Origin of the sequence: Streptomyces sp. NPDC050636 (assembly GCF_040654775.1) — a bacterium.
Lineage (GTDB): Bacteria > Actinomycetota > Actinomycetes > Streptomycetales > Streptomycetaceae > Streptomyces.
Window position 1 is genome coordinate 1 of the sequence record NZ_JBFAIP010000031.1, and the last position, 57,435, is coordinate 57,435.

The 57,435-nt window shown below is 68.9% G+C and carries 54 protein-coding genes, 2 CRISPR repeat arrays and 1 riboswitch (1 of these 57 only partly in view); of the genes, 36 read left to right on the forward strand and 18 right to left on the reverse strand.

All coding sequences use genetic code 11. The features are described from left to right. The 4 genes from AB0I10_RS22280 to AB0I10_RS22295 all read left to right on the forward strand — a co-directional run. The coding region (locus AB0I10_RS22280; protein ID WP_363154294.1) for an Lrp/AsnC ligand binding domain-containing protein at positions 1-237 on the forward strand (237 nt) is incomplete at its 5' end. A gap of 231 nt (positions 238-468) precedes the next feature. After that, on the forward strand, positions 469-1,386 hold the full coding sequence (locus AB0I10_RS22285; RefSeq protein ID WP_363154295.1) for a LysR family transcriptional regulator: 918 nt from the start codon (positions 469-471) through the stop codon (positions 1,384-1,386). Positions 1,387-1,625: 239 nt separating this feature from the next. After that, positions 1,626-2,489: a carbon-nitrogen hydrolase family protein gene (locus AB0I10_RS22290; protein WP_363154296.1), complete on the forward strand. Its 864-nt coding sequence runs from the start codon at positions 1,626-1,628 to the stop codon at positions 2,487-2,489. Between the two features lie 167 nt (positions 2,490-2,656). Then, positions 2,657-4,351 carry an NAD(P)/FAD-dependent oxidoreductase gene (locus AB0I10_RS22295; protein ID WP_363154297.1) on the forward strand — a complete coding sequence of 565 codons (1,695 nt, stop codon included), beginning with the start codon at positions 2,657-2,659 and terminating at the stop codon, positions 4,349-4,351. A 70-nt stretch (positions 4,352-4,421) separates the two neighbouring features. Here AB0I10_RS22295 and AB0I10_RS22300 read toward each other — a convergent pair whose 3' ends face one another. Then, positions 4,422-5,177 (reverse strand): DUF5995 family protein, encoded by a 756-nt coding sequence (locus tag AB0I10_RS22300; RefSeq protein WP_363154298.1) that lies wholly within the window; start codon positions 5,175-5,177, stop codon positions 4,422-4,424. A gap of 198 nt (positions 5,178-5,375) precedes the next feature. Between AB0I10_RS22300 and AB0I10_RS22305 the strand changes: the two genes are divergently transcribed. After that, positions 5,376-5,831: a phospholipase gene (locus AB0I10_RS22305; protein ID WP_363154299.1), complete on the forward strand. Its 456-nt coding sequence runs from the start codon at positions 5,376-5,378 to the stop codon at positions 5,829-5,831. Between the two features lie 9 nt (positions 5,832-5,840). Here the strand turns inward: AB0I10_RS22305 and AB0I10_RS22310 are convergent, their stop codons facing one another. Then, the gene (locus AB0I10_RS22310; RefSeq protein WP_363154300.1) at positions 5,841-7,235 is read right to left on the reverse strand and encodes a solute carrier family 23 protein; all 1,395 of its coding nucleotides are present in this window, start codon (positions 7,233-7,235) and stop codon (positions 5,841-5,843) included. Between the two features lie 164 nt (positions 7,236-7,399). Between AB0I10_RS22310 and AB0I10_RS22315 the strand changes: the two genes are divergently transcribed. Next, on the forward strand, positions 7,400-7,870 hold the full coding sequence (locus AB0I10_RS22315; RefSeq protein ID WP_363154301.1) for a hotdog domain-containing protein: 471 nt from the start codon (positions 7,400-7,402) through the stop codon (positions 7,868-7,870). A 26-nt stretch (positions 7,871-7,896) separates the two neighbouring features. Here AB0I10_RS22315 and AB0I10_RS22320 read toward each other — a convergent pair whose 3' ends face one another. The 4 genes from AB0I10_RS22320 to AB0I10_RS22335 all read right to left on the reverse strand — a co-directional run bounded on the left by AB0I10_RS22320 (position 7,897) and on the right by AB0I10_RS22335 (position 11,299). Continuing rightward, entirely contained in the window at positions 7,897-8,316 is a 420-nt protein-coding gene (locus AB0I10_RS22320; protein WP_363154302.1) for a hypothetical protein, read from the reverse strand. A 46-nt stretch (positions 8,317-8,362) separates the two neighbouring features. Continuing rightward, the gene (locus AB0I10_RS22325; protein ID WP_363154303.1) at positions 8,363-9,817 is read right to left on the reverse strand and encodes an MFS transporter; all 1,455 of its coding nucleotides are present in this window, start codon (positions 9,815-9,817) and stop codon (positions 8,363-8,365) included. 265 nt (positions 9,818-10,082) lie between these two features. Then, a complete protein-coding gene (locus AB0I10_RS22330) occupies positions 10,083-10,523 on the reverse strand; it encodes a hypothetical protein (RefSeq protein WP_363154304.1) in 441 nt (146 codons plus the stop codon). Further along, positions 10,520-11,299 (reverse strand): NAD(P)H-binding protein, encoded by a 780-nt coding sequence (locus tag AB0I10_RS22335; protein WP_363154305.1) that lies wholly within the window; start codon positions 11,297-11,299, stop codon positions 10,520-10,522. Before AB0I10_RS22335 ends, AB0I10_RS22330 begins: the two co-directional genes overlap by 4 nt. Positions 11,300-11,501: 202 nt before the next feature. Next, positions 11,502-11,632: riboswitch (FMN riboswitch) on the forward strand. A gap of 150 nt (positions 11,633-11,782) precedes the next feature. Here AB0I10_RS22335 and ribD point away from each other — a divergent pair. The 10 genes from ribD to AB0I10_RS22385 all read left to right on the forward strand — a co-directional run bounded on the left by ribD (position 11,783) and on the right by AB0I10_RS22385 (position 20,492). Beyond that, positions 11,783-12,907, forward strand: coding sequence for a bifunctional diaminohydroxyphosphoribosylaminopyrimidine deaminase/5-amino-6-(5-phosphoribosylamino)uracil reductase RibD (gene ribD, locus AB0I10_RS22340; protein WP_363154306.1), 1,125 nt, complete (start codon positions 11,783-11,785; stop codon positions 12,905-12,907). Between the two features lies 1 nt (position 12,908). Further along, positions 12,909-13,589 (forward strand): riboflavin synthase, encoded by a 681-nt coding sequence (locus tag AB0I10_RS22345; RefSeq protein WP_363154307.1) that lies wholly within the window; start codon positions 12,909-12,911, stop codon positions 13,587-13,589. Beyond that, a complete protein-coding gene (locus tag AB0I10_RS22350) occupies positions 13,586-14,239 on the forward strand; it encodes a nicotinamide mononucleotide transporter family protein (RefSeq protein ID WP_363154308.1) in 654 nt (217 codons plus the stop codon). Before AB0I10_RS22345 ends, AB0I10_RS22350 begins: the two co-directional genes overlap by 4 nt. Continuing rightward, a complete protein-coding gene (locus AB0I10_RS22355; protein ID WP_363154309.1) occupies positions 14,236-15,534 on the forward strand; it encodes a bifunctional 3,4-dihydroxy-2-butanone-4-phosphate synthase/GTP cyclohydrolase II in 1,299 nt (432 codons plus the stop codon). The genes AB0I10_RS22350 and AB0I10_RS22355 overlap by 4 nt, the downstream gene beginning before the upstream one ends. Positions 15,535-15,587: 53 nt before the next feature. Further along, positions 15,588-16,073, forward strand: a complete 486-nt coding sequence (gene ribH / locus AB0I10_RS22360) for a 6,7-dimethyl-8-ribityllumazine synthase (protein ID WP_363154310.1) — start codon at positions 15,588-15,590, stop codon at positions 16,071-16,073. 34 nt (positions 16,074-16,107) lie between these two features. Next, positions 16,108-16,380, forward strand: coding sequence for a phosphoribosyl-ATP diphosphatase (locus AB0I10_RS22365; protein ID WP_086720687.1), 273 nt, complete (start codon positions 16,108-16,110; stop codon positions 16,378-16,380). Between the two features lie 55 nt (positions 16,381-16,435). Beyond that, positions 16,436-17,284, forward strand: a complete 849-nt coding sequence (gene hisG / locus AB0I10_RS22370; protein WP_363154311.1) for an ATP phosphoribosyltransferase — start codon at positions 16,436-16,438, stop codon at positions 17,282-17,284. Between the two features lie 65 nt (positions 17,285-17,349). Next, positions 17,350-17,820, forward strand: coding sequence for a PH domain-containing protein (locus tag AB0I10_RS22375; protein WP_363154312.1), 471 nt, complete (start codon positions 17,350-17,352; stop codon positions 17,818-17,820). 165 nt (positions 17,821-17,985) lie between these two features. Beyond that, positions 17,986-19,365: a hemolysin family protein gene (locus AB0I10_RS22380; protein WP_363154313.1), complete on the forward strand. Its 1,380-nt coding sequence runs from the start codon at positions 17,986-17,988 to the stop codon at positions 19,363-19,365. Beyond that, entirely contained in the window at positions 19,362-20,492 is a 1,131-nt protein-coding gene (locus AB0I10_RS22385) for a hemolysin family protein (protein WP_363154314.1), read from the forward strand. Before AB0I10_RS22380 ends, AB0I10_RS22385 begins: the two co-directional genes overlap by 4 nt. Before the next feature lie 313 nt (positions 20,493-20,805). Here the strand turns inward: AB0I10_RS22385 and AB0I10_RS22390 are convergent, their stop codons facing one another. Both AB0I10_RS22390 and AB0I10_RS22395 read right to left on the reverse strand, forming a co-directional pair. Beyond that, the gene (locus tag AB0I10_RS22390) at positions 20,806-22,728 is read right to left on the reverse strand and encodes an AAA family ATPase (RefSeq protein WP_363154315.1); all 1,923 of its coding nucleotides are present in this window, start codon (positions 22,726-22,728) and stop codon (positions 20,806-20,808) included. Between the two features lie 500 nt (positions 22,729-23,228). After that, a complete protein-coding gene (locus tag AB0I10_RS22395; protein WP_363154316.1) occupies positions 23,229-23,813 on the reverse strand; it encodes a hypothetical protein in 585 nt (194 codons plus the stop codon). Between the two features lie 201 nt (positions 23,814-24,014). Here AB0I10_RS22395 and AB0I10_RS22400 point away from each other — a divergent pair, with 201 nt between their 5' ends. Further along, complete coding sequence (locus AB0I10_RS22400) at positions 24,015-25,406, forward strand: peptidase C39 family protein (RefSeq protein WP_363154317.1); 1,392 nt, start codon at positions 24,015-24,017, stop codon at positions 25,404-25,406. A gap of 4 nt (positions 25,407-25,410) precedes the next feature. On the opposite strand, the gene AB0I10_RS22405 is transcribed toward AB0I10_RS22400, so the two are convergent. From AB0I10_RS22405 to AB0I10_RS22415, 3 genes are all read right to left on the reverse strand, one after another. Then, the gene (locus AB0I10_RS22405; protein ID WP_363154318.1) at positions 25,411-26,523 is read right to left on the reverse strand and encodes a tyrosine-type recombinase/integrase; all 1,113 of its coding nucleotides are present in this window, start codon (positions 26,521-26,523) and stop codon (positions 25,411-25,413) included. A 486-nt stretch (positions 26,524-27,009) separates the two neighbouring features. Further along, entirely contained in the window at positions 27,010-28,182 is a 1,173-nt protein-coding gene (locus tag AB0I10_RS22410; RefSeq protein ID WP_363154319.1) for an IS701 family transposase, read from the reverse strand. Positions 28,183-28,383: 201 nt separating this feature from the next. Further along, the gene (locus AB0I10_RS22415; protein ID WP_363154321.1) at positions 28,384-28,764 is read right to left on the reverse strand and encodes a DUF6463 family protein; all 381 of its coding nucleotides are present in this window, start codon (positions 28,762-28,764) and stop codon (positions 28,384-28,386) included. Positions 28,765-28,824: 60 nt separating this feature from the next. Here AB0I10_RS22415 and AB0I10_RS22420 point away from each other — a divergent pair, with 60 nt between their 5' ends. Next, on the forward strand, positions 28,825-29,388 hold the full coding sequence (locus tag AB0I10_RS22420) for a TetR/AcrR family transcriptional regulator (protein WP_363154322.1): 564 nt from the start codon (positions 28,825-28,827) through the stop codon (positions 29,386-29,388). Positions 29,389-29,805: 417 nt separating this feature from the next. Here the strand turns inward: AB0I10_RS22420 and AB0I10_RS22425 are convergent, their stop codons facing one another. Continuing rightward, positions 29,806-30,252: a hypothetical protein gene (locus AB0I10_RS22425; protein ID WP_363154323.1), complete on the reverse strand. Its 447-nt coding sequence runs from the start codon at positions 30,250-30,252 to the stop codon at positions 29,806-29,808. Between the two features lie 458 nt (positions 30,253-30,710). Here AB0I10_RS22425 and AB0I10_RS22430 point away from each other — a divergent pair, with 458 nt between their 5' ends. After that, positions 30,711-31,238: a hypothetical protein gene (locus tag AB0I10_RS22430; protein ID WP_363154324.1), complete on the forward strand. Its 528-nt coding sequence runs from the start codon at positions 30,711-30,713 to the stop codon at positions 31,236-31,238. 32 nt (positions 31,239-31,270) lie between these two features. Here AB0I10_RS22430 and AB0I10_RS22435 read toward each other — a convergent pair whose 3' ends face one another. The 6 genes from AB0I10_RS22435 to AB0I10_RS22460 all read right to left on the reverse strand — a co-directional run bounded on the left by AB0I10_RS22435 (position 31,271) and on the right by AB0I10_RS22460 (position 35,713). Continuing rightward, the gene (locus AB0I10_RS22435) at positions 31,271-31,549 is read right to left on the reverse strand and encodes a nucleotidyltransferase domain-containing protein (protein ID WP_363154325.1); all 279 of its coding nucleotides are present in this window, start codon (positions 31,547-31,549) and stop codon (positions 31,271-31,273) included. Next, positions 31,540-32,196: a hypothetical protein gene (locus tag AB0I10_RS22440; RefSeq protein ID WP_363154326.1), complete on the reverse strand. Its 657-nt coding sequence runs from the start codon at positions 32,194-32,196 to the stop codon at positions 31,540-31,542. Before AB0I10_RS22440 ends, AB0I10_RS22435 begins: the two co-directional genes overlap by 10 nt. A gap of 17 nt (positions 32,197-32,213) precedes the next feature. Then, positions 32,214-32,780, reverse strand: coding sequence for an HNH endonuclease (locus AB0I10_RS22445; RefSeq protein ID WP_363154327.1), 567 nt, complete (start codon positions 32,778-32,780; stop codon positions 32,214-32,216). 478 nt (positions 32,781-33,258) lie between these two features. After that, a complete protein-coding gene (locus AB0I10_RS22450) occupies positions 33,259-33,726 on the reverse strand; it encodes a hypothetical protein (RefSeq protein WP_363154328.1) in 468 nt (155 codons plus the stop codon). Positions 33,727-33,775: 49 nt separating this feature from the next. Beyond that, positions 33,776-34,264: an SAM-dependent methyltransferase gene (locus tag AB0I10_RS22455; RefSeq protein WP_363154329.1), complete on the reverse strand. Its 489-nt coding sequence runs from the start codon at positions 34,262-34,264 to the stop codon at positions 33,776-33,778. A 57-nt stretch (positions 34,265-34,321) separates the two neighbouring features. Next, positions 34,322-35,713 carry a Tat pathway signal protein gene (locus AB0I10_RS22460; protein ID WP_363154330.1) on the reverse strand — a complete coding sequence of 464 codons (1,392 nt, stop codon included), beginning with the start codon at positions 35,711-35,713 and terminating at the stop codon, positions 34,322-34,324. 581 nt (positions 35,714-36,294) lie between these two features. Between AB0I10_RS22460 and AB0I10_RS22465 the strand changes: the two genes are divergently transcribed. The 17 genes from AB0I10_RS22465 to casA form a co-directional block, all read left to right on the forward strand. Then, positions 36,295-36,897 (forward strand): ATP-binding protein, encoded by a 603-nt coding sequence (locus tag AB0I10_RS22465; RefSeq protein WP_363154331.1) that lies wholly within the window; start codon positions 36,295-36,297, stop codon positions 36,895-36,897. A 93-nt stretch (positions 36,898-36,990) separates the two neighbouring features. Beyond that, positions 36,991-37,260: a LuxR C-terminal-related transcriptional regulator gene (locus AB0I10_RS22470; protein WP_363154333.1), complete on the forward strand. Its 270-nt coding sequence runs from the start codon at positions 36,991-36,993 to the stop codon at positions 37,258-37,260. Further along, positions 37,257-37,931 (forward strand): HAD family hydrolase, encoded by a 675-nt coding sequence (locus AB0I10_RS22475; RefSeq protein ID WP_363154335.1) that lies wholly within the window; start codon positions 37,257-37,259, stop codon positions 37,929-37,931. The genes AB0I10_RS22470 and AB0I10_RS22475 overlap by 4 nt, the downstream gene beginning before the upstream one ends. 92 nt (positions 37,932-38,023) lie before the next feature. After that, a complete protein-coding gene (locus AB0I10_RS22480; protein WP_363154336.1) occupies positions 38,024-39,799 on the forward strand; it encodes a hypothetical protein in 1,776 nt (591 codons plus the stop codon). Then, complete coding sequence (locus AB0I10_RS22485) at positions 39,796-40,752, forward strand: thymidylate synthase (RefSeq protein ID WP_363154337.1); 957 nt, start codon at positions 39,796-39,798, stop codon at positions 40,750-40,752. The genes AB0I10_RS22480 and AB0I10_RS22485 overlap by 4 nt, the downstream gene beginning before the upstream one ends. A gap of 8 nt (positions 40,753-40,760) precedes the next feature. Beyond that, positions 40,761-42,479 carry a carbamoyltransferase C-terminal domain-containing protein gene (locus AB0I10_RS22490; RefSeq protein ID WP_363154338.1) on the forward strand — a complete coding sequence of 573 codons (1,719 nt, stop codon included), beginning with the start codon at positions 40,761-40,763 and terminating at the stop codon, positions 42,477-42,479. Beyond that, the gene (locus tag AB0I10_RS22495; RefSeq protein WP_363154340.1) at positions 42,476-43,528 is read left to right on the forward strand and encodes a hypothetical protein; all 1,053 of its coding nucleotides are present in this window, start codon (positions 42,476-42,478) and stop codon (positions 43,526-43,528) included. Before AB0I10_RS22490 ends, AB0I10_RS22495 begins: the two co-directional genes overlap by 4 nt. 96 nt (positions 43,529-43,624) lie before the next feature. Then, complete coding sequence (locus AB0I10_RS22500; RefSeq protein ID WP_363154341.1) at positions 43,625-44,137, forward strand: topology modulation protein; 513 nt, start codon at positions 43,625-43,627, stop codon at positions 44,135-44,137. 31 nt (positions 44,138-44,168) lie between these two features. After that, a complete protein-coding gene (locus AB0I10_RS22505; RefSeq protein ID WP_363154342.1) occupies positions 44,169-45,011 on the forward strand; it encodes a class I SAM-dependent methyltransferase in 843 nt (280 codons plus the stop codon). After that, positions 45,008-45,772 (forward strand): phosphotransferase, encoded by a 765-nt coding sequence (locus AB0I10_RS22510; RefSeq protein WP_363154343.1) that lies wholly within the window; start codon positions 45,008-45,010, stop codon positions 45,770-45,772. The genes AB0I10_RS22505 and AB0I10_RS22510 overlap by 4 nt, the downstream gene beginning before the upstream one ends. Then, a complete protein-coding gene (locus tag AB0I10_RS22515) occupies positions 45,769-46,425 on the forward strand; it encodes a histidine phosphatase family protein (RefSeq protein WP_363154344.1) in 657 nt (218 codons plus the stop codon). The genes AB0I10_RS22510 and AB0I10_RS22515 overlap by 4 nt, the downstream gene beginning before the upstream one ends. Beyond that, positions 46,422-47,261 (forward strand): aminoglycoside phosphotransferase, encoded by an 840-nt coding sequence (locus AB0I10_RS22520; protein ID WP_363154345.1) that lies wholly within the window; start codon positions 46,422-46,424, stop codon positions 47,259-47,261. Before AB0I10_RS22515 ends, AB0I10_RS22520 begins: the two co-directional genes overlap by 4 nt. 42 nt (positions 47,262-47,303) lie before the next feature. Next, positions 47,304-48,299 carry an NAD-dependent epimerase/dehydratase family protein gene (locus AB0I10_RS22525; RefSeq protein WP_363154346.1) on the forward strand — a complete coding sequence of 332 codons (996 nt, stop codon included), beginning with the start codon at positions 47,304-47,306 and terminating at the stop codon, positions 48,297-48,299. A gap of 27 nt (positions 48,300-48,326) precedes the next feature. After that, the gene (locus AB0I10_RS22530; protein WP_363154347.1) at positions 48,327-49,448 is read left to right on the forward strand and encodes an adenosylhomocysteinase; all 1,122 of its coding nucleotides are present in this window, start codon (positions 48,327-48,329) and stop codon (positions 49,446-49,448) included. Between the two features lie 5 nt (positions 49,449-49,453). Then, a complete protein-coding gene (locus AB0I10_RS22535; protein ID WP_363154348.1) occupies positions 49,454-50,020 on the forward strand; it encodes an NUDIX domain-containing protein in 567 nt (188 codons plus the stop codon). A 1,578-nt stretch (positions 50,021-51,598) separates the two neighbouring features. Beyond that, a CRISPR array of direct repeats spans positions 51,599-51,992; the repeat unit is 28 nt; unit sequence GGAACATCTCCGCACGCGCGGAGCGGAC. 252 nt (positions 51,993-52,244) lie between these two features. Next, positions 52,245-52,761: a CRISPR direct-repeat array (repeat unit 29 nt; unit sequence CGGAACATCTCCGCATGCGCGGAGCGGAC). A 201-nt stretch (positions 52,762-52,962) separates the two neighbouring features. Further along, complete coding sequence (gene cas3 / locus AB0I10_RS22540) at positions 52,963-55,698, forward strand: CRISPR-associated helicase Cas3' (protein ID WP_363154350.1); 2,736 nt, start codon at positions 52,963-52,965, stop codon at positions 55,696-55,698. A gap of 131 nt (positions 55,699-55,829) precedes the next feature. Further along, positions 55,830-57,435 carry the 5' portion of a type I-E CRISPR-associated protein Cse1/CasA gene (casA, locus tag AB0I10_RS22545; protein ID WP_363154351.1) on the forward strand. The gene runs 101 nt beyond the window's last position, so 1,606 of the gene's 1,707 nt are visible here — the first part of the coding sequence; its start codon is at positions 55,830-55,832; its stop codon lies beyond the right edge, outside the window.

Sequence of the window (57,435 nt, forward strand, 5' to 3'; positions counted from 1 at the left end):
CGCCGGCCAGGAAGAACATCCCGGCCGTCGCGGCGGCACCGGCGTACGCACAGCCGCCCAGCAGCTTCCGCCGTCACCGGTGAGGCGGACGCCATCGTCCAGGTCTTCGCCTCCGACATGCGGCATTTCGAGCGGGTGCTGGAGCGGATAGCCGGCGAGCCGTTCGTGGAGCGTACGAAGTCCGTGCTGGTGCTCTCGCCACTGCTGCGGCGGTTCGGGTCGGGGGCGCCGGGCTGAGCCGGGCGCGGCTCGTGAACCGAGCCCCCGCTGCATGAACCGAGCCCCGGGGGACCTGTGGCGGGGTGCCCTGAGTCCGGACGTGCGCCAGCAGCGCGTCCCGGCCGTGGACGGTGCCGATGGGGGGACCGCTCGTGCACCGCAGCGGGGAGCGCATTCGGCAGCGGTCGAGGGCATGGCCGGGAGGCTAGAGTCGCCTCCAGGTGACCTCAACTGCAAGGTGTGCTCTGCATGATTGCGCGGAACGCAAATATCGACCTCAATCTGCTGACGGCGCTCGACGCACTGCTCGAAGAAGAGAGCGTGACCGCGGCCGCCGACCGTCTGGGGCTCTCCGGTCCCGCCATGAGCCGCGCGCTCGGCCGGATCCGCCGTACGATCGGCGACCCCGTCCTCGTACGTGCCGGCCGCCGTATGGTGCCGACGCCGCGTGCCCTGGAGATCAGGGCCGAGGTGCGGCGGCTGGTGGAGGCGGCGCACGGCGTGCTCGCCCCGTCCGCCCCTGCCGATCCGGCCCGGCTGGCCCGGGTGTTCACCATCAACGCCAACGATCTCCTCGTCACCGCCGTCGGTCCGGGCCTCGTCGCCCGCGCCGCCCGGGAGGCGCCGCAGGTGGTGCTGCGCTTCCTCGGCGAGAGCCATGTCGACGTGCCGATGCTGCGCGACGGCGTCGCCGACCTGGAGCTCGGCGTCATCGACAGCCGCGAGCCGGAGATCCGTACCGAGGAACTCTTCGAGGACCGCGGTGTCGCGGTGGTACGCGAGGGACACCCGCTCACCGCCGCGAAGCTCACCGTGCGCCGCTTCGCCGACGCCCCGCATATCAACTTCACCCGCCGCGGCCGCCTCACCGGCCCCGTCGACGAGGCCCTCGCCGAGCGGGGGCTGCGCCGTAAGGTGATCGCCACCGTCCCGACCTTCGCCGCATCGCTGATGATGGTGCAGGACACCGATGCGGTGGGGCTGTCCAACGAGCGGATCGGGGCCGCGACGGTGCGCAGACTGGGGCTGCGGACGCTGGAGATACCGCTCGATCTGCCGTCGATGACGATGGCCATGGCCTGGCACCCACGCCAGGACGCGGACGCCGGCCACCTCTGGCTGCGCGGACTCGTACGTCAGGTCATGGCGGAGACCGTCAGCGAGTAGATCGCCGGCAGGGCGGACGCGGTGGACGCCATCACGGCGGCAGCCGCCGCCGATGTCCGACCGGGGGGTCGACACCCCCCGTCCGACCTGCACAGACACAGGACGCAACGAATCGCCGCGGAGTCCCTTGAACGCGCAATGAATCCTCCACCGGCACGCAACGGTGGCGCCTTGTCCAGGATCGGCGGCGGCCCGTACCGTCAATGCGTCCCGCCCGAACCGTCCCGCCGAGGGGTCCCATGTCGTCGCTGCGTACCGCCCTGCTCCAGAGTTCGGGACGGCCCGGCGACGTGGAATACAACCTCAAGGTGCTGGCCTGGGCCGCCGGCGACGCGGCGGCGTCCGGTGCCGGGCTGCTGGCCTGCCCCGAGCTGTTCCTGACCGGCTATGCGATCGGCTCCGGCGTCCGCGAGCTCGCGGAGCCGGCGGACGGCGAGAGCGCCGACGAGGTGGCCCGCATCGCCGCCGAGCACGGCATCGCGGTGCTCTACGGCTACCCGGAGCGCGGCCGGAACGACGAGAGCGCCGGGAACGAGGCGGATGTCGCCGACACGGCAGGCGCCGCGCACGACGAGAGCGGCCCCGTCTACAACTCCGCGCAGCTCATCGGCCCCGACGGCGCCCGCCTTGCGAACTACCGCAAGACGCATCTTTTCGGCTGCTTCGAGCGCGAGTGGTTCACGCCCGGCGACACCCCGGTCGTCCAGGCCCAGCTGGACGGCGTCCGGATCGGCATCATGATCTGCTACGACGTCGAATTCCCCGAGAACGTCCGGGCGCACGCCCTGGCCGGCACCGACCTGCTGCTGGTGCCCACGGCCCAGATGCACCCCTTCCAGTTCGTCGCCGAGTCCGTCGTCCCGGTGCGCGCCTTCGAGAACCAGATGTATGTCGCGTACGTCAACCGGGTCGGCACGGAGGGCGAGTTCGAGTTCGTCGGCCTCAGCTGCCTGGCGGGGCCGGACGGCATCGTACGCACCCGGGCAGGCCGCGCCGAGCAGCTGGTGGCGGCCGATGTCGACGCCGCCTTCCTCAAGGAATCGCGGGCGGACAACCCGTATCTGCACGACCGGCGGCCGGAACTGTACGGCTCGCTGATGTGACCGATCCGCTCCCACGCCGCTCGGTCCGCCCTGCCTGAAGCCGAACCTGCCGTCTCCGCCCCGCCCTGCCCCGCGCCTCGAACCTCCCGCCTTGATCCTCGCGCCTTGATTTCCCCTGTCCCGCCCCGCCTGCCCCGCCCTGTTCCGCCCGCAAGGAGTCGTACCCGATGACGTCCACGGTGCCCACCGCCGCCACCCACCACGCGGATGTCCAGCCGCCGATCACCATGTTCGGCCCGGACTTCCCGTACGCCTACGACGACTTCCTCGCCCACCCGGCGGGCCTCGGACAGGTCCCCGCGGTCGAGCACGGCAAGGAGGTCGCGGTCATCGGCGGCGGCCTCTCCGGCATCATCACCGCCTACGAGCTGATGAAGATGGGCCTCAAGCCCGTCGTCTACGAGGCGGACCAGATAGGCGGCCGGCTGCGCACCGTCGGCTTCGAGGGCTGCGACCCGTCGCTGACCGCCGAGATGGGCGCGATGCGCTTCCCGCCCAGCTCCACCGCGCTCCAGCACTACATCGACCTGGTGGGCCTGAAGACCAAGCCGTTCCCCAACCCGCTGGCGCCGGACACCCCTTCGACCATCGTCGACCTCAAGGGCGAGTCGCACTACGCCCGCACCGTGGACGACCTCCCCGAGGTCTACCACCAGGTCATGGACGCCTGGAACGCCTGCCTCGAAGAGGGCGCGGACTTCACCGACATGAACCGGGCGATGCGCGAGCGCGACATACCGCGGATCCGCGAGATCTGGTCCCGGCTGGTCGAGAAGCTCGACAACCAGACCTTCTACGGCTACCTCTGCGACTCGACCGCGTTCAAGTCCTTCCGTCACCGGGAGATCTTCGGCCAGGTCGGCTTCGGCACCGGCGGCTGGGACACCGACTTCCCCAACTCCATCCTGGAGATCCTCCGCGTCGTCTACACCGAGGCCGACGACCACCACCGCGGCATCATCGGCGGCAGCCAGCAGCTGCCGCTGCGCCTGTGGGAGCGCGAGCCGGAGAAGATCGTCCACTGGGCGCAGGGCACCTCGCTCGCCTCGCTGCACGACGGCGCGCCGCGCCCGGCCGTCACCCGGCTCAACCGTACGGCCGGCAACCGGATCACCGTCACCGACGCCGACGGCGACATCCGCACCTACGAGGCGGCCGTTTTCACCGCGCAGTCCTGGATGCTGCTGTCGAAGATCGCCTGCGATGACGCGCTGTTCCCCATCGACCACTGGACGGCGATGGAGCGCACCCACTACATGGAGTCCAGCAAGCTCTTCGTGCCCGTGGACCGGCCGTTCTGGCTGGACACCGACGAGGAGACCGGCCGGGACGTGATGAGCATGACGCTCACCGACCGGATGACCCGCGGTACGTACCTGCTCGACAACGGCCCGGACGAGCCGGCCGTCATCTGCCTCTCGTACACCTGGTGCGACGACAGCCTCAAGTGGCTGCCGCTGAACGCCAACGAGCGGATGGAGGTCATGCTGAAGTCGCTGTCGGAGATCTATCCGAACGTCGACATCCGCAAGCACATCATCGGCAACCCGGTCACCGTCTCCTGGGAGAACGAGCCCTATTTCATGGGTGCGTTCAAGGCCAATCTGCCCGGCCACTACCGCTACCAGCGCCGTCTGTTCACCCACTTCATGCAGGACCGGCTGCCCGAGGACAAGCGCGGCATCTTCCTCGCGGGCGACGACATCTCGTGGACGGCGGGCTGGGCCGAGGGCGCCGTGCAGACCGCACTGAACGCCGTATGGGGTGTGATGCACCAGTTCGGCGGCGGCACCGACGCGACCAACCCGGGCCCCGGTGACGTGTACGACGAGATCGCGCCGGTCGAACTCCCCGAGGATTGAGAAGGGCCGACGGACGGCCGACGGACGGCCGACGGAGGCTGTCGGCCGGGCCTGCTCGCCCCGCTGTGCGTCAGTTCAGCGGCGTGAGCAGGCACCGTCCGACCATGCCCACACTCGCGTCCAGCCGTTCGGTGAACTCCTCGGCCACCTCGGGCAGCCGGCGCGAGCCCCACAGCATCCGGGCCGCGGCCCAGGCGCCGTCCCTGGCCATCTCCAGGCTCCAGGAACCGGCGAGATGGGTCAGCGGATCGGCGATGTCCAGCAGGTCGGGGCCGGGCATCAGACTCTCTCTGATCTGCTCCTCAAGACCGGTGAGGACGTCCCCGATCCGGTCGAAGTCCCCTTCCAGGGACGACGGTTCGCAGTCCAGGGCCCGGCAGGTGTCCACCACCGCGAGCGCCAGATCGTGCCCGATGTGCGCATTGATACCGGCCAGCGCGAACTGCAGCGGACGTACGCCCGGATGACGGCGCAGCTGGAAGAGCGGCCGCCAGCAGGCCGGTGGCCGCAGCCCCGCGGCCGCGGCGTCCAGCGCGCCGAAATAGCGTTCCGCGAACCGGATGTCCAGCTCGCCGGCGGCCGTCGGATCGTGGAAGGCACCGTCACCGATGCGCTGTGCCACCGCCTCGGTGACGGTCAGATAGACCCGGTTGAAGACGGCCACCCCGTCATCGGCGGGCAGGCCGGCGTCCAGCGCCCGCATCCGTGCCAGCACCCCCGCCACACCTGTGGCCGCCGAGGGCCCCGCACCGCCGGCGGGCCATGCGTCCGACTCCCCGGTCGTGTCCTGTTCACCGTGCCCGCCGCACTGCTGAGTCGTCGTCATTTTCTCAGCGTGACATCAGGTCGGCGAATATCCGCGGCCACCGTGTGGCGATGACCGGATCGGGGTAATAGACGGCGCGCCTTCTTGTGGCTTTTCGGGTGAGCCGCAGAGAACGGCAACGGCCTTTGAGAACCGAATAACTTCGGCGCCCCAGGGACAGCTGCGTTCGGTGAGGCGCCGAATTCCGGAGGTTGACGCATGTCCCGACGACTTGCCGCCGCCCTGTCCGCCCCCTTCTTCGGAGTGTCCGCGCTGCTGGTCGCGGCCTCCCCGGCGCAGCCCGGAACCCCTGCCGACAAGCCCCGCGTCCTGTCGAGCTGGACACAGCCGAGCGCGAGCAGCTATGCGATCTGGGCAGCCGCCCGGGGAAATCAGTCGCAATGGTCCGCATACGGATTCGACTGGTCCACCGACTATTGCTCGACGTCGCCCGATAATCCCTTCGGTTTCCCCTTCGAGATCTCCTGCGCGCGGCATGACTTCGGTTACCGCAACTACAAGGGAGAGGACACCTTCCGCACCGACAAACCACGGCTGGACAGTGCCCTGTACGAGGACCTGAAGCGGGTCTGCGAGCGCTACTCGCGCGCGCAGAAGGCCTCCTGCCGGGCGTTGGCCTGGACGTACTACCAGGCAGTCAAGAAGCTCGGCTGAGCCGGGCGATCAGTCCTTCTCCGGCCCCGCCGCGGTTTCGTCGTACGACGAGGTCCCCTCGTCCAGCAGCGGTGGCTGCGCCTTGAGATGTGCGGGGGCCAGGGCCCGCAGCACGTGGTAGCCGGAGAGCACCACGATCGTGCCCAGCGCGATCCCGCTGAGCTCGAAGTTGTCGCTGATCCGCAGGCTGATGCCGCCGATGCCGATGATGACGCCCGCGGCGACCGGCACAAGATTGAGCGGATTACGCAGATCCACCTTGTTGTGCACCCAGATCTGGGCACCGAGCAGGCCGATCATGCCGTACAGGATGACGGTGATGCCGCCCAGCACGCCGCCGGGGATGGCGGCCACGACCGCGCCGAACTTCGGGCAGAGGCCGAAGAGAAGGGCGAAGCCCGCCGCCGCCCAGTAGGCCGCGGTGGAGTAGACACGGGTCGCCGCCATCACGCCGATGTTCTCGGAGTAGGTGGTGTTGGGCGGACCGCCGAGCGCGGTGGAGAGCACCGAGGCCGCACCGTCCGCGGAGATCGCGGTGCCGAGCTTGTCGTCCAGCGGATCGCCGGTCATCTCGCCGACCGCCTTGACGTGTCCGGCGTTCTCCGCGACCAGCGCGATCACCACGGGCAGTGCGACCAGGATCGCCGACCACTCGAAGCTCGGCCCGTGGAACGACGGCAGTCCCACCCAGTCCGCCGAGCCGACCGCCGAGAAGTCCAGCCGCCAGTGGTCGGTGACCTTCCCCGCGCCGTTCATCGAATGGATCATCCCGAAGGTGCGGTCGAGGACCCATGAGACGGCATAGCCGAAGACCAGCCCGAGGAAGATCGCGATCCGCGCCCAGAAGCCGCGCAGACACACCACGGCGAACGCGGTGACCAGCATCGTCAGGAGAGCCACCCACTGGTCCTGCGGCCAGTACGTACTCGCCGTCACCGGCGCCAGATTGAAGCCGATGAGCATCACCACCGCGCCGGTGACCACCGGGGGCATCGCGGCGTGGATGATCCGCGCCCCGAACCGCTGCACCGCCACGCCCACGAGGAAGAGCGCGACACCGACGGCCAGGACCGCGCCGGTGACGGTCGCGCTGGTGCCGCCCTGCGCCCGGATGACGGCCGCGACGCCGACGAAGGAGAGCGAACAGCCCAGGTAGGAGGGCACCCGGCCGCGGGTGGCCAGCAGGAAGATGACCGTTGCGACGCCCGACATCATGATCGCGAGGTTGGGGTCGAGGCCCATCAGCACCGGTGCGACGAAACTCGCGCCGAACATCGCGACGACATGTTGCGCGCCCAGGCCCGCGGTCCGCGGCCACGACAGCCGTTCATCCGGCCTGACCACGGCTCCAGGGGCCGGGTTGCGCCCGTCGCCATGCACGGTCCAGCGCACACCGAGGCCCATGGCTGCTCCACTTCTTCGTCACGGAGGTCTTCGTAACGAGGTCTTCATACCGGGGGGACAAAGCATTCTAAGCAGCCGCTTACGATGGCTCCGACCCGTAACAGCAGCATCACTTGCACCAAACGCAGCAGCGACCGCACCAAGAATTCCAGGAGCAGCAACCCGTGAGCGTCGAAACCCTCCAGGCCGCCGGCCCCGTCCCGTTCGGACAGCTGGTCCCCGTCACCGTCCACTTCGACGACCTCGACGCGCTCGGCATGCTCCACAACTCCCGCTACCCGCTGCTCGTCGAACGCGCCTGGGCCGAGTACTGGCACGGCCACGGCTTCGGCTTCGACGGCGACTGGGCCGCCGCCGGCGATATGTGCAACGTGATCAAGGAGATGCGCGTCTCCTACGAGCGCCCGGTCACCCGGCCCGGCCACTACGCCGCGCACCTGTGGGTCGAACGCCTCGGCCGCACCGGCCTCACCTACGGCTTCCGGCTCTGCGACGCGGACGGCACCGGGACCTATGCGCAGGGGCACCGGGTGCTGGTGCGCGTCGACCCGCAGGCGCTGCGGCCCACGCCCTGGTCGGAGCGTGCGCGGGCGATAGCGGCCGGACTGCTGCGCCCGGAGGCCGAGGCGGCCTGACCGCCCGCTGGGCGGGAGGTGCGGTGTCAGAGACCGCAGCGGCGCAGCGCCTCCCGTACGGCCATCGCCCCGGCCTGCTCGAATCCCCGCTCGTGGGAGTCGACCTCGTGCCAGCGGGCGTCGGTGACCGTGCACCGGGCGGCCGCCCGTACGCCCTCCGGGAGTTCGCCGAGGGCCGTCCGGACGCCGTTCTCCAGCGCCCCCACAAACTCCTCGGGCAGCCACTCCCGCGCATACCGTCCCCCGCGCCTGAGGTCCCGGTTGCGCTGCTGGTCGCGCACCGGCCAGTCGAAGACGACCGGCGCGAACCCGTCGTCCGGCAGCGGCTCGAAGTCCATGGTGAAGATCGCGAACGGCCCGCCGCACGATGTCTGGCAGACATGCTTGACGAACACGTCCCGCACCGGGTGCGGCGGGAAACGACGGGGTTCGGGCGCGGTGGTCATGGGAGCTCCGGGACGGTGACCGGCGCGGCGACGGCCGCCGCGCCGGTCAAGAGCGTTCCAGATCGGTGGCCTGCGTCGCGACGGGTTTACCCGCCTCACGCCCCGGTGCCCGCAGTACCCGCGCGCCCATGACCAGCCCGAACGCCAGCACCGTGACCAGCGCGAACGACATGGTCAGCGAGGTGGCCTCGGCGATACCGCCGATCGCGGACGGTGCGAGCAGCCCGGATGTGTAGGTGATCGTGGCCACGCCGGCGATCGCCTGGCTGGGGGCGGGGCCGCTGCGGCCGGCGGCCGCGAAGGCGAGCGGGACCACGACCGCGATGCCGAGGCCCAGCAGCGCGAACCCGGCCATCGCCGGCGCCGGATGCCACGCCGTCATGATCAGCAGGGCACCGGCGGTGGCCAGCAGTCCGCCCGCCCGTACGGTGCGCACCGCGCCGAAGCGGGCCACCACCTTGTCGCCGGCCAGCCGGGCGGCGGCCATCGTGCAGGTGAAAGCGGTCGTCGAGGCGGCCGCCAGGCCCGCGTCGGTGCCCAGTACGTCGCGGAGATAGACCGCCGACCAGTCCAGGCCGGAGCCCTCCGCGAACACCGCGCAGAACCCGACGGCACCGATGAGCAGCGCGGACCTGGGCGGCAGCGAGAAGCGCGGCGGCGGGTGTTCCTCGGGGGCGCTGCGCAGATCGAGTACGCCCCGGCAGGCGAGCGTGCCGACGGCGGTCAGTACGAGGGCGGCGCCGCCCAGATGGAGCCGGGCGTCCGTCCCGGCGTGCGCGGCGACGGTGCCGGCCGCCGAGCCGAGCAGCGCGCCCACGCTCCACATGCCGTGCAGCCCCGACATGATCGGCCGGCCGAGCCGGTCCTCGGTCTCCACGCCCAGCGCGTTCATCGCGACGTCCGCCATCCCGGAGGTCGCGCCGTAGACCAGCAGCGCCGGGAACAGCGCGTACAGGTTGGGGGAGAGGGCCGGCAGGAGCAGCGAGAGCGTCCAGAGGCCGAGCAGTCCGCGCAGCGCGGTGCGGGCACCCAGGCGATGGCTGATGCGGCCGGCCAGCGGCATGGCCAGGGACGCGCCGATCGCGGGGAAGGCGAGGGCCAGCCCGAGCTGGCCGGGAGTGATGTCGGTGTGGTCCTGGATCCAGGGGATGCGGGTGGCGAAACTGCCGGTCACCGCGCCGTGGACGAGGAAGACGAGGGCGAGGGACCGCTGCGCTTTGGCTGGGCCGACTTGGTTGCTCGCCGTTTTCGGCCGGCCCGCCGTGGGGGTTTCTCGCCGTTGCGCCTGCGGCGGGCGGGGCCGTCTGCGGTGCGCGCCGTTGTCGGGTGCGGCGCCGTTTCGCCTGCGGCGCTGTTGCCGCTGCGCGGGGCTGTCGGGTGCGGTGACGGGCCTCCGGACTCCGTCCTGCGGCCCGTCCCCTCCCGTTGTGGTGGGGAGGGGGACGGTGGGTGGGGGCGCGCCTGCGTCGCCCCCTTGCTGGTCATGGTCCCCGGGGGCCACCTCTCCCGATTCGGGAAACCTGTCAGACGATTCGGGAAACCTGTAGGACTGCGCGCGCCTCCACCGTCTTTTCACCACCCACCCACGGTAGGTGCCGGACCGCAGGACGGAGTCCGGAGGTCCGGAACCGCTGCCGAACAGCCCCGCGCAGCGGCAACGATCCCGCCGCAGCCCACAGCGGAGGGAAAGCCGAACACGGCCGCGGCGGAGCGCAGCGAACAGGCACCGCTGCCGAACAGCCCCGCGCAGCGGCAACGATCCCGCCTCAGTCACAGCGGGGGGAAAGCCGAACACGGCCGAGGCAAAGCGCAGCGAAAAGCGCCCCCGGCCACAGCACACCCAGCGCGAGTACCGCCACCAGTGCCCGTGCCGAGGCCGCCGACTGATGGCCGAAGTGGGTTGTGTGGAAGGCCAGATGGGGCAAGTTGAAGGCGAGGTACGCCAGCAGCGCCACGTACGTCAGCCGCCGCTCGCTCACATACGCGGCGGCGCCCAGCATGATGGCCAGCGCGAGGTTCATCGCGCCCAGATCGCGCATCAGATGCTCGTTGTATGGGGGCAGCGCGGCGACCCAGGGCATGTCGAAGAACGACCGTGGGGAGAACAACTGCCATATACCGATGGTTAGTTGGACGGTAGCGAGCAGGAACAGGCTGGCCCGCAGCCAGGTGCGGGCGGGCGACGGCCGTGCCGGGCGTTCCGTCATCGCCGCACCTCGCCCGCCACGCGCTCCGCCAGGAACTCCGCATAGGTCCGCTGCCCGTCCGCGTGTCCCGGCGTGAGGTTCTCGCCCCGGCGGAACGCCGCGAACGACGGGCCCGGCAGCCACAGCGGCGCCAGCAGCCGGTGCCGCCCGCCGGCCTTCAGCGTGGCCCGTACGAGATCCCGGGTCTCCAGCACCTCGGGCCCGCCCATGTCGGGGACCCGCCCGGCCGGCTCGCCGACCGCCAGCTCCGCAAGCCGGGCGGCCACTTCACGCACGTCCACCGGCTGAACCCGTACGCCCGTCGGCACCGGCAGCACCGGCGACCGGGCACCGGCCTTGATCACCGTGAGCACCAGGTTGTGGAACTGCGTGGTGCGCAGCACCGTCCAGCCGATGCCCGACTCCTCGACCGCCCCCTCCACCGCGAGCTTGGCGCGGTAGTAACGCAGCGGGATCCGGTCCACGCCGACGATCGAGATATAGACCAGATGCGGGATATGCGCCGCCTTCGCCGCCGCGATGAGCCGCCCGGCCGCATCCGTGTCGCCGCCGGTAGGCGCCGTGGCGCAGTGCACGATCGCGTCCACGCCCGCCACCGCCTCGTCGAGCCCGGTGCCGTCGTGCAGATCGACCGCGTGCACCCGCAGTCCGGGACGCTCGGTGCCGGTGTGCGGCCGCCGGCTCAGCGACCGCACGTCTTGGCCGTCGTCGAGAAGCCGGTCGACCAGCGCCCGCCCGAGCGTGCCCGTACCGCCGGTCACCAGAATTGTCGCCATCGCGGATCATTCCTTGAGGTGGGAGATTGAGGTGGGAGAAGAGACGCGTACTCCCTTAGCGGCGAGTACTCCCGTTATGACGAAGCACGCGCTCCGGCTGTGACAGCCGACGCGCCGCGGCCTGTGAGGCAGCCCACAGGGCTTCGCTCGCATGGGCGACGATCAGGCGTGGCAGACTGAAGCTGTACTGACATAAGAGCAGCAGCGCACTCCGGGGTCGGTGTAATTCCGAACCGGCGGTTACAGTCCGCGACCCGTCCGCAGCCAGCGGCCGGTTGAGCAGGTGAAATTCCTGCACCGACGGTGAAAGTCCGGATGGGAGGCAGTGCGCGGCGGGCGAGCTTCGGTACACCGCCGTCGGCGGCGCGTCCGGTCATTCCCGGACGAGCCCCCTTTTCCGGCCGCGGTGTCCCCGTGGCTCTGTTTCCGCTTCTGTCGTCCAGACAGCCCCGGAGTCCGTGCCTTGAGAGGCAGGAGGACCCGGTGGCCATCGCAGCCCCCGACGAGACCGCGGCGATGCGCCGAGCCATTGAGCTCGCCGCGCGCGGCCTCGGGCACACCAGCCCCAACCCCGTGGTCGGCTGTGTCGTCCTGGACTCCGAAGGCCGTACCGCCGGCGAGGGCTGGCACCGGCGCGCCGGCGGGCCGCACGCCGAGATCCACGCACTGCGCGCGGCCGGCGAGCGGGCCAGGGGCGGCACCGCGTTCGCCACCCTGGAACCCTGCAACCACACCGGCCGCACCGGCCCCTGCGCCCAGGCGCTGATCGACGCCGGGATCGCCCGCGTCGTCTACGCCGTCCCCGACCCCACCCCGACCGCCACCGGCGGCGCCGTCACCCTGGCCGAGGCCGGCATCGACGTCGAGGGCGGACTGCTGGCCGACGAGGCCGCCGCGGGCAACGAGGCCTGGCTGACCTCGGTCCTGCGCCGCCGGCCCTTCGTGCTGTGGAAGTACGCCGCCACCCTCGACGGCCGGATCGCCGCAGCGGACGGCAGCAGCCGCTGGATCTCCTCGCCCGAGTCGCGCGCCGATGTGCACCGGCTGCGGGCCGCCGCGGACGCCGTCATCGTCGGCTCCGGCACCGCCCGCACCGACGACCCGCAGCTCGGCGTCCGGATCAGCCTCTCGGACGACGAGATCAGCCAGCCGCTGCGGGTCGTCGTCGACACCGGAGCCACCGCCGTCAAGGCCGGTGCCCGGGTCCTGGACGGCACCGCGCCCACCCTCATCGCCGTCGCCGAGGACGCGGACACCGCGCACCTCGAAGGCCTGGCCCCGATCGTCCGGCTGCCGTGCGCCGCCGAAGGGCTCGGCCTGCACATCCCCGCACTGCTCCAGGCCCTGTACGAGCGCGATGTGCGCTCCGTACTGCTCGAAGGCGGGCCCACGCTCGCCGGTGCCTTCCTCGCCGCCCAGGCCGTCGACAAGGTCGTCGGCTATCTCGCGCCGGTACTGCTCGGCGCCGGCCCGGCCGCCCTCGGCGACGCCGGAATCTCCACCATCGCCCAGGCGTTGCGGCTCGACGTGACCGACACCGACCGGCTCGGCCCCGACCTGCGCGTCACCGCCACTCCCATTCGCCACGCCCTCCCCGAGGAGAACTGAAGTGTTCACCGGAATCGTCGAAGAACTGGGTGAGCTCGTCGCCATCGAGAACCTCGGCGACAGTCCCCCAGCTAACGCTGGGGGTGCCCCCACCCGCTTCCGGCTGCGCGGCCCCCTCGTCACCGAGGACGCCAAGCACGGCGACTCGATCGCCGTCAACGGTGTCTGTCTGACCGTCGTGGACACCGCCGACGGTGAATTCACCGCGGATGTGATGGCCGAGACGCTCAACCGCTCCAGCCTCGGCGCGCTGGCCGCCGGCTCGCGGGTCAACCTGGAGCGCCCCATGGCGCTGGGCGGCCGGCTCGGCGGGCACCTCGTCCAGGGCCATGTCGACGGCACCGGCACCATCGCCGAGCGCACGCCCGGAGAAAACTGGGAGATCGTCAAGATCACGCTGCCGGCCGCGCTCGCCCGCTACGTCGTCGAGAAGGGCTCCATCACCGTCGACGGCGTCAGCCTCACGGTCGTCGACGCCGCGGACGACTACTTCACCATCAGCCTCATCCCCACCACACTCGACCTGACCACCCTGGGTATCAAAAAGGTCGGCGACCCGGTCAACCTTGAGGTGGATGTGCTCGCCAAGTACGTCGAGCGGCTGCTGGGCCAGGGCACTTCGCAGGCTGCGGACGGCAAGGACCTCGCGGATCTCGCGGAAATCAAGGAGATGGACCGGTGAGCGCCCTCGGCTGGCTGAACGGCGAGGCCTTCGCGGCCTTCGGACAGCACATCATCTGGTCCGACATGATCGGCAACACCATCGGGCTGGCCGCCCTGGCCCTCGGCTGGCGCCGCTCCATATGGACCTGGCCCGCCCAGTTCCTCTCCGGTGTCATCCTCGTCGCCGCCTACGCCTCCGCTCACCTCAGCGGCGGCGTCGGCAAGCAGCTGCTGGTCATCGGCGTTGCGGTATGGGGCTGGCGGCAGTGGCAGCGCGGCCGTCAGCAGGCGCAGGACGGCTCCATCGCCGTCCGCTTCGCCACCTGGCGCGAGCGCGGCCTGCTGCTGGCCGCCACGGCCCTCGGCACCGCCGCCGTCGGCACCCTCTTCACCCTGATCCCGAAGCTGTCCTGGAACCCCTGGCCGGACGCCTACATCTTCGTCGGCACGCTCGCCGCGATGGTCTCCCAGGCACGTGGCCTGGTCGAGTTCTGGTTCGCCTGGCTGCTGGTCGACCTCGTCGGGGTCCCGCTCGCCTTCAGCAGCGGGCTCGCCTTCTCCGGCTTCGTCTACGTCGTCTATCTCGCCCTCGTCGTGTGGGGCATGCGCGACTGGTGGCTGCGCTCGCGGGCAGCCGGCCGTCCCGTCCTGGAAGGAGCAGCGGCATGACCGCACTGCAGAGCTGGTACGACGCCGAGAGCGTTGACGAGGCAGCGGCACTGACGCTCGACCCCATCGAGCAGGCCATCGCCGAGATCGCCGCGGGCCGCCCCGTCGTCGTCGTGGACGACGAGAACCGCGAGAACGAGGGCGACCTCGTCATCGCGGCGGAGATGGCCACCCCCGAGATCGTCGCCTTCATGATGAGCGAGTGCCGGGGACTGATCTGCGCGCCCATGGAGGGCCCGGAGCTGGACCGCCTCGAACTCCCGCAGATGGTCGAGAACAACACCGAGTCGATGCGGACCGCCTTCACGGTCTCCGTCGACGCCACCGCCGCGCACGGCGTCAGCACCGGCATCTCCGCCGCCGACCGCGCCACCACCCTCCGGCTGCTCGCCTCCGGCGAATCGGTCGCCGGGGACTTCGTGCGCCCCGGCCATATCTTCCCGCTGCGCGCCAAGCCCGGCGGCGTGCTGGTCCGTAACGGCCACACCGAGGCCGGCGTCGACCTGGCCCGGCTCGCCGGACTGCGCCCGGCCGCCGCCATCGTGGAGATCGCCGGCGAGGACGGCACGATGCTGCGGCTGCCCGAGCTGGTGCCGTTCGCCCGTAAGCACGGCCTGGCGATCATCTCCATCGAGGACCTGATCGCCTACCGGCAGCGGTCCACCCCCACCGTCCGCCGCGAGGCCGAGACCCGGCTGCCCACCGCGCACGGCGAGTTCACCGCGTACGGCTACCGCTCCACCGTCGACGGCGTCGAGCACATCGCGCTGGTTGCCGGCGAGCTCGGCGACGGCGAGGACGTCCTGGTCCGGGTCCACTCCGAGTGCCTCACCGGCGACATCTTCCACTCGCTGCGCTGCGACTGCGGCCCCCAGCTGGAGGCCTCGCTGGAACGGATCACCGAGGCCGGCCGCGGCGTGGTGATCTACCTGCGCGGCCACGAAGGACGCGGCATCGGGCTGCTGTCCAAGCTGCGCGCCTACGAACTCCAGGAGCGCGGCCGTGACACCCTCGACGCCAACCTGGAACTGGGGCTGCCCGCCGACTCCCGCGACTACGCCGCGGGCGCGCAGATGCTGCAGGACCTCGGCGTGCGCTCGCTGCGCCTGATGACCAACAACCCTGACAAGACCGCCGCCCTGGTGCGGCACGGCCTGAAGGTCAACGGCCGTGAGCCGATGCCCGTCCAGGCCGGCGAACACAACCTCCGGTATCTGCGCACCAAGCGGGACCGGATGGGGCACGACCTGCCCTGGCTGGACGGCGACCGCGCGTCCGCCTGCGACCACCAGTAGCCGGCATCAGAGTCACCACAGCACCGTCAACCATCACCTGTACGAGGAGAACCGTGAGCGGCAAGGGCGCACCCGAACTGACCGTGAAGAACTGTGGCGACCTGCGGGTGGCCGTCATCGCGGCGCAATGGCACGAGAAGGTCATGGACGGCCTGGTGGACGGCGCGCTGCGGGCCCTCACTGAGCTCGGCATCGACGAGCCGACGCTGCTGCGGGTGCCCGGCGCCTTCGAGCTGCCGGTCGTCGCCAAGGTCCTGGCCGGCCGCGGCTATGACGCGGTGGTCGCCCTCGGTGTGGTCATCAGGGGCGGCACCCCGCACTTCGACTACGTCTGCCAGGGCGTCACCCAGGGCCTGACCCAGGTCTCGGTGGACACCGGCGTACCGATCGGCTTCGGTGTGCTGACCTGCGACACCGAGCAGCAGGCCCTGGACCGCGCGGGCATCGAAGGATCGACCGAGGACAAGGGCCACGAAGCGGTCACCGCCGCGGTCGCCACCGCGGCGACGCTCCGCTCCGTCTCCGAACCCTGGCGCTGAGTGGCGGGGGCGACCGCGTAGGGTAGGGATCACCATGTCCAAGAAGACGTTCGAGGAGCTCTTCTCCGAGCTCCAGCAGAAGGCCGCCACCGGCGACCCGGCCACCTCCCGTACCGCCGAACTGGTGCAGGCCGGGGTCCATACCATCGGCAAGAAGGTCGTCGAAGAGGCCGCCGAGGTGTGGATGGCCGCGGAGTACGAGTCCGACGAGGCCGCCGCCGAGGAGATCTCCCAGCTCCTCTACCACCTTCAGGTGATGATGGTCGCCAAGGGGATCTCCCTCGACGACGTCTACGCCCACCTCTGATCCACCCCCCCCTCACCACCCCAACTCCCTTTAGCTGCAAAGGAAACCCGCTCTCATGCTGCGCATCGCTGTCCCCAACAAGGGTTCACTGTCCGAGCCTGCGTCGGCGATGCTCCATGAGGCCGGCTACCGCCAGCGCAAGGACCGCAGGGAACTGGTCCTGGTCGACTCCGACAACGAGGTCGAGTTCTTCTTCCTGCGCCCGCGCGACATCGCGGTGTACGTCGGATCCGGCAAGCTCGACATCGGCATCACCGGCCGTGACCTGCTGCTGGACTCCGGAGCCGACGCCGAGGAGATCCTGCAGCTCGGCTTCGCCGGCTCGACGTTTCGCTACGCGACCCGCCCGGGCACCGCGAAGGACGTCACCGAGTTCGGCGGCATGACCATCGCCACCTCGTTCTCCGGCCTGGTCACCCAGCACCTCGCCGACAACGGCGTGGACGCCTCCGTCGTGCACCTCGACGGCGCCGTCGAGACCGCCATCCAGCTCGGCGTCGCCGAGATCATCGCGGACGTCGTGGAGACCGGCACCACCCTGCGCAACGCGGGCCTGGAGATCATCGGCGACCCGATCCTGAAGTCGGAAGCGGTGGTCATCCGCCGCACCGGCGCCCCGGACGACGACCCGAAGGTGCGCCAGTTCCTGCGCCGTATGCAGGGCGTCCTGGTGGCCCGCCGCTACGTGATGATGGATTACGACATCCGGGTGGAGCACGTCGAGAAGGCCGTCGCGCTCACCCCCGGCCTGGAGTCGCCGACCGTCTCCCCGCTGCACCACGAGGGCTGGGTCGCGGTCCGCTCGATGGTCCCGTCCAAGGACGCCCAGCGCATCATGGACGAGCTCTACGACCTCGGCGCCCGCGCGATCCTGACCACCGGCATCCACGCCTGTCGGCTCTGATCCGCGATCCGCAAGACCAGTACGCGACATACGAGAAGTACGAGAGATACGAGAAAGACACCGCCGTGTCCGCGCCCGACGCCCCGCCCGTTCCGCTGCCCAGCCTCCCGGTGACATTCCGGCCGACCCGCACCCGGGTCGTCCTGTACGCCGTCGGCATCGCCCAGCTCGCCGCCCTCACGGCGATCGCGCTGGCGCTGCCGAAGCTGAGCGGCGGCGAGCGGATCAGCTTCATCCTCACCGGAGCGCTGGTGCTGGCCGTCCTCCTGCTGCTCGGCCGCCCCAAGGTGGTCGCGCGGCCAGAGGGCGTCACCGTCGTCAACCTCACCACCAAGCGCGAGCTTGCCTGGGCCCAGATCGTCCGCGTCAACCTCCGGGTCGGCGACGCCTGGGTCCATCTCGACCTCGCCGACGGCACCAGCCTCCCCGCGATGGGCATCCAGCCCGGCATCGCCAGGGACCAGGCCATCCGTGACGCCCGCGCGCTGCGCGACCTCGTCGAGAACCACGGCGCCGTCGATCACACGGCCCTGTGAGCCTGCCCTAATCCGCGCCCCGCTGATTACTCTGTTCCCCGGGACGCGCTGAGCGCCCCGCCCCTCAGTGGGACACCTGCGACCCGAGGAGTGACTCCCTCCAGCGATGGACGGATCGTCCTGTAGTACCTGCGCCGCCCCTCCGCATACGACGGGGGCGGCGGCATGACCGGCCCCCTGCTTCTGCTCGCCGCGGCATTTGTCCTGATTCTGGCCAACGGTTTCTTCGTGGCCGCGGAGTTCGGACTCGTCACCGTCGAGAAGGCGGACGCCGAACGGGCCGCGGCCGACGGCGACCGCCGTGCCCGCACCGTCGTCTCCGCGCTGCGTGAACTCTCCTTCCAGCTGTCCGGCACCCAACTCGGCATCACGATCACCTCCTTGGTGGTCGGAATGCTCGCCGAGCCCGCGCTGGCCCAGCTGCTGTCCGGCCCCCTGCTCGCCACCGGCCTGCCCAAGGGCGCGGTCCCCGGCATCGCCGTCGCGATAGGCATGCTGCTGGCCTCCGCCGTCCAGATGGTCATCGGCGAGCTGGTGCCCAAGAACTGGGCCGTCTCCAAGCCGCTGCAGGTCGCACGGTTCGTCGCCGGCCCGCAGAACGCCTTCTCCCGGTTCTTCCGCCCGGTGATCACCCTGCTGAACACCGTCGCCAACCGCCTCGTCCGCTCCCTGGGCGTGGAGCCCACCGATGAGCTGGCCTCCGCCCGCACCCCCGGCGAGCTGGTCTCGCTCGCCCGCCACTCCGCGCAGGCCGGCGCCATCGAACAGGACACCGCGGACCTGTTCGTCCGCACCCTCTCCCTGGGCGATCTGACCGCCGAGAACGTCATGACGCCTCGGGTACGGGTCAGCGCCCTCCAGGCTTCCGCGACCGCCGAGGACGTCGTCAACCTCACCCGCGCCACCGGACTCTCCCGCTTTCCCGTCTACCGCACCCGCCTCGACGAGATCGTCGGCATGGTGCACCTCAAGGACGCGCTGGCCGTCCCGGCGCACGAGCGGCTGCGCACCCCGGTCGGCCGGATCACGGTGCCGCCGCTGCTGGTGCCCGAGACGCTGCCCGTCCAGCCACTGCTGGAGCGGCTGCGCAGCGAGCAGCCGATCGCGGTGGTCGTCGACGAGTACGGCGGCACGGCCGGGGTGGTCACGCTGGAGGACATCGTCGAAGAGCTCGTCGGCGAGGTCCGCGACGAGCACGACCGGGTGGACCTGCCCGAGCTGGGCCAGGCCCCGGCCGAGGACGGCCGCCCCGCCTGGGACGCCGACGGCGGCTGCCGGGTGGACACACTGCGGCGGATCGGCCTGGCGGCCCCCGACGGCCCGTACGAGACGGTGGCAGGACTGGTGGCACACATACTCGGCAGGATCCCGGCCCCCGGTGACACCGCCGAACTCGACGGCTGGCGGCTGCGGGTGCGGCTGGTGTCGCACCACCGCGCCGAGCGGATAAGGCTCGTACGGACGGCGGCCGCCGGGGCCGCGGTGCCGCCCGCACCCGAAGCGCTTCGTGAGCCCGCAGTGGCCGGTGCGGAGGTGGCCCGGTGACCCTGGCCCAGCTCCTCTTCGCGCTGCTGCTCGTATTCGCCAACGGCTTCTTCGTCGGCGCCGAATTCGCCCTGGTCTCGGTACGCCGCAGCCAGGTCGAACCGCTGGCGACGGAAGGCTCCAAGCGGGCCCGGCAGGTCCTGCACGGCCTGGAGAACCTGCCGCAGATGATGGCCGCCGCCCAGTTCGGCATCACCATCTGCTCCCTGACGCTCGGCGCGGTCGCCGAACCGACCGTCGCCCACCTCCTGGAGCCGGTCTTCCACGCGGTGCATCTCCCCGAGCCGCTGATCCACCCCCTCGGCTACGTCATCGCCCTGGCAGTGGTCGTCTTCCTGCACCTCGTCATCGGCGAGATGGTCCCCAAGAACATGGCGATGGCGGCGCCCGAGAAGACCGCACTGTGGTTCAGCCCCGGCCTGGTCGCCTTCGCGAGGCTGTGCCGGCCCGTCACCGCGCTGCTCGGCGCCTGCGCCCACGGCGTGCTCCGGCTCTTCCGCGTCGAGCCCAAGGACGAGGTCGAGGCGGTCTTCACCAGCGAGCAGCTCACCCATCTCGTCGAGGACGCCGGCCAGGCGGGCCTGCTCGCCCCCGCCGAACAGGAACGGCTGTCCGACGCCCTGGAGCTCGGCAGCCGCCCCGTCACCGACGTCCTCCTCGACCCGGCAGGACTGGTCACCGTCGATCCGACGGTGACCCCCCGCCAGGTGGAGGAGCTGACCGTACGGACCGGCTACTCCCGCTTCCCGGTCTGCGCGCCCGGCGGCGCGTACATGGGCTATCTGCACGTCAAGGACGTCCTGGACCTGGAGGAACGGGACCGCGCGGTGCCGCAGCGGGTCTGGCACCCGATGGCGACGCTCCGCGCCGAACTGCCCCTGGACGACGCCCTGACCGCGATGCGCCGGGCCGCCTCCCATCTGGCGGCGGTCGCCGACGCCACCGGGCGGGTGCTCGGCCTGGTCGCGCTGGAGGACGTACTGGAGATGCTGGTCGGCGAGGTTCGCGACCCGGCGCACCGCACGGCACCCGCGGCCCGTCCGGGGCGGGAGAAGGCGGCGGACCGCGTCACCGGACCGCGCGAGGAGCCGACGCTGCCCGCGGACGACCGGGCACTGGCCGGCTGAGGACGGGCGCGCCTCGGAGCTGTTCTCCGGGGCGTGCCGGGGTCGTTCTCCGGGGCCGTCCTGTCTCTGGGGCGTGCCGGGCTCGCGCTTCGGGGTGTGCTGGGCTCGTGCTTTGGGGTGTGCCGGGCTCGTGCTTCGGGGTGTGCCGGGGCCCGCTCTTCGGGGCGCGCCGTACGCCCGACGCGGCGTCTTGTCGATCACGTGGTGAACCCGGGAATACCGCCCAGCGCCCCGCGCGTTGTGGCCCGCAGGGGGCACTCGCGTCCCCTACGGGATGTGTTCGCCTCCCCCTAGGACCTCCCCCCAGGACCCCCTACAGATCCAGCCCCTTCGGCGGCGGCCCCTGCGGGTCCGGGCCGCGGCCGGAGAGGACCTCGCCGTACGCCTGCATCAGATCGGGCAGCCGGAGCGTGGCGAGGTCGTCGCGGCTCGGGGTGCCGCGCCACGTGGACAGCCGCAGATCGCGGTAGGCGCAGCTCTTCTCGTACAGGGTGCGCAGGAAGCGGCCGTTGCCGAGTTCGTCGATCCAGCCCTGGTCGACGACATGGCCGCTGATGCTGCACAGCTCGTCGCGGGACTCGTCGTCCCAGAGGTCGCCGTTCTCCGCGGCCAGTACCTCGCCGATCGCGGTCAGCTCCAGCGGCCGGTAGCTGGGGAAGTCGACGCGGGTGGTGAAGCGGGAGGACAGGCCCGGATTGGCGGCCAGCAGCCGGTCCATGCCCTCCGGGTAGCCGGCCAGGATGACGACCAGCCGGTCGCGGTTGTCCTCGGCGCGCTTGAGCAGCACCTGAAGGGCCTCGTCGCCGTACGCGTCGCCCTTGCTGTAGCCGGAGTTGGACAGGCTGTACGCCTCGTCGACGAACAGCACCCCGCCCAGCGCCGAGTCGATCAGTTCATTCGCCTTGACCGCGGTCTGGCCGAGGAACTCGCCCACCAGATCGGCCCGTTGGGCCTCCACGAGATGGTCGCCGCCGAGCAGTCCCAGGGCGTAGAAGACCCGCCCGAGTATGCGGGCCACGGTCGTCTTGCCGGTGCCCGAGGGCCCGGAGAAGACGAAGTGCCGCTTGGGCGGCTGCACCGGCAGGCCCTGGCTCGCGCGCAGCCGCGCCATCCGCAGCTGGGCGGACAGCGCCCGTACCTGCCGTTTGACCGGCTCCATGCCGACCATCCGCTCCAGCTCCGCCAGCGCCTTTTCCAGCAGCACCGGGTCGGAGGGCCCGGCGGGCAGCCGTTCGGCGCCGCGCGGGCCCGGCGCGGCGGCCTTCATCCGGGCCGCGGTGCCGGCCCCGGCCGCCTTGCCGCCCATGTCGCCGTCCAGCCCGTCCAGCCCGTCCAGCTCGTCGGGCTCGCCGGTCGCCAGCAGCTCGCGGCCGTCGACCGGGTCCAGCGGGGAGAGCGGGTCGAGATCGCCGCCGGCCTCCTGGCCGAAGCCGGGGGCGGAGACCGCCGCGAGATCCGCGCCCTCGTCCAGGCCGTCCCCCTCGGCGATGGCGGCGAGCCGCGCCGCGGTGTCCATGAACGCCGGGTCGACGCGGTGCACCGCGCGGTAGAGGGGGAGCGCCGCGGCGCTGCGGCCGGTGCCCTCATGAGCGCGGGCGAGCCAGTAGCGCAGCTCCTTGCGCTGCGGCTGCTCGCTGCGGCAGCGCATCAGCGCCGCCGACAGCATCGGCTCGGCCTGCCCGTACATCTCCAGCCGCACCCGGGCCATACCGCCGAACAGCCCGGCCTCGATGCCCAGGACCGGGTCGCCCAGCAGTGGTTCGGTGTGCCGTACGAGCTGGTCCCAGTCCTTGACGAGATAGGCGCGGCAGGCGTGCAGAAAGCGGACCTGGGGATCGGTGTCCACCGGCGGGCAGCCGGCCAATGCCTGGTCCAGCTCGGCGACATGGCGGCCGTCCAGCCAGTGGGAGGCGTGTGCGAGCAGCAGATCGCGGCCGGTCTCCAGCACCGGCTGCACCCACCAGCCGAGCCAGTACCAGGAATTGAGGGTGCGTCGGTGGCGGGAGCGCTGCTCACCGAAGCGGTCGCGGTGCCGGTGCATCCGCAGCAGTGCGGTGGAGGTGTCGACGCGCAGTGCGTGCAGGCCGAGCCAGGCGTCGGCCATCGATGGATCGAGTCGTACCGCGGCCCGGAACTCCTCCTCGGCCTGCGGGTACGCGCCCACGGTGTAGGCGTCGACCGCGCGCAGCCAGGCGAGTTCGGCCGGGGCGGGCGAGCCTTGTGTGCCGAATTCCATCCCGTCCCCCCACAAAACGTACCCCCGTGGTGTGCCGCCGGACGAGTGCCGGGCCGTAGCTCCCGAACCAGCGGTCGGCGGACGGGAGTTGACCGTCACCGCGCACCTCGGTCGGTGTCCTTCGGTGGCACAGACTCGCATCGTACCTGCGGAAACGGTGCGGGCCGAAGAGGGCGGAACGGGGGAGGGGAAAGGGAGGGGTGGAGGGGCGCGGGCGGGGAAGCTGCGGCTGGGCGGCGCGAAGAATGCGGTGACCCAGGGTGAGGGAAGAGCGGCGCGGAGCGCGGTGGGAACGGTGCGTTCGCACAGAACGAAGCCCCCGATCACGGGGGAACAACCGGGGGCTTCGCGTCTGCGGGCGGTCCGTAGAACCGCACATTGAGAACGTAAGTCCTGTACGCCCCCCAGGTCAAGCCGAGTTGGGGCAGTCGGCGGGTCCCTGTCGGCGCGATGCGGCGCCTCGACCGCGGTCCGTTACGGAGGGTGAAATCCGGGGCGGATCAGGGCGTCGAAGAAGGTCCCACGCGTACCTCGTATCCCATCTGCCCCTGGTGCACCAGGAAATCGGCGTACGGGCGGGACGGATCCTCGGCGAAGTGGGTGAGCTCCGCCGGGATCCAGCCATCCCAGAAGGCGGAGAGCTCCGGTCCGTCCCGGAGTTGACCCCTTTCCCATGAGTGATCGCTCGTCAGTTCCATCCACAGCAGGCACGCCAGATACGGCCGCAGGGACCGGCGGCCCGTACCGACGCCCTCGACCAGCACCACGGGCGCGGGTGCCACCACGTGCTGCTCCATGAACGCCCGGCGCACCCAGTCATAGACCCCGTACCGCGCGTTCTCTCCCCGGGACAGCGGCTCCAGCACCTGTGCCCGGAACCGGTCGCTCCAGGCGAACAGCTCGTCATGGGTGGCGAGGTCGTCGGTGTGCACCACCGGCGCACCGTCGAGGGCGGCCGCCAGCAACTGGGCGAAGGTGGTCTTGCCGGACCCCGCGTGCCCGTCGACCGCAATCAGCCGCACCGGCCCGCAGGAGGGCGGCAGGGCGCGCAGCCGGGCGGCGAGCGAGGTCAGATCACGGTCCATCACGCCAGCGTATGTCAGTGGTCCACACCAATAATGTCGCGCGACACGGGAATATTGTTGCCGTGGCGCGCGCCGAACCGCTGGCCGAAGGGCAAGCGGAGCGGTGATAGTTGAGCCACCGCCGACCTGCCCGTGCGCACCCGTTGTCCCGGCCCGATTCCGCACACCCGATCGCATGCATCCGACTGGGGGACTTTCACGATGACCAGCTCCGCGCCCCGGCGCACCGTCCTCGCCGCCGCGCTCGCCGTGGCGGCAGGCGCCGCCACCCCCTTGGCGCAGGCCGTCGTTCCCGACGACGCGCCTGCCGACGCGCCCGCCGACCAGCCCGCAGACCAGCCCGCAACGAAGCAGAAGCGCCTCGTGGACTACCACGCCTGGACGACCGACGCCGAATGGAGCCAGGGCGCCGCCGCCGGCTGCCGCGTGGAGGGCGGCGCCCGCCCCGGCGTCGTCATCGGCAAGCCGGCCGGCACCTACGAGTACCTCGACCCGCACACCCACAAGAAGTCCACCTGGGAGTACGCCACCTGGACCTCCCCGGCGCACACCCTCAAGGTCCCCGCGACCGAGGCCGTGGCCTCCTGGAGCGCCCATGCCCCGGCCGGCACCTGGATCGCCGTCGAGCTGCGCGGCAGGTACAGCACGGGCGAGCACACCCCCTGGTACGTCATGGGCCGCTGGGCCGCCGGTGACCAGGACATCCGCCGTACCTCCGTCGACGACCAGAAGGACGGCAAGAGCAGCATCTCGACCGACACCTTCGCCATCGACGACCCGAAGAGCGGCCTGCGCCTGACCTCGTGCAAGCTGCGGCTGACGCTCTACCGCAAGCCGGGCACGAAGCTCACGCCCAAGGTGTGGCGAGCCGGCCTCATGGGCTCCGACGTCCCGGACCGCTTCACCGTCCCGGCCTCCGAGCCGGGTATCGCGTCCGGTCGTGAGCTGGCCGTCCCGCGCTACTCCCAGGAGATCCACAAGGGTCAGTACCCGGAGTACGACAACGGGGGAGAGGCCTGGTGCAGCCCGACCTCCTCCCAGATGATCATCGAGTACTGGGGCCGCAAGCCCACGCCCGAGGATCTCGCCTGGGTCAACCGCGACTACGCCGACCCGCAGATCTGCCACGCCGCCCGCTTCACCTACGACTACCAGTACGAGGGCTGCGGCAACTGGCCCTTCAGTGCCGCCTACGCCGCGACGTACAACGACCTCCAGGGCGTGGTCACCCGCCTCGGCTCCCTGGCGGACGTGGAGCGTCTGGTCCATGCGGGCATCCCCGTCATCACCTCCCAGTCCTTCCTCAAGGAGGAGCTGGACGGCGCGGGGTACGGCACGCCCGGCCACATCATGACCGTCATCGGCTTCACCGCGAGCGGCGACGTCATCGCCAACGACCCGAACTCGCCTACCAACGAGGCGGTGCGGCGCGTCTACAAGCGCCGGCAGTTCGAGAACATCTGGCTGCGGACGAAGCGCTACGACGCAAACGGCCAGGTCAAAGGCGCTACGGGAGGCGTCTGCTACCTCTACTTCCCCGTGAAGTCAGCACCAAGTCAGCACCGGGTCCTGCGAGAGCTCGGAATCCTGTAGCGGCTCACGCCGCCAACCCGACCGACAGCTCCTCCGGCAGGTAGCCCTGGAAGGTCGCCGCTACCACCTGACGGCAGCGCTCGCGCCCGTCCTGGGTGAGGTGCCCGTAGCGGTCGACCGTGACCTTGATGGACCGGTGCCCCAACCACCGGGACACCTCGTGAATGGACACTCCGTTCGTCAAGGTCACGGTCGCCCATTTGTGCCTCAGGTCATGGGGTGTGTATTGCAGAAGCCCCAGCCGTTTGATGGCCCGATCCCAGGAAGCGCGGACGAGTCCGGGATATGTCATCCCGCCCTGCTGGTTGAGGATGGGGAACCGGTCGGCGAAGGAAGTGAAGAATTCCGGCACCGGAACGTCGCGCCATTCACCTTCTTTCCGGTGCTTCAAGGGCGCGTATCGCGCCACATAGGGTCCGTCCTCATCCCGATACCGGACGATCTGACGCCGCAGGCGCAACATGCCGTCCTGAAAATCCTCGGGAAAGACTCCCAGTGATTCGCCGATACGCAGTCCGCCGCAAGCCATCAGCCACACCGCAGGCTCCAAGCGCGGTCCGATGGCGTGCGCGATGGCCTTGATCTCTTCGAGGCTCGGAAGGCTTCGCTCGTCTACCGGAACCACCGGATTATCGGGCTTCTCTGCTTCCTTGACCGGGTTGCTGGGTATACGCCTGTGGCGCACTGCGTGGGAGAAGAGCGACGACAGTGCAATGTTGCGCGCGTCGATCGTGTTCGGCTTTGCCCCACCCTTCGCCCACCGCGCGTACAGCTCCTCCACATCGGCTGCCGTCACCTGAGCGATTGTCTTTCGCCCCAGGTGCGGCAGGACGTGAAGCCGCAGGATGCGCTCGTACGACTCCCAGGTGCCGCCCGACAGGAGCACTCCCTTGAGCCAGTCCTCGGTATAGCGACGCAGCGAAACCTTGCCGGCGTTCGGGTCGATATACGTGTTCTCACGCTTGTCGTTCTCCACCTTGGTGGCGAAGTCCACCGCGTCCTTCTTGCGGTCGAATGCCTTCTGGCGCTGCCGGGAACTGCGCCCGCCGGGCTCCCGGTAGCGGACAACCCAGCGCTTTCCAGGTGCACCAGCGCCCTTGTCCAGGACCGTAGCCACATCCACACCAATCCGTCCGAGAGTCCCCGACGGGTCTTCCCGCCAGGGGGTGTTGTTGTAGCTCGGAATTCCGGCCGTGCCAAATGTGGGCTGCGGGGGAGAATTTTGCTACGTCGCCACTCATTCGGGACTTCGACTGCGTGACTGATGAGGGCTCGTGGACTGTCCGCCGCATAGCAGCTAGCGCCAGAGCGGGGTGTCGCTGGCCGACTGGTTGCCGCAGAGCCGGGAACAGCATCGGCTTGAGGTGGTGAGAAGCGGGAGGTGGAGAGTCCGGGGGGACAGAACCCGGCGTACAGGCCGACTCGCCCGCCGCCACCCGGGACTTTGCCTCGAAAAGGGCCTCTGACCTGTATCGGAGGCACTTTCCAATCTTTCGGGGCCTTGCCTGCTTAGTACTCCAGTTGTAGATCGTGATCTTCATGTCTGTGTTGCGGCTTGTCGCCGGTAATGACTGTTCTGGGCCCGGGCCTGGTGACGGCGTCGTCAGTCGGACCACCTGAGCCGGTGGGCCGCATCGCGGAGGGGCTTGAAGACGAGGGTGATGAACAGGCGCTGGATCTCGTTGCAAGACAGCGGGACCAGGCCGTCGGGGGCAGGCTGGCGGGCGTGTTCCTCGGCGCGGACCACGGCCAGGAAGGCGTGGGCGAGCATCGCGAGGGTGACCCAGCGACTCCAGGAGGGGTAGCGCCGGACCTGATGCTCATCGAGCCCCGCCAGCCCCTTCTCGCTCTGGAAGGTCTCCTCCACCCGCCAGCGCGATCCCGCGACCCGCACCAAGGCGGTCAGGGGCACCGGATGGGGCGAGTAGCAGTGGTAGTAGGCGAGTTCGCCGGTGGTGCGGTTGCGGCGGATCAGCAGCTGGCGGTGGCCCGGCGCTGGAGCGGCCAGGTCGATGACGGCCCAGTCGTAGAACCGCTGCCCCTTCGCGCCGCGTCCGGCCGAGAGCTTCTGCCAGGCCCACTTCGGCACCTTCTGGACCAGCGCATCGGCGCGGAACGTGCCCGCACCGGTGGTCACTTCGGCCGAGCAGGCCACCGCGAGGACATAGCCGATGCCGCGTTCCTCCAGAGCCGCCCGCAGTTTCGGGTTGCCGCCGTAGACCTCGTCACCGGTGACCCAGCTGAGGCGGTGTCCGGCGTCCAGGAACCGCTCGATCATCGTGCGGGCCAGTTCCGGCTTGGTCGCGAAGACGGTGTCCTCGCCGAGCCCCGCGGCCCGGCAGCGATCCGGGTCGCACGTCCAGAAGCGCGGGATGTACAGCTCCCGGTCCACCGCCGCGTGTCCCCGGGCGCCGGCGTAGACGAGGTCGACGGCGACCTGGGAGTTCTCGATCCGCCCGGCCGTGCCGGTGTACTGGCGCTGGACCCCGACGGTATGGGTGCCCTTCTTTACGTCGCCGGTCTCGTCGACGACCAGCACCGCGGCATCGTCGTAGAGGTGCTCGACGACGTATTCGCGCACGTCGTCGCGGATGGCATCGGCGTCCCAGGCGGCCCGGCACAGCAGGTACTGCATGCCGTGCGGGCTGGCCTCCCCGGCCCATTCCGCGATCGTCCAGCAGTTCTTGCGCGGCAGGTCCGACAGCAGGCCCAGCACCAACCGCCCGGCCCGCAGGCGGGGTTCGACCCGGGCGAAGCGGCCCGCGATCCGGCCCATGGCCACCTCGAACGCCTCCCGTCATCGGACAGGATTTATGCTGTGACCCGCGGCCACCGTCTCATCGTTTGTCCACACAACTCACGATGATCAACGGTGGCCGCACCCGTCTCCGCACCGGCCCAACCAGCAAGATCAAGGCGCGCAGCGACAGGCCTTCAGTCCCGGCCCCCAGCTGCCGGGGCCGCGACTGAAGGCACCTCACGCCGAACGAACAGCTCGTGCCCCCCGGATCAGCAGCGCCGCCGGGATCAGCCCCAGCAACATCGGCGTCGGCTCCAGAACCGCCGCCGCCACCACGCACCACACCGCCAGCCCCCAGCCGATGGACGCCGGCAGCGCGATGCTCCGCCGGGCCAGGTCTGACACGAGCGCACCCAGCAGCATCATCGGCACGGCGAAGCTGCCGATGATGATCCAGAACGCACCGTTCGCGCCACGGGGGTGGATGAACTCGTCACGCGGCAGCCCCCACAGTGCCCCAGTGAACCACTCATCGGCGTACTGGACGTTCTGCACTCCCAGCACGATGAGGTGCACCGCTCCCAGGATCATCAGGATCCGTCCTGCCCAGCGTCCCATCGCCGCTCCCCCTTTTCGAAACCATGAGTTTCGGAACCGCAAGTACCGTAACATGGCCGCATGGGACGACCTCGAGACAGCCGGGTCGACGTAGCGATCCTCACCGCCACCCGCAGTCTCCTGGCGGAGAGCGGATACACCGGGCTCACCGTGGACGCCGTGGCCGAGCGCGCGCGGATCGGCAAGGCGGCGATCTACCGGCGCTATGCGACGAAGCAGGAGATGGTGTTCGCAGCAGCGGTGCACAGCGCGGACCTGCCCCCGCCACCCGATACGGGAAGCCTGCTCGGGGACCTGACGGCGCTCGTCCAGGAGATCGTGGACCACGTCACCAACCCGGCGGCCGCCGCCGCGATCCCGGGGCTGCTCGCCGACGTACGCAGTTCGCCGGAGCTCACCGCTCGCTTCCGCGACGCCTTCGTCACCGTCCAGCAGGCCGGCCTCGCCGAACTGCTCGGCCGAGCGGTCGCCCGCGGCGAGCTCCCGTCATCCCCGGACATCGACCTCGTCCACGCCCTGGTGGCCGGCCCGGTCTTCGCCACGGTCTACCTCCAAAACCGCTCCCCGGACGGCCTGGCCGAACAACTGGGCCGGATCGTCACCGCCGCTCTCACTGAGGCCTGACCTACCCATGTCCGGCCCCTCCACGATGCGGCCCACCGGCTCGGCTGGTCCGACAGGCGACGCCGCCATCAGGAGCGATCAGGCACCAGCCATTACCGGCGACAATCCGCATCCCAGACATGAACATCACGATCTACAGCTGGAGTATTAGGCAGTGGAAAGTCCCCGGAAAGTCCCCCTGCCAGAGCGGAAAGTCCCCCGAAAAGTCCCCGGGATGGGCGGCCTGACGAGACCTCTGAACAGGCGATTCGTCGGACGGTGCCACGGGGGAAGGCATTGATCGCCGAGAGCTGCCACCTCCCTCGGGCTGCGGATGCGTGCCTGCCGAAGCTGAGAGGCCCCGTCAGGGTGGTGGCGTGTCAGGGGTCAGCCCAGCATTGAGGCTTTTACACGTATAACAGCTGGAAGGGAACCAGTTCACTCGGAGGGGGAGCTGTCACCTTCATCTCTCTCTGCGGCAGCCGCGGCACGGGGCATCCGCAGCAAGCGCCAGCCGGCCGGTATCGCCCACCAGAGATATCGAGCAAGAGGCATGAAGATCAACACGGCCATTCCCAAGGCGACATCGTGCAGCATCTGCTCGGCCATGTCGGGTTGAGGATTTTGTGGATTGGTTGCCAGCCATCGGAGCGAACGGTACTCGGTGAAAACCATGAGGATCAGTACGACGAGCCAGGTGCTGAACATGGCGCTTTCGAAGATGAAACGGGGCCTGCTCTTCCACGTTGGATTGGTACCTGCAAGGTACCGCTCAAAGTCGTTCCTGACCCACTGGAAGTGGGGGCGCCACTCCACGATGCCCGCCAGCACGATGACGGGGGCGACTGCTGCGACGGTGGTGGCAAAGGCTTCTGTCATCTGCACTCCAACAGTCTGCCCTCGGAGATATCAACTGTTCATCAGGTTTGGGCGGTTGTCCACCTGCCCAGCCGATGTAACGGACCTTGATTGCCCAGCACGCTGCATGAACTGAATACAGCGGCGCCCCCCGAATGCCTCGCGGACCTCCTCCACGCTGCCGGGACACATCCTGAGCCGCAGATCAGAGCCGAGCCGAACGGCTCCTGGCGTTGATCTTCCGGGCTCGGTAGCTAGTCGAGGGCGCTGGCCCCATAGTCGGCGGCGTCCGTCGGACGCAGTTGGTCGCGGGCGTACACCGCGGCGAGGCGCTTGCGGTCGCCGGCGTACCACGGCATCGCGGCGTACTTGGCCGCCCACTGCGGCGGCCAAGGGATGTAGGAATCAGGCAGAGGCGCTGCGTCTCCTCCCCCAAGTTGCGCAGGACGTAGGTGCAGGCGTCGGCTCCCTGCATCATGTGAGGCATGGATCAAGGACTAGCCGCCGTTCTTGGCGCCGGTGTTGGCGTACTGGGCACCCTCGGCACTGCCTCTCTGGCATACATTGCTGCTCGACGTCAGGCTGTGGATCAAGGCATGGTCCATCACTGGCAGAGGGTGCGGGATGACCGCCGAGACGCCTATCTGGCGCTCTTGGAAGAAGCCGCAACTGTCACGGATGTAGTGCACTCCTTCACACCCCGAGCCATGCCGAGCGAGTCGCTCGTACGTGAGGCGGTTTCGGAGATGAATCCGGCCGTTTCCAAGCTGTATGCCTGCGCTACCCGTGTGGCTCTCGCTGGCTCTGCCGAGGTCGGATCCCGGGCATTCGAAGTGCACAAGGTTGCTCGAAACTGGCGCCTCTTCCTCGAAGTACTCATGAGAAATCAGGTAACTGCGGAAGAGTACGGTGAACGCTTGCACGAGGTGACGCAGGCGTTCACCCGAGCCCTTGCAACTTTTACAGGCGCAGCCCGTGACCTTCTACAGGTTCCCTTCTTCCCCGGGCCGTAACCAGCCCAATGCTTGACTGTTTGCGGCGTTGTCTATATCAGGCGCACAGCTCTGGTCGACTTGATGAATTCATACTCGTCGACTTCCCGCGGCGTCATTGCGATTATGTGGAACGGCGGCTGAAAATCTTCCCAGGGCTCCATCTTGCGCAGCGCCACGACTGCAGAGCGATCCTCGTAGACCAACAGAACGTCCAGGTCCGCAGGGTGCTCAGACCTTAGCGCCGAACCAAACAGCCACACCTGTAGGGGCTGCAAACTACTCGCTGCCTCCAACAGTAATCTCAGATGAGGCCAGCCGTTCAGGTCCAATTGCTGCCCAGATCATCTAGGAAGTCGACCAAGCGGACCAGAGGGATTCCTGTTTGGCTCGCGGCCTGCATCGAGTCAGTCGAGAATCCACGGCAATTGGGATTGGTAACTACGACCAGGTCAGGTTCAATTCCCTCGTAGCTTTCGAGAATGCTGTATAGCCTGTCAGCTGTGAACTCGTAGACATTGGTCGTAACGATGGTGAGTGGCCGGTGTTTCTTGCGCTGAATCTCGTAGGCGTGATATCCCTTCCGCTTGAGGGACTTCACGGCTTTGTTGTATTTCAGCCTGCGCTGCTCGTACTGCTCCTGGCTGTCGATGTGTCCAGCGATATCCTCGTCGTGCTGGAGCGCATCAACGAGTTCACCGAACCCGGCCACACAGACGCCGAGCTCCTCGGCCCGCTCGTAGGCCGCGTGAGTGATATTCGTCGGCACCACGACCACGAACCCGGTGCCAGGAATATCCTCGACGGCGGCAACGAGATTCTCTGCATCGAACGTCTCTCCCTTCGAGAGTCCGACACACAGGACACGAGCGTCCGGGTACGGGTCACGGGCGATCTCCAACTGCCGCTCGGGTAGCCTCGTCGAGGAAAAGCCTTTTTCCCGCAACTTTGCCTCGATCCAGCCTCGCACATCATTCATGTCCGCTTCGTTACTCTCTAGTCCAGGAAGACATCCTGAATGCCTTCGGGGAAGCGTTCCGTACCGGTCGTGAAGTCGTCGAGGACGTGCCGGTTCTCAAACTGCTCGACGTGCAGTCGGTAGATCGTAAGGGCCTGCTCTTCCTCTGGGGTCAACAGGCGCCGATTGGCGTCCAAAACCTGAAGAATCCTGCGGTTGTTAGGCGCAATCGTGGACCGCGCGTGCCGGTGCCAGCGGATCGGGTCTCCCTGCCGGTACGGGTCTCCCGTCGGGCCGTACTTAGCGTAAATCAATGCATTATCGTCCAGCAGTCCGCGGACCTGGGCCCGCGCCTCAGCGCGAGTTAGAAATTCCGGTGTGGAAACGGCGACCTGGATTTCATCGACCCGCCCCTGCTTCCAGCCATACAGCATCTCCGCAGGATAGGCATCCGAGGCTTTGTCAATCGTCGTATGGCAGTTGGCGCACAAAAGGATCAGATTGCTGTGATGTGCTCGGTCTTCACGAGAGACAGCTTCAAACGGCACACCTCGAGGGCCATCGGGGGATGCTGGGATGACATGGGCAATTTCGCCGAAATCCACATCAAGGTCTTCGGGGAAGAGATATTGCCGACAGCTGGGGTTTCCGCAGTATCCACCGGAGTCTCCCCACAGACGTCGTCGGCTATTTACGTCAGGGCTGACCCTGCACGAGGTTCCCGCCATGGCTCCATCCACCTCGATCGGGCATCCACAGTGACGACAGCCTACGCATGCACCCCGCCTGACTGGGGACTGTTTCCGAAGCGCTGGTCACGGCGGCATGACAGATTTTTGAGCGCTTGCGCGATTTGGACGGGTTGTGCCGCCTTCCGCGACCAGCGTGGTGCGCTCTTGGCACGGTGTGTCCTACGCCGAGGGGAAGCTTGTACGAGACGTTCAAGCACACCGCTTAGCGGCTGGAGACGCGGGGCGATTGCAAGGTTCAGGGCAGCACGGAGCGTGGCCTTGATATGGGGTTGAGTGTTGAGACCAGCGGGGCGCCGAGAATCTGTGCGCGTAACCACTACGGAGAAGCGGGTCAGCCCAGGCCGTCCGTGCCGAGGTCCTTGCGCATGGCCGTTCGCAGCCTGGTGAGAGCCTCCTCGTACTCGGCCCGGCCGCCCGAATACGCCTCGTCACCGGCCAGAGTGCCATTGGCGGCAAGATCGCGAACATCGCGGAGCCGTCGAAACGTGGCCTCGGAGGCTTCGAACACCGCAGGTGAGGCAGTGATCGACATCTGATAGCGCATGGCGTAGCAGGGCGCGAAGCTGTCGCGCGCCGAAGCAGCTCGCTCAGCAAGCCCCAGGTCTCCATTCCTCGCCAGGCTTCGCAGAGCATTGCTGGCCTCCGACAGGCAGGCAAGGTACTCCCCGTACAGGTCACGCCGCACGCCGATAGTGCGCACGTGCTGCTCGCGGCGCCATCGACTGCGGTCCAGCAGGGCGGCGGATGCGGTCGCGATGACCGCTCCGACTATCGCGCTGGCCAATGTCATCCACTGCATGGACCGAACGTAGGGGCTACGACGGCCGAGCAGGCAGTGGCGGAATCGGTCAGCTGTCCTTCGAGGGGGCGTAGTAATCGCGAAGCATCTCCGTCGGCCATGGCGGCTGATGCACCTCGCCCCGAGGGCCCATCTCCACGAACCAGGGCTTGATCTCCAGCACAGGCGTCCCGTCGACGGCGTCGAGGTCCTCGACGTGGAGGTCGAGACCATCGACTCGGAGAAGCCGGCACCGGGATACACCCAGCCAGTTCTGGCGTCGCATGTTGCGGTGAGCGAAGATCCCCGTCGCGGGCCAGGCCGGGTTGTCCCGCGGTCGCCGCGCGCTTGCGTGGAGATCAGTGGGATCCGTGAGGTGGAACCGGAAGACGATCTCCAAGTGGGAGAACTCCTCAAGGCCGGCCACTGAGTCCGACGGGAACTGCTCGCTGTCGATCCGGATGATGGAGCGGGTGCCGCCCCAGAAGTCGTCGGTGGGCTTCTCGCGTCCGCCGACTACGTGCGCAAGTGCCTTGACCTCGAACGTCTCGCCGGTCATGACTGCCTCTCTGCTACCGGGTGGGAAGTCCCGCAGCCCCACATTGCCATGGCCGGGTCAGGCTACTCCGGACAGGAACTCCGCAGCACGAGAGTCCAGCTCAGTGACGACTCTGACTCCGCGCCTCCGGTACGGCGACAGCGCTCGACGCATGTCAACGACGGTCTGGCGAGTGCGTCCGGAGTGAATGCCGTCCATGGAATCCAGTGCTCGCGACCAAGTGGCACATGCCTCCTCGATGGAACCGCGCTCGGCCTGGACTTTTCCGAGAAGGCCCAAGGTCACGGCATGAGTGCGGCCGAAGGCCGCGCCGTTTCGTGTACGTACGCTGCGACGGAACTCGCGCAGGGCTCCTGCGACATCGCCGGCGGCTTGCAGCGTGCGGGCGGTTTCGTGCGCGAGGCTGGCCTCAGAGAAGAAGAACGTCCGGTTGGGCTCTTCGATCCCGGGTCCGGCTCCGGCGAGGTCGTCCTCCGCTCGCCGCAGGGCTACGGATGCAGCCTTTCGGGCGCCCGTCGCCGCCAGGCTGCGTGCGTGGACGACGCCGAGCAAAGCCTTCTCTCTGGGGCTCGCGAACCTGTAGCGCTTACCCTCCACTGAAGCCGAGGCCAGGCCGAGAGCCTGTTGCGGGTGACCGAGTTCCAGAGCCTGATGAGCCATCGCCCGCAGTACATGGCCGGCCATCGGAGGGTCGTCGGCTCGCGCGGCGAGTTTCACAGCGATGGTGAAGTACGGCTGTGCCACGGAGTGCTGGGCGTTGTCGAAGGCGGTCCAGCCTGCCAGATAGGCAAGCTCACTTGCGGCCGAGAACATCTCCCGTCGCACGCGGTCGTCAGGAAAGCGCCCGTCGAGGTAGTCGGCCACCTCTGTCATGAGGTACTGGACCAACGACTTGCGGCCATGACCGCCTCCGTGGCGTTGATCCAGACGTGAGAAGAACGCTCCGGTCTCACGAACGGCCTCTACGTCACCTATACCGACGCTTCTCGTACCGAGGCGAACCGCGCGGCCCTCGGGCGCCGCTGCCATCTCCGACCACCATGACTCACTCGGCAGGGCGAGAGACGCCACGGAGAAGGCGGAGCCGACCAGCAGCTGTCGCCGTTCAAGGTCCACGTCGACTCTCCCGAGATCAACTAGCGAAGCCACCGCGTCGGCACGCCAGTCCAGCGCGCCGCACGGAGCCGAGGACGGATCCGCAAGCCCGACCTCATCCAGGGTGACGACGCGGCCCAGGCGACGGGACAGTGCCTCGCACAAGATTAGCGGCACCTGCCCGGACGGCTTGGTGCCGCCAACCCACTTCGATACGTGAGACCTGCCGATCGCAGCACATTCTCGGACACCGTTCTCGCGCCCCAGCCGGACAACTGCCAAGGCCACTTGCGAATGTGGCCAGTTGCTCTCGGCGATGACGGCTGCGAGCCGCTCGTTTCGCTTCTGCGCCATGACGCGTCCTGTTCGCTAAACGATCTTTCACCGCTTTCACCGCATGACCGCCCTCGGCTCCATACCGGCCGGGCTCATTTCGCGGTTTTCTCAACGTACTCATCAACGACCGTGCCCAGGGGGCGAATTCGGTGAACGCGAGCCAGAGGGGTGGTGTTACCCACGATGCGTTCCCTCAATGCATCCGGCGATGGGCACGCCAGTCCGGAGGCCGAGGGCCTCGGAACACGGTCGGTGGCAACGAGGCCGCACAGTCGAATCTCGTGAAGCGCGAACAGGGTGAACGGACTTGTGTCCTAGCCGCCCGGTGCCGCCGGGGCTGCGGAAGCGTGGATAGAGCCCGGCGTATCCGTGTCGGCGTTCGTAGCGCGAGTACGGCCTTCCACTGGACGGACAACCAGCGCTGGCTCCATCCCCGTACGGAGTTCCGTGGCGGTCGATGGTTCCTTGGCGCACTCGGCGAACCCCGATTCGCCGGACCCGACGGATTCGCTGTCGAACCGGACGCCGTTGAGGCGCCCCTGACGATGGAGGTCGCCTTATGCCCGACGGACGTGCCCTCGCGAGGAACAACTCGGACATTGCGGGAGAAGGGATCTGTCTCCGGCGCGAAAAAGGTGCCTCCCTGGGAAAGCACCAGGCGGAGAAGGCCACAGAGGTACCGGTCGAGATCTGCCGTCGTGTACTCGATGGCCTCCGGCGAGTCCGGTGACGGGGGCGACTCGATGGACGCGCCCCTGGCCTTTGAGTCCGCTATCGAATCGCCCGAACACCAGGAGAGCCTGACGCTCCCCTCCGACGACCTCGCTCCCCGCGCGGCGCGCACCTTCACACGGAAGACGCTCGCGGACTGGGGTCTCGATGAACTGGCTGACCGTGCGTTGCTCATCGTCAGCGAACTCGCCACGAACGCAAGGCGCCACGGTCGTACGAAGTCTGAGGGAGAAGTCGAACTCATCACGCTGACGCTGGCCGTCCAGAACGGAGTGATCGGCATCGAGCTGCAGGACAACTCGACCCTCCCACCGGTTCCTCGTGCCGACGGGCCGGATGCTCTCGATGGCCGCGGTCTCCTTCTCGTATCCGCGGAGGCCGACGCCTGGACGGCTCGTCTCAACGAAGACGGAAGCGGCAAGAAGGTACTGGCCTTCCTGGTTCGCCGACCGTCTGCTTCCGCAGCCTGACCCCACTGCATCGCACTACTCCCACCCGCATTGACGCTGGAGGTGTTTGCCATGCCCGTACAGTCACCACCCGCCGCACCGCCGTTGACTCCAATGGAGAAGAAGGTGCTGGCGTTCGTCGCTCCAGGACAGAGCAACGCTGAGATCACCACGACTGCAGGACTTGTCGAGGAAACGGTGCAGGATCGTCTGCGTCGACTTCGCAGCAAGCTGGGTACGAGCAGCCGAGTCCGCCTCGTTGGGACTGCCCACTGGGAGACGCGCATCTGGCGGCTGCTCTCCGAGATGGGTTCCTCCGGCCGGGTGCACTGCGTGGGCCTCGGTTGGCGCTGGCGTCCGCTCGCTGACCGCGAGGGGGCGTGACCACCGTGCAGACCACTGCGGAGCGGCGGGCTCTGGCCCTCGACCTCGACGGCGTCCTGTTCGACACCCGTCCGGTCATGCAGGAAGCATGGCGAGCGGTGAGCGAGCGCCACGGCATCGACGTGCCGTTTGAATCGTACGAGCAGCACCTCGGCCGACCGTTCGCCGACATCATGGAGTGCCTGGGTCTCGTTGACATCGACCGGCTCCACCAGACATACACAGAGGCGTCGAAGGCCGCCTCGTGGCTGGCTCAACCGTTCGATGGCGTGGAGGACGTTCTTCACGCTTTCGTCGCCGACGGCTGGCTCCTCGCGGTTGTGACGTCCAAGCCGCTCGATCGCGCGGCGCCGCTCCTGGCTCGGCTGGGCTGCCCCTTCGCCTCTGTACGGGCACCCGGCGGGCCCGGCCGAGGCAAGCCGGCCCCCGACCCACTGCTGCTCGCGCTCGTCGACCTCGCCATCGATCCATCAGCCGCTATGTACGTGGGGGGCATGGCGGTTGACCACGAATGTGCTCGGCGAGCCGACGTGCCGTACGTCCATGCGGACTGGGGTTACGGATCCCACGGCAGCCCGACTCCAAGGGTCGCGCATTCACCGAAGGACCTCCTGCGGCTTCTTGACGAGAGCGGACAGACGGCCCCCTTCATCGAGGGGAGCCTGCTGTGAGCGGCTCGAAGCGAAGTGCCCTCGGCCTCGCCCAGACGTTCGTGGGCGGGCGGTCTGCGTGGATCCTCGTCGGAGAAGCATCCCTTCGGAACGTGCGGTCCGCGCAGATCACCACGTTGCAGCTCGAAGCCCTGCCGGTCGATCGGGGAGAGACGGGCCAGCACGTCGAGAACGTCATGACGGCGCTGGAGAAGTACAGCTCTCACCGCGCGGCGACGCCCCGCGGGGCCCCGTGGCTGTACGTGCAGCACGTCCCCGTACGCCGCCTGATCAGCCAACTCGTACGCAAGCTGATGGCGTTGAGCGCCTGGGACGCCTTCGCGCAGGCACCCGGCCCCGTGACGCCGGCCCCGTACGAAGGGCTGCTCGGCGTGCGCGACAGCAGCTCTCGCGAGTATCGCCCCTACACCGTCACCTGGTCAGGTGCTGCATTCGCTCTGGGGGCACCGGCACCGCACAACCCGGCGCGCTCCGCCCGGCTGCGAAGGCTCGCAGCTCCCCAGGTGGATGCTTGTGCCGAGCCGAGTCCGGTGCCCTCGACATTGCCCAGAGCCGCGGTTGTGGCGCTGTCCTGGTCCTCCCGGCATGCACAGACCCTGATGCCTGTGCTGGAGGAACTGGCCCGTGACGGCCACCCCAGCGTGCTCATCGACCTCGCCACCGACCCAGCGGAGCGCTGCCCCAAGCCCGTGGCTGACGCCGTCAGCCTGTGCCGAGCTCCCGCCGAGATCCTTGCAGTCTCCGGAACCGTCCCCGGGATGCGGCTGGAGGCCGAGGAGCCCGCCGGATCCGACAGCAGCGTCCAGGTCGGCCGGCACACCGTGCGGCTGGACAGCCTGGAGCGCCTGGCCGCTGCTCTCGTGGAGGAGAGCGGCGGATGCACCCAGCCGTCATGGCGGGCGGTTGTGCACACGGAAGCGTGGCTCGACGAAGTGCTCTGCGCGGTACGTCCGCACACCGTGCTGGTGAGCAACGACACCAGCCCCCTCGGCGCTCTTGCCGTGCATACCGCCGAACGACACGGCGCCAACACCGTGCACGTCCAGCACGGAGCGTGGATGCCGGGGTCTGTGGCGTGGCCGGCCATCCACAGTCGCCACATCGTCGTGATGGGGGAGCGTGACGTCGCTCCGGCGAGAGCCTGGGCTCGGCACACCGAAGCGGAGATCCACGTTCTCGGACAGCCACGCTTCGACGTGCTCGCCGGCCTCGGCCCTGAGACCCAACGCCGCTACCTCCAGAAACTGCTGGCCACCGGCACTGGCCAGCAACCGGACCGGATCGCGGTCTGGGCCTGCCAACCCTTCGGGCCGGACCGCCTCCGGGCCCAAGCGGACATCATCCTGGATGGCCTGCGGAAGGCCCAGAGCTGTTGGGGCCTGGTCATTGCCCCGCATCCGACACAGGGCATTCATGCCTTCGACCCCCTCCTCCAGCAGGACGGAAGGCAGCTGGTGGCCGTGGCCGATCCGCAGGTCGGCGCACGAGGCTGCCTCGCCGGCGCAGACGCGGTGGCGAGCGTGTTCTCGACCTGCGGTATCGAAGCCGTACTCCTCGACGTCCCCGTCCTCGAACTGGACCTGCCCGGCGAGCGAACACTCGGCCTCGCCGACCAATCCCTTGCCCACCGATGCGGCTCAGCCGCCGACATCGCGAGCGCCCTCAACGCGCTGAGCAAGCCGCACCTCCGGGTTACGCCGGACGCGCGCGATGCGGTGTGCCACTGGCGAGGTAACAGCGCCTTCGACATCGCCCAACTCATCGTCGCCCGATCTCGGGCCGACCACGCCCACATCGACCCCAACCACCACGATGCCCCCGGCGCCGTCTCCGGTATGCCGAGGGACGAGGGAGCCCCTGTCCGATGACGAACCTGACCGCTGACAGCGTTGCCGAACTCTTCACCGGGGCCGTGCTGTTGGCCAAGAGCGGAGAGAAGGTCAGCCCGCGCGGGATGGCCACTCGCGAGGCCCGCAACGTGACCATGACGCTGACCCAGCCGCGGGCCCGGCTGCTGTACGCGCCGCCCGCCCGGATCCTGAACCCCGCCTTCGCAGTGGCCGAGACCGTCTGGCACCTCTCCGGCTCCGACGCCCCGTGGATCTACGACTACAACGGACGGCTGCGGCAGTACGCCGACGACGGGATCCTGCGCGGCGCGTACGGGCCCAGGATGCGGAACTGGGGCGGGGAAGTCGACCAGGTCCATCGGGTCGTCGAGATCCTCAAGGACGACCCCGATTCCCGGCGAGCCCTGATCCAGCTCTACGACCCGGCCCGTGACACCGCCGGGCACAAGGACGTCCCCTGCACCCTCGGCTTCCGATTCCATCTGCGCGCCGGCCGCCTGCACATGTCGACCACCATGCGAGGTCAGGACGTATGGATCGGCATGCCTTATGACCTGTTCTTTTTCACCACGCTCCATGAGCTGGTCGCCGGCTGGCTGGGCGCCGACTTGGGCGAGTACCACCACCAGGTCGGCTCGCTGCACATCTACGAGCGCGACATGGACAAGGCCGACGCGCTGACTGACGTCGTCGCGAGCGCGGTCATGCCGGAACTCGTCACGCCCTGGGAGGGGTTCAACAAGCTACTCGACCGGGTGGAAGCCCGGGACGAGACAGGACACCCGGGCTGGGACGCCATGGCCGAGACGATGCGCAGCTACCGGCTGTGGAAGGACGGAGCGCGCGAGCAGGCGTGGCGCGTCGCCGACAAGATCGAGAGCCCACTTGGTGCAGCTCTGATCGCCTGGTACGGCGAACTGGCCCGCCGCAGCGGCAGCCCGTTCGCCCCAGCCGCAGCGGCGACGAGGTGACGTGCCCCATGGGCTATGTCCCGTCCGTCATCCTCGGCCTCTGTGCCTTCACCCACGACTCCGCCGCCGCGCTCCTGGTCGACGGCGAACTGGTCGGCTTCGTCGAGGAGGAGCGTCTCTCCCAGGAGAAGCACACCCGCGACTACCCCCGCCACGCCATCGAGTGGCTGCTGGACGAGGCCGGCATCAAGCCTGGCGACGTCGACGCCGTCGCGTACAACTTCCAGCCCGCCCGCTACCTCGCTGAGAGCCCTGCCGCCCTGCGCTTCGCGCTCTCGGGAACAACTCGTCATCGAGCCCTGCCGCGGGCGGCCGGGTTCGCCAAGGTCGGCCTGCGTACCCGACGCCGGGTGCAATCCCTCCGTCAGGCATTCCCCGGGGCCCGCGTCACGCCCGTACTCCACCACCGCGCTCACCAGCTGACGGCTTTCGCCTCCTCGGGATGGAACGAGTCCGCCGTGCTGGTCGTCGACAGCCTCGGCGAGCGACAGACCACCACCATCGCTCACGGCCACTGGGCGGGCCGCCGCGGCACCCACACGCTGGAGGCGCTCTACGACCCCGCCTCCTTGGGCTACGTGTACGGAGCGGTTACCGAGCACCTCGGGTGGCGGCGGGGCGACGAAGAAGGAACCGTGATGGCGCTCGCAGCGCTCGGTGATCCAGCCCGCTTCCGGAAGCTGTTCTCCGACGCGGTTCGTACGACTTCCACCGGCTTCACGCTCGACCCGGCCTACTTCCCGCCGCGCGTCCTGACCTCCGGCTATGCACGAACCTCGCCCCGCTTCATCGCCGACGCTTGCCTTCCCCGGCACCCGGAAGAACCGGTCCAGCAAGTCCACCAGGACTTGGCCGCCGCCCTCCAGGAGCGCACCGAGCAGATCATGCTGCACCTCGCACGGCGGTCCCGTGCACTCACTGGCTCGCGGCGGCTGTGCGCGGGCGGCGGGGTGGCCACCAACTGCGTCAGCATCGGCCGAATCATTGAGGCGGGGATCTTCGACGAGGTCTTTGTCCCCCCGGCCTCGGGCGACGCTGGCACCGCCATCGGCGCAGCTCTCGCAGTGCACGTCGACAGCGGCAGCAGGAGGCCACTGTCCGGGATCGCCCGCACCTGCTACCTCGGCCCGTCCTTTCCCGAGCCGGTGCTGGATCTCGGCCCGTGGCCGGGTCTGAAGCAGAAGATCCTCGGCACGGACGCCGCGGAGTTTCTCGCGGACCAGCTGGCCCACGGGATGATCGTGGGGCTGTTCCAGGGCCGCGTCGAGGCCGGCCCCCGTGCCCTCGGGAACCGTTCGATCCTCGCCTCGCCCCTCGAAGCCGGGGTGGTCGAGCGCCTGAACGCAACGGTGAAGTTCCGCGAGCCCTTCCGCCCGTTCGCACCCATGGTCACCGCCGCCCGCGCCCGTGAGTTCTTCACCCTCGGCCAGGACGCGCCGTACATGTCCATGGCCTCCCAGGTGACCGACGCTGCCCGTGAGCGCATCCCCGCGATCGTCCACGCCAACGGCACCGCCCGACTCCAGACCGTCACCGCGGCACAGAACCCGTTCATGCACAAGGTCCTGAAGTCGTTCGCCCGCCGTACGGGAGTCCCTGTCTTGATCAACACCTCGCTCAACGTCAAAGGAAAACCCATCTGCGGCACCCCGGAGATGGCGTTGGACTGCCTCGCGAACTCCGGGCTGGACGCCCTGCTGCTCGAAGGGCGGTGGATCACCAAATGAAGATCGGATACAGCTTCTGGGGCTTCCTCGGAAACGGGATCACCGACACCCCCGACGGAGGCCGCAGCCACCGCCGGCCGCTGATCGACGAGCTTGTCCGGCGTGGTCACGACATCGTGTTTCTGCAGGCTGACCGCGATTGGCTCGAAGCGGGCGACGCTCTCGGCGGCGTGTACTCCTTCGACGCCGGCATCCCGGACATCGACGTGCTGTTCCTCGAATGGCGCTGGCCCATCGAGGGGCGCAACACCACCGCCTGCGGCACCGCAGGACATACCTGTGATCTCCACCGCCAGGTGGAGCTGCTCAACCGCTACACCATTCGCCGCCGTACCCCCACCGTGATCTGGGACAAGGACCGGCAACTGCGCGAGGACAGCATCTGGCGCAGCACCCCGAACGTCACGGTGTGCGAAGCCGCCCTCGCACCCACCCCCGGTGCCCACCGCGTGCTCTTTCCCATCGATGACGCGCTCCTGGACGGTGCCGACCCGATCGCCCTGGCCGGCGAGGACCGGAGGACGCCACTCGGTTACGTCGGCAACCAGTACGACCGCGACGACGAGTTCGACCGATTCTTCGCTCCAGCCGCCGCCCGCTTCGAGCACCGGGTGGGCGGCAAGTGGACCAGTACCGAGCGATGGCCACACGTCACCTTCCTCGGCCGAATCCCCTTCAACACCGGCTCCCGGCTCTACAGCAGCACACTGGCCACGGTCCTGCTCCTGCCCGAGCGGTACGCCGCGGTCGGACAGATGACGCAGCGGATCTTCGAGGCCGTCCTCGCCGGCTGCCTGCCGCTGGCGCCGGCCAGCATCCGACACGTCGAGCTCTTCGTCCCCGAAGACCTGGTGGTCCAGACGGGCGGCCAAGTGATCCGGCGGATCGAAGACCTCCAGAAGATCGCGGGCAGCCGGCAGCACGCCGAACTGATCTCGGAGTGCATCGGTCGGCTGGAGCTCTTCCGGCTCAGCCACCAGGTCGACGCACTGGAGTCCGTGCTGGACAGGGCCACCGCCGCCGGGCCGTCAAGGCAGGGGGCCGCATGATGAACCGCCTCGCTCGAGCCAGCAGGACCCGATCATCCGTATGTGTTCCGGCCGCCGAGCCGTCCGGGCACCCGAGCACCTCTAGGCTGGAGCACCATGAAGAAGGTCGCCATCGTCGGCTGCGGAGGCAGCGGCAAGTCGGATCTTGCCCGCAAGCTGGCCAAGATCCTGGATGCGCCGGTGACGCACCTGGATGCCGCGTTCTACGACGACGAGTGGAACGCCCTGCCCATGGAGAAATTTGCCGAGGTGCAGCGCGGCCTGGTCACGCAGCCGACGTGGATCATCGACGGCAACTACAACTCCACGCTGCAGATCCGGCTCGAAGCCTGCGACACCGTGGTGCTGATGGACGTCTCGACACTGGCTGCACTGTGGGGGATCTTCTCCCGGCAGATCAGGCACGGCGCCGGGCACAAGGGCAACGGGGTGCACAACCGCATCACCTGGGGCGTGATCAAGTACGTGGCGACGTACCGGCGCAAGATGCGACCGCGGGTCATGGCCAAGACCGAGGAGTTCGCCGCCGGGCACGCCGAAGTGGTGTTCCTCACCAACCGCCGGCACACGCGACGCTGGCTGCAGCAGGTCGCCGTCCAGCACACCTGAGCACTCCGCGACCCGAGCGGGGGTGCGGCTCGTGACCACCAACCCGTTTCTCGACCCCGGCCGCCAGGGCGAGCTGTACGGCAATGCCGCCCGGCTGGCCAGCCGCTCCAGCGCCCTGATGCGGGCCAAGACCGCAGGTCGTTTCGTTCCCGAGGTCATCGTCCAGCTGGCCCAGGCGCACCGAGCCGGGGCCGATCGCCGTCTTGGTCTGGTAGCAGACATCGGATGCGGTCGGGGCACCAGCAGCCGCGTCCTGGCCAAGCAGCTGAAGCCACAGCGGCTCGTGGGTATCGACGCTTCTCCCGCCCTCCTGGCCGCTGCCCGCAGTCGTGCCGGCCACTACCCCGGAACCCAAGTGGCGTTCCTTCAAGGGGACTTCCACCAGCTCCCCCTGCCCGATGATTCGTGTGAGCTGGCCGTTGCAGCGTTCTGCCTGTACCACTCACCCGACCCCGGGCGGGCCATCGCGGAAATCGCCCGCTCCCTGGCCCCCGGCGGGCTCGCCGTGCTGGTCACCAAGGCGTTCGACAGCTATAGAGAGATGGATGCCCTGGTCGCCGGGCCCCTTGACCCGCGCGCCGAGCAGCACGAGAGCCTCTACGCCACCGCGCACGGAGGCAACCTCGCCGACATGGCGCAGTCGGCCATGGACGTGGTGGCGGTCGAGCACGAGGAACACCGCTTCGAGTTCTCGGGCCTCGACCACGCTGCCGAGTACCTCGCCACCAACCCCAAGTACGACCTCGCACCCGGTCTGTACGGCAACCCCGGCGCCCTGGCCGCCGCGCTCCACGAGTGGCACCCGGACAAGCCGATCACCACCACCTCGGTCATCACCTATGTCGTGGCCCGGCCGCATGGAGGTCGGACGTGACGCTTTTCCACTTCAGCAAGCACTACGAGACCCCCGCGAAGGCAGCTGCCGCAGCCTGCCACTACGGATGGCTCGCTACCCATGCGAAGCCGCTGCGGCAGCCGGCGCTGACGGTAGTCGGGCCGGCCAGCCTGACCTTCGAGCACATCGACGGTCGTCATGCGCAGAAGGAGGATCTGCTGCCGCTTGCGGCCCTCCTGGGTGATGCGCACGGTGCTGCTTGGGCAAGCGACCTGCACCGGGCACAGCTGGACATGCCACACGAACTCCGAGACGGCAGCGTCCTCGCGGATTTCGGCTCCTGCCGGGAAGCGGCCCTGCGCAACCGGCTGGAGAGCGGCTTTCTGCCCGACACTGCCGCCCTGCACGCGATGCTGACGCTGCTGGAGCGCTCCACTGACGGGCCCGCCGCCTTTTACAAGGACAGCAACCCGCGGAACTTCCTGATCACCCTGGACGGCACGGTCTTCAGCGTCGATACGGACGACGTCACCCTCGCGCCCTTCGGATACGACCTGGCCAAGCTGATCACGACGCTGATCATGACGCACGGCCCGATCGATCCGCCCGACATCGAAGCAGCCCTGAACGGCTACAACCATGCCGCCGCCCGTCACCACGCCCAGCTAGGTGCGACGAGCAGAGAGCGCCTCGGTGACTTCCTCGCACTGCATGCCGTACTGACCGCGCCGTACGCCGGGCGCAACGGCTACCGCTACGGCTGGCTGCATCAGCACCCACGAACCCAAGGCCCCTCATGATGACCACAGAACTCGTCTTCGTCCGCCACGGCGAGGCCCGGTGCAACGCCGATGGCCGCGTCGGCGGCCCCGCAACCTGCACAGGGCTCACCCACCTGGGATACGTCCAGGTCGAGAGGGCCGCTGCCCTACTGGCCACCGAGCACCGCGCCCAGCCCTTCACCGCGCTCTACGCAGGCCCCCGACTGCGCCTTCAGCAGAGCGGGCAGATCCTCGGGCACGCCCTCGGCCTGGAGCCCCGCGTAGAACCCGGCCTCGATGGACCCATTCACGGTGAGGCCGACGGCAAGCCCTGGCACTACGTGAAGACCGCAGCCAACGGCGGACCGCATGCCCACCCAGACCAACCTTGGGCCGCGGGATCCGATACCTGGAACGGCTACCTCCAGCGAGCCGAAGCGTTCCTCCACGACCTCATCAACCGCCACGAAGGCGACCGCGTCCTGTTCGCCGCCCACGGCGAAACGATCCTCGCCGCACACGCCCTCCTGCTCGGCCTCGGGTCGATGACGGAAGCCGGCTTCACGGTCTCCCACGCCTCCGTCACCCGCTGGCAGCACCACCGCAACCGGCTCGGCCAGCGCCGCTGGATGCTCGACCGGCACAACGACACCGCCCACCTCGCCGCCTTAGCAACGGGAGCGACACCGTGAGCAGTAGGGCTGACGCCGACCCTCGCATCGAACTCGCGCGCCAAACGGTCGGAGCTGTCAGCATCGTCGCCGACCCCTCGCTTCCGTCCCACCTTCTGCAGCTCGTCGACACCCGGGGCACCACCTACTTCGCAAAGCAGCACGCAAGCCAGGCCCGCTACGTCCAAGAGACGCACGCATATCTGACCTGGAGGGTCCATCTCCTGGACCGCGCCCCCGAGTTAGTCGGCCGCCAGGACTCGACGCACATCCTCCTGATCACCGCGGTGCCCGGTTGGAGCGGTGACGCACTGCTCCCTGGTTCGGACGACGAGGAGAAGGCGCACCACGACGCCGGAGGTGCCCTTCGCGCTCTTCATCACGCGACGAACCGGCGTAGCACCGCAGACATGGGAGGCGCGCTGGCCGATCGTCTCCGAAGCTGGGTTGCCAGGGCCGACGGCACGGACCTCCTTTCGGGCGCCGAGCGGAAGCTCGTCCTGCAGATCGCGGATGAGCTGGCCGGCGCCTGCATGGACAGCGCCGTCTGCCACCTCGACTACCAACCCAGGAACTGGCGCGTCGGAGAAGGCTTCTGGACCGTCGACTTCGAGCACATGCGGCGCGACGCCCGCATCCGGGACTTCGCCCGCCTTGAGTTCCGCCACTGGCAGCAGGCCCCTCGACTGCGCGAGGCGTTCTTCACCGGATACGGCAGCCAACCCTCGGACACCGAACAACGGCTCCTGGAGCGCTTCGGTGCCATCGAAGCCGTCACCGCACTCGTCCGCGGTCACGAACAGAACGACGCCGTCCTGAGCGCCCACGGCCGCACTGTCCTGTCCCAACTGAGCTGACCACTAACCACCCCACCCGCCAACCCACCTCTGGAGAGTTCCGTGTCAGACAGCCCCTCCGCCGCGACCGCATCGAGCCCTCGGCGCGCGCTGGTGACCGGCGCGGCCGGCTTCATCGGATCCCACCTCGCCCACGCCCTGGCACAGGCAGGAACCACCGTCATCGGCGTCGACCGCCGCGACCCAGCAAGAGACAAGACGGCCGCCGCCAACATGGCCCCATTGCGCGGTCTCCCGGGCTACATGCACATCACCGCGGACCTCCTCACCTGCGCGATCGATCCGCTCCTCATCGACGCAGACGTGATCTACCACCTTGCCGGCATCCCCGGCGTACGCCCCTCGTGGGGACCGCAATTCAGCGAGTACGTCAACTCCAACATCCTCGCCACCCAGCGCGTCATGGACGCCGCCACCCGCATGCGCGTCCCCCGACTCGTCGTGGCCTCCTCCTCCAGCGTCTACGGCCCCACCAACGGCGGCCCCAGCGTCGAAGGCGACCACCCCCGCCCGGCTTCCCCGTACGCAGTCACCAAGCTCGCCGAGGAACAACTCTGCCTCGCCCACGCCTCCCGAGCCGACTGCCCCACCAGCGTTATCGCCCTGCGCTACTTCACGGTCTACGGCCCCCGCCAGCGCCCCGACATGTTCACCCACCGCGCCCTCCACGCCGCGATGACCGGGCAGCCACTGCGGCTGTACGGAGACGGCCACCAGCGCCGCGACTTCACGTACGTCGACGATGCGGTCGCCGCCACCATCTCCGCTGCGGGCGCCCCCATCGACACAGGCATCGTCAATGTCGGCGGCGGAGCCAACGCCTCCCTGGTCGACGTCATCAAGATCGCCAATAGCCTCGTCGGCCGAGAGATCCAGATCCACGCCGACAACGTCCGCAACGGAGACGTACTGACCACCCGCGCCGACCCCCGCCGCGCCCAGGCCGTACTCGGCTGGCAGCCCACGGTCGACCTGCCCACCGGCATGCGCGCACAGATGCGAGCCCTGACCCAGCCCGCGTACCGAGCGGCTGCCTGACCACCTCGCGACGACAGAGGAGTTGCCGTGGAGAGCCCAGAAAAAGCCCGGCTGGACGCCTTCTTCCGACGCGTCACCGAACGCTTCCCCGCCGCCGGCCAAGCCACCTCGCTGATCATTACGCACCTGCTCCCCGAACGCCCGGCGTTCCTGCGCGCGATGGCCCGCACGACCACGGTCGCCGCCGTTCTCCCCAAGCCCAAGTCCGTGACTGCGGAGGCCCTGGCAGAGGTCCGCCGCACATACGCCGTCCACGCCCTCACCCGTGAACTGTTCGCCGATCCGACCAGCGCCCTGGAGTACCTCGAAGACACCGCGCCCGGTCGCGACGTCGTCCTCCTCGACATCGGCGGCTACTACGCCCCCAGCCTCGACACCCTGGTCGACAAGTTCTCCGGCCGCATCCTGGGAGTCGTCGAGGACACCGAGAACGGCCACCAGCGATACGAAGCGCTCGGTCAACTTCCCTGCCCCGTGTTCTCGGTGGCGCGCTCTCCGCTGAAGGACTGCGAGGACCACCTCGTCGGGCGGTCCATCGTCTTTTCCACGGACGCCCTGGTCCGCACCCGAGGCGACATCCTTGCCAGCCGCGACGCCTGCGTCATCGGTTTCGGAAAGGTCGGCCGCAGCATCGCCCAGACCCTGCGAGCCCACGACCTGCGCGTGGTCGTCTACGACAACGATCCCGTCAAGCAGGTGCAAGCCCACGCCCAGGGCTTCCGTACCACCGCCTCCTGCACGGAAGCGATCCACGAGGCCGGCCTCGTGCTGTGCGCCACTGGCAACCTGGCCCTGCGGCAGAGCGACTTCGCAGCCCTGCACAACGGCGCGTACCTCGCCTCGGTCACCTCCTCCGAGGACGAACTCGAACTCGACGCACTCGACGACCTCTACCGGCGCACCCCAGTCGGGGATCAGCTGACTCGCTACGACGTGACCGGCCACTACTTCTACGTGCTCGCCAACGGCAACGCCGTCAACTTCCTGCACGGAGCATCCATCGGCACATACATCCACCTCGTCCAGGCCGAGATACTCGCCGCCACATCCGCCCTCAGCCGGGGCATGCATGCCCCGAGCCTCCACGAGATGTCCGCAGACGCCCGCCAGGCCATCGCCAGAGCCTGGCTCGACCACTTCGCCAGGTGATCCACATGCCCCCGTCCCGCAGCCACATCCACAACATGACCGAGGCGTACCTCGGGCGTCACCCCGACGAGCGGGAAGCGCTCGTGCCTCTCCTGAACGCCCTGACGAGCCCGGAGGACCCGACTAGCCGTGAGACCTACCCCGGCCACGTCACCTGCAGCGCCATCGTGATCGACCGGCACGACCAGATGCTGCACATCCACCACAAGATCCTCGACAAGGATCTCGCGCCCGGTGGGCACTCTGAGCCTGCCGACACCGCTCTCCCCAGTGCCGCCCTGCGCGAACTCCAGGAGGAGGCCGGCATCCCGCCCAGCGCCGTGGTCCCGCTGACGGGATACGAAAGCATCCCGCTCGACATCGATGTACACGACATCGCAGCCAACCCCGATAAAGGCGAACCGGCACACCAGCACTACGACTTCCGCTTCGCTTTCCGGCTCCTCGGCAAGCAGAAGATCCACCTCCAAGCCGAGGAAGTGACGAACTACCGGTGGCTGCCCTTCACCAAGGTCACCGCACCGACCATCGCCGCCAAGCTTGCTCTCCTGCCCAGTTCCACGGCTCCCTGACCCGCCTGCAATGGTCGCCAAGGTCAAGGGAGCGTCTCCGCGTATGCGGAGCAGCCCCGACCTGCAGGCGCAGCGGGGTCAGGCCGCTCGGAGCATCTCCGCATGCGCGGAGCGAACCCGTCGAGCTGGCGGATGATCGACGCGTACTTCGGTGCATCTCCGCTTGTGCGAAGCGGACGACTGAACGGCCAAGTCGACGCCGATGCCGACCGGAACATCTCCGTCTGCGCGGAGCCGACCAGCAGTAAGCGCTGCGCCGCTGCCTTGGAACCAGAGCATTTCCGCGTGCGCGGACAGGACCAGACCGTCGTCGACGAGGCCCTGGCCCTGTACGGAACATCTCCGCGTACGCAGAGCGAACGCCATCGGTCACTCGCCCCGGCTCTGCGGTGTACGGAGCATCTCCGCCTCCGCGGAGCGGACTCCGAGGCGAGGGCGAGGCCGGTGTCTCCGTACGGGATATCTCCGCATACGCGGAGCGCACGTCTATCCGGATATGGACCACTCCGCCATCAACGGAACATCTCCGCGTACGCGGAGCGCACATCCGGCAACGCCTGTTCACCCTCGCCTCCGACGGAACATCTCCGCGTACGCGGAGCGCACCCTTCGTGACCTGGCCAGTTGCGGAGGCTTTGCTGTTTCGTTATCAAGGTGCGGTGGGGTGTCCGGTCGTCTTGTAACGGTAGCGCTGTCTGGTTGTGCAGTTGGCGCTGGCGAGTTCCCCGGGCGCGGAGCGGACGCTACAGCCATGGTGATCATCTCGCCGTAGTCGGCGCATCTCCACGTACACAGAGCCTGACTTGGCGGCCAGTTCGAGCAGGACATCAGAGTCCGGAACATCTCCGCACGCGCGGAGCGGACGGCACGGTGACGCCCAAGAGCGTTGCTGCCGTGGGAGCATCTCCGCGGACGCGGAGCGGACAGCCCAGGCACTGTCCCCGGCGGACCGGAAGCAACTCCGCACGCGCGGAGCGGACAATCCGCACGCTGGGCTGGGTCTGCCGGAGGACGGATCATCTTCGCCTGTGCGGAGCGGACCCGGAGTTGACCCGATCGTCTTGCTCGCAGAGCGGAACATCTCCGCGTGCGCGGAGCGGACAGCGACAAGCAGCTGCGAGCCGGCATCGGACACGGAACATCTCCGCGTGTGCGGAGCGGACCGAGGCGCCGGGCTGGGCGAGCGGATGCACTGCGGAACATCTCCGCGTGCGCGGAGCGGACGAGATCAACAGTGATCCGATGGCCCGCATGGTCGGAACATCTCCGCATAAGCGGAGCGCACGATGACGAGGGTTTCGGCTTTCAACCTGGCGGTGGAACATCTCCGCGTACGCGGAGCGCACGAATTGACGGCGCAGCGCGGCGAGCTGGTCAGCGGAACATCTCCGCGTACGCGGAGCGCACCCTTCGTGACCTGGGTAGTTGCGGAGGCTTTGCTGTGTCGTTATCAAGGTGCGGTGGGGCGTTCGGTGGCCTTGTAACGGTAGCGCGCTGTCTGGTTGTGTAGCTGGCGCTGGTGAGTTCCCCGTTTGCGGAGTGGACGCGGCGCCGGCCCGCAGGTGGCCGGCGACCAGCGGAACATCTCCGCGTGTGCGGAGCGGACAACAACGGCATCGGCGCGCGGATTCTTCGCCGCGGAACATCTCCGCACGCGCGGAGCGGACCCATCCGGCCCTTGTATGACTACTGAGCCACAGGGAACATCTCCGCATGCGCGGAGCGGACGCCGCATAGTCCCGGTCGACGTCGGGCCAGTCGGGAACATCTCCGCACGCGCGGAGCGGACATCGGCCGCCACGTCGTGACGTGCCTCTTGCCGGGAACATCTCCGCACGCGCGGAGCGGACTTCTCCGGCATGGCCACGGGGGACGGGGCACGGGGAACATCTCCGCACGCGCGGAGCGGACGCACGACTCGTCCTGACCCTCGGCTGGTACCGGGGAACATCTCCGCACGCGCGGAGCGGACAGGTCATGACCTGCAGTTCTATCGTGCCGGCACTGAGTCTTTAAGCACTTGCACAGAAACAGGCAAGCGGCACATTCTGGATTTAGCGTTCGATTGACGTAGGGCGTCGTGGCCGTCTTGCGGCCGCTGGCGTGCCCGTCCCGGACTTGGCCTTGACCACCCGACATTGACCACCGGTGCCGGTCTCCAGTTTCGACGGCGGCTTGCCCTTGGAGCGGACTCGATTCCTTTAGCTAGGTCGGCCTCCAGCTCCGGATCATCTCCGCGTGAGCGGAGCGGACGCGATGGCGTGCTGTGTCATCCCCGCCCTGTACGGAACATCTCCGCGTGGGCGGAGCAGACCGCGTCAATGGTCTCGACCGCGGCATCATGCTCGGAGCATCTCCGCGTGAGCAGAGCGGACTTCGCCAGACTGGGGCGCAGCACCTTGCGATTCGAAACATCTCCAGGTGAGCGGAGCGGACGATGTGCGTGCAGTCAAGCGCCACAAAGCCGGCGAAACATCTCCGCCTGCGCGGAGCGGACTCGTGTGCCCACACTGCGATGTACGGCACGGGCGGAACATCTCCGCATGCGCGGAGCGGACCGGACCTGCACCAGCGCACTGGCCATCGCGCCGGGAACATCTCCGCATGCGCGGAGCGGACGCTCCGTGCGGCATGGTCGGGGTGGGCGAGATCGGAACATCTCCGCATGCGCGGAGCGGACTCACGCCAGGTCCGGGACTGAGCTGGTCAGCTCGGAACATCTCCGCATGCGCGGAGCGGACCCCTCGTGACCTGGCCGTTTGTGGGGGCTTTGCTGTTTCGTTATCAAGGTGCGGTGAGGCTGGTGCTCGGGGGCCTCAGGGAGGCCGGTTGTCTCTTCACGGTAGCGCTGTCTGGTGGGTGGGTGGCCGCGGTGGGTTGTTCACAGGCTGGTTGTCAGTGGCTGCGGGTAGGACTGGGGGCTGGTTCCGTGAGGAGGCAGGGTGTCGGAGTTTTCCGGTTTGGTTGGGCTGTTGTGGGCGAAGACGTGGCGCAGGGGCTGGGGGCGTGAGGTGCCTCCTGGTGCTACGTGGCATTCGTTGATCGCGCATGTGTGGGACAGCGGGCACGCGGGCGGCTGGCTGTGGGACCACTTGCTCGCGCAGCGGGTGCGGGGATTGCTGGCGGCGGACCTCGACGGGAGGGAAGCGCCGGCCCGGGCCCGGCTGTCGTGGCTGGCGGCCGAGCATGATCTCGGCAAGGCCACGCCGCCTTTCGCCGGCCTGGATGTGCAACGGCGGGCCGAACTGGTGGCCGCGGGACTGGCGGTCGACCTGTCCGTGAAGGGTGTTCTGCCGCATGGCTGGCTCTCGGGGCGTTTGATTTTCCAGGTGCTGTGCGACGAGGGATGGGACGGGGAGGCGGCCGAGTTCGTCGCTCTGACGCTGGCAGGCCATCACGGAGTGTTCCCCGGGGTGGGCTGGCTGGACGAAGGCATCAAGCCCAAGCGCCGGGGGACCGGGGCATGGAAACGGATGCAGGCGGCAGTGCATGAAGCGGCGGTGCTGGGCAGCGGAGCAGCGCCGCATCTGGGGGCGTGGGACAAGAGTGTGCCGTCGGTGCCGGCGCAGCTGGTGCAGGCCGGCGCGGTGACCTTGGCGGACTGGCTGGCCAGTAACGAGGACCTCTTTCCGTACGAGGGCCGGTTGCCGGAGGGCTATCTGGAGACCTCGGCGTCCCGGGTCGGGCGTGCGGGTGAAGTCATGGGGGTGTGGGCGGTCTGGACGCCGGATCCGGATGGTGCGCGGATGGGGGCGCAGGGTCTGTACGGCTCCCGGTTCGGGATCAACAAGCCGCGGGCAGTGCAGGAGGCGGTCTATGACCTGGCGTGCTCGGTTGGGGGGCCGGGGTTGATGGTGATCGAGGCGCCGATGGGCGAGGGCAAGACGGAGGCCGCCTTGGCGGCAGCGGAGGTGCTGGCTGCCCGGCTGGGCGCGAACGGTGTGTTCTTCGGGTTGCCCACGCAGGCGACGGCGAACCAGATCTTCGGCCGGGTCCTGAAGTGGCTCAAGCGGCAGGGGGCCGATACGACGGTGGCTCTCGCGCACGGCAAGGCCGTGCGTCAGGAGGACTACCGGGCCCTGCTGCACGGCACGGTGGGTGTGGACGAGTGCGGTGCGGGGGCTGTCGCCTCGAAGTGGATCCAGGGGCGCTATCGGTCGCTGCTGGCGCCGGTGGTGGTGGCCACTGTGGACCAGCTGCTGCTGGCGGGGCTGGCTTCGCGGTATGTGTCGGTGCGGATGCTGGGCCTGGCGGGGAAGGTCGTGGTTCTGGACGAAGTGCACGCTTACGACGCCTACATGTCCGGGCTGCTGCAGGGGGTGCTGGCGTGGCTGGGGGCGTGCGGGGTGCCGGTGGTGCTCTTGTCGGCGACTCTCCCCGCCCAGCAGCGCGCACAGCTCGTTCAGGCGTATGCCGGGCGGCAGGTGGAGGTGGAGGACAGTGCGGCGTATCCGCGCCTGACCTGGGTGGACGCCCCTGATCTGGCAGGGGAGGGGGCCGTGCCTCAAGCCCTGTCGGCGGAGGCGGACCGCGGGCTGGCGGTGACGGTGGAGATGCTGCCGGAGCCGGACGTCACCACGGTCGTCAACCGGGCCAAAGAACTGTTGGCGGGCGGCGGGTGTCTGCTGGTCATTCGCAACACCGTCGCTCGGGCTCAGGAACTGGCCGGTCAGCTGCGGGAGGCGCTGGGCGAGGACGCGGTCACGCTGATGCACGCCCGGTTCACGGTGGCTGACCGCCGGCGCCTGGAGACCGGCCTCGTGACGGAGTTCGGCCCCGAGGGCACGCGGCCCATGCCGCATGTCGTGGTCGCGACCCAGGTCGCCGAGCAGTCCCTGGACGTGTCCTTCGACGCGCTGATCACCGACCTGTGCCCGATCGACTTGCTCTTCCAGAGGATCGGCCGGATGCACCGCCACCCGGCCAGCGACCGCCCGCAGCTACTGAGCCATGCCCGCGTGGTGGTGACCGGATACCAGTCCGCCCTGGATACGCCTCCGGAGATGCCGGGTGGGTCTCGCACGGTCTACGGGGACCACCTGCTGTGGCGCACCGCGGCGGTGCTGCTCGACCGCACCGTGCTGGAACTGCCGGCCGCCATCCCGGACCTGGTCGACCGCGTCTATGGCACCGGGAGGCTGGGGCCGGACTCCTGGCAGGAGCGGCTGGCCGTCGCGGCGCAGGAGGACGAGGAAAAGCGGGCGCTGATGAAGGACCAGGCGAATCAGGTCGCTCTGAGGAATCCGCGGGAGGTGGAGAGCCTGGCGGATCTGCACAGGGACGCCCCGTTGAGTGGCGATGACGATGAAAACACGCCGCAGGTGCAGGCTCTGGTCCGGCTCGGCAAGCCGTCGCTGGAGGTCATCCTGCTGCAAGCAGGAGCCTCGGAGGACACGGCGGTGCCCGTTTCCCAAGGGGCGGATGCGCTGGTGCCGCTGGACCGGTTGCCGGACGCGGAGGGCGTCGAGGTGGTGCTGGACCAGGCGATCCGGCTTCCGAGCTGGTCGGAGAAGCTGACAGCTGCGGCTCAGGAAGCCTCTTTCACGCCAGAGGCGTGGAAGGCATCCGCCTGGCTCGGCTCGGCCCGGGTGCTCTTGCTGCCTGCCGATGGTCGGCCCCTGCGGCTGGGAGGCAGGCGCCTCACGTACTGCCCGAAGGAAGGTCTCATGGTCGACTGATCTGTTTCAAGCCACGTTTTTGCAGGTCACCGTGCGTTGTCAGTGGGTGCCTGTAGGTATGTGAGTCGGGGCCGGGCGTCAAATGCCGCACGGCTGCCGGGTAGTTCGTCATGCCTACGTGGTGGAGCGTTATGGAATTCAATCTGGTCGACGACGACTGGCTTCCGGTCGTCTTCGCCGACGGCAGTACGGGGGAGGTGTCTCTGCGCGAGGCGCTGTTGCGTGCAACCGAGGTACGCAGCCTGGCCCTGGACAGCCCCTCGCAAATCCCTCCAGTGATCCGGCTGTTGCTGGCCATCGTGCACCGAGCCCTGAAAGGACCGACCGGCGAGAAGCACTGGTCGGCCTGGTGGGAGGCGGGGGCGTTCGACGCGACGGTGATCGGCGCCTATCTGGATGAACACCGTTCGCGCTTCGGTCTGTTCGACGCGCAGGCACCGTTCATGCAGGTGGGCGGGTTGCAGGCGCTGAACGGCAAGACGAAGACGGTGGCGCTGCTGGTGCCGCATGTGGCCAGCGGCAACAACGTGCCGCTGTTCTCCGCGGAACGCGATGCCCGCCCCGATGCGCTCACCCCGGCGCAGGCGGCGCGGTGGCTGCTGCATGCCCATGCGTGGGACACCGCGGCGATCAAGACCGGGGCGGTCGGTGACGACCAGGCCAAGGCCGGCAAGACCATGGGCAACCCGGTGGGCTCCATGGGGCAGTTGGGCGTCGTCATGCCCATGGGGCCCACGCTGTGGCACTCCTTGATGTGCAACCTCCTGCCCACCACGGCAGCCGCCGTCGGCGAGGAGGATCTGCCGGTGTGGGAGCGTCCAGCGTTGACGGCCCAGTGGGCGGAGCGGATGCCGAAGGGTCGGCTGGAGCTGTTCACCTGGCCCGCGCGCCGCATCCGGCTGATCCCTGAGCCGGATGCGGACCAGCCGGGCGGGGTTGTGGTGCGGCAGGTGCTGGTCTGTGGCGGGGACCGGATCTCGTTGAACACCGGGCAGGAGCTGCGGGGCTGGATGCGCAGCGAGCCGCACTCGGCGTGGAAACGCAGCCCGAACCTGGAGCGCAAGCGCAAGTTCCCGCTGGTCTACTGGCCGGTGCGGCACCGCGTCGAGCGGCAGCTGTGGCGCGGGCTCGGCCCGCTGCTGGCCCGCGCGGAGCTGACCACCACCGCCGCTGCGAAGGACGCCCCGACGCTCCAAGGCCCAGCGGTGCTGGCTCAACTGGGCACCCGCGAGCGGATGTCCGCGCTGAAGAGGATGCCGCTTCGCGTCCTTGCGGTCGGTTTCGAATACGGCAACCAGAGCGCCGTGATCGACGAAGCCTACGGCGATGTGCTCCCTCTGCCGGTCGCGGTGCTCTCGGCCCAGGACGACGACTGGCGCCACACCGTGCTCTACGCCGTCGAGGCGACCGAAGGCGCGGTCCGGGCGCTGGCGTATCTGGCGGAGAACCTCGCGGTGGCCTCGGGGTGCCGAAAGTCGGAGGAGGGCTTGCTGACCGGTCACCGAGAACGCGCCCGCGAAGCCGCATACGCCGCGCTGGACACACCGTTTCGGCGCTGGCTGTCCTCCCTGACCGGCAACGACGCCGAGCCCGACGAGGCCCTCGATCGATGGGCGCACGAGGTCCGGCGCATCATCCGCAGCAGGGCCGGCGAACTCCTGAAGGCAGCCTCCCCAGCTGCATGGCACGGCCAGGAGACGGGGGAGGGCGAGGTCATGGACGCGTCCCTGGCCGAAA

Bases quoted from the DNA above. Each gene is read 5' to 3' on its own strand.
- AB0I10_RS22285 (WP_363154295.1), top strand. From the start codon at position 469: ATGATTGCGCGGAACGCAAATATCGACCTCAATCTGCTGACGGCGCTC.
- AB0I10_RS22290 (WP_363154296.1), top strand. From the start codon at position 1,626: ATGTCGTCGCTGCGTACCGCCCTGCTCCAGAGTTCGGGACGGCCCGGC.
- AB0I10_RS22295 (WP_363154297.1), top strand. From the start codon at position 2,657: ATGACGTCCACGGTGCCCACCGCCGCCACCCACCACGCGGATGTCCAG.
- AB0I10_RS22300 (WP_363154298.1), bottom strand. From the start codon at position 5,177: ATGACGACGACTCAGCAGTGCGGCGGGCACGGTGAACAGGACACGACC.
- AB0I10_RS22305 (WP_363154299.1), top strand. From the start codon at position 5,376: ATGTCCCGACGACTTGCCGCCGCCCTGTCCGCCCCCTTCTTCGGAGTG.
- AB0I10_RS22310 (WP_363154300.1), bottom strand. From the start codon at position 7,235: ATGGGCCTCGGTGTGCGCTGGACCGTGCATGGCGACGGGCGCAACCCG.
- AB0I10_RS22320 (WP_363154302.1), bottom strand. From the start codon at position 8,316: ATGACCACCGCGCCCGAACCCCGTCGTTTCCCGCCGCACCCGGTGCGG.
- AB0I10_RS22330 (WP_363154304.1), bottom strand. From the start codon at position 10,523: ATGACGGAACGCCCGGCACGGCCGTCGCCCGCCCGCACCTGGCTGCGG.
- AB0I10_RS22335 (WP_363154305.1), bottom strand. From the start codon at position 11,299: ATGGCGACAATTCTGGTGACCGGCGGTACGGGCACGCTCGGGCGGGCG.
- AB0I10_RS22355 (WP_363154309.1), top strand. From the start codon at position 14,236: ATGACCGCACTGCAGAGCTGGTACGACGCCGAGAGCGTTGACGAGGCA.
- AB0I10_RS22365 (WP_086720687.1), top strand. From the start codon at position 16,108: ATGTCCAAGAAGACGTTCGAGGAGCTCTTCTCCGAGCTCCAGCAGAAG.
- hisG (WP_363154311.1), top strand. From the start codon at position 16,436: ATGCTGCGCATCGCTGTCCCCAACAAGGGTTCACTGTCCGAGCCTGCG.
- AB0I10_RS22380 (WP_363154313.1), top strand. From the start codon at position 17,986: ATGACCGGCCCCCTGCTTCTGCTCGCCGCGGCATTTGTCCTGATTCTG.
- AB0I10_RS22390 (WP_363154315.1), bottom strand. From the start codon at position 22,728: ATGGAATTCGGCACACAAGGCTCGCCCGCCCCGGCCGAACTCGCCTGG.
- AB0I10_RS22395 (WP_363154316.1), bottom strand. From the start codon at position 23,813: ATGGACCGTGATCTGACCTCGCTCGCCGCCCGGCTGCGCGCCCTGCCG.
- AB0I10_RS22400 (WP_363154317.1), top strand. From the start codon at position 24,015: ATGACCAGCTCCGCGCCCCGGCGCACCGTCCTCGCCGCCGCGCTCGCC.
- AB0I10_RS22410 (WP_363154319.1), bottom strand. From the start codon at position 28,182: ATGGGCCGGATCGCGGGCCGCTTCGCCCGGGTCGAACCCCGCCTGCGG.
- AB0I10_RS22415 (WP_363154321.1), bottom strand. From the start codon at position 28,764: ATGGGACGCTGGGCAGGACGGATCCTGATGATCCTGGGAGCGGTGCAC.
- AB0I10_RS22420 (WP_363154322.1), top strand. From the start codon at position 28,825: ATGGGACGACCTCGAGACAGCCGGGTCGACGTAGCGATCCTCACCGCC.
- AB0I10_RS22430 (WP_363154324.1), top strand. From the start codon at position 30,711: ATGGATCAAGGACTAGCCGCCGTTCTTGGCGCCGGTGTTGGCGTACTG.
- AB0I10_RS22440 (WP_363154326.1), bottom strand. From the start codon at position 32,196: ATGAATGATGTGCGAGGCTGGATCGAGGCAAAGTTGCGGGAAAAAGGC.
- AB0I10_RS22450 (WP_363154328.1), bottom strand. From the start codon at position 33,726: ATGCAGTGGATGACATTGGCCAGCGCGATAGTCGGAGCGGTCATCGCG.
- AB0I10_RS22455 (WP_363154329.1), bottom strand. From the start codon at position 34,264: ATGACCGGCGAGACGTTCGAGGTCAAGGCACTTGCGCACGTAGTCGGC.
- AB0I10_RS22460 (WP_363154330.1), bottom strand. From the start codon at position 35,713: ATGGCGCAGAAGCGAAACGAGCGGCTCGCAGCCGTCATCGCCGAGAGC.
- AB0I10_RS22470 (WP_363154333.1), top strand. From the start codon at position 36,991: ATGGAGAAGAAGGTGCTGGCGTTCGTCGCTCCAGGACAGAGCAACGCT.
- AB0I10_RS22485 (WP_363154337.1), top strand. From the start codon at position 39,796: ATGACGAACCTGACCGCTGACAGCGTTGCCGAACTCTTCACCGGGGCC.
- AB0I10_RS22490 (WP_363154338.1), top strand. From the start codon at position 40,761: ATGGGCTATGTCCCGTCCGTCATCCTCGGCCTCTGTGCCTTCACCCAC.
- AB0I10_RS22495 (WP_363154340.1), top strand. From the start codon at position 42,476: ATGAAGATCGGATACAGCTTCTGGGGCTTCCTCGGAAACGGGATCACC.
- AB0I10_RS22500 (WP_363154341.1), top strand. From the start codon at position 43,625: ATGAAGAAGGTCGCCATCGTCGGCTGCGGAGGCAGCGGCAAGTCGGAT.
- AB0I10_RS22515 (WP_363154344.1), top strand. From the start codon at position 45,769: ATGATGACCACAGAACTCGTCTTCGTCCGCCACGGCGAGGCCCGGTGC.
- AB0I10_RS22535 (WP_363154348.1), top strand. From the start codon at position 49,454: ATGCCCCCGTCCCGCAGCCACATCCACAACATGACCGAGGCGTACCTC.